Source organism: Rhodanobacter sp. FDAARGOS 1247 (assembly GCF_016889805.1).
In the GTDB taxonomy this organism is placed as follows: domain Bacteria; phylum Pseudomonadota; class Gammaproteobacteria; order Xanthomonadales; family Rhodanobacteraceae; genus Rhodanobacter.
The window spans coordinates 57672-111663 of the sequence record NZ_CP069535.1; the positions used below are offsets into that span (position 1 = coordinate 57672).

Genomic DNA, 53992 nt, shown 5'->3' on the forward strand with positions numbered 1-53992 from the left:
CACGATGCGGTGCACGTCGGCCACCATCGAAGCGACCCAGCGCATGTTGAAGTCCTTGCCGCGCGGCCCGGTCTTGCCGGCCAGCAGTTCGCCCACGTAACGCTGCATCGGCGGCTGCCAGTGGCGCTGGTTGGACATGTTGATGGCGAACTCGGTGGCCTGCTCGGGAATGCGGATGGCGCGCCGGCTGAGGATGAAGCTGCCCACCTCGCGATCGAGCGTGAACTCGTGGGTGCCGTGGCCGAAAGTCAGCACCAGCACGGTGGCCGGGCCGTACACCACGTAGCCGGCGGCGAGCTGGGTGGTACCCGGCTGCAGGAAGTGCTCGGCCTTCGGTTCGGTCACGCCGTCCGGGCAGCGCAGCACCGAGAAGATCGTGCCGACCGAGATGTTCACGTCGATGTTCGACGAGCCGTCCAGCGGATCGAACAGCAGCAGGTGGTTGCCCTTCGGGTAGCCGTCCGGAATCTGCTGCGGGTCTTCCATTTCCTCCGAGGCGCAGGCGGCGAGGTGGCCGCCCCAGGCGTTCGCTTCCAGCAGGATCTCGTTGGAGATCACGTCCAGCTTCTTCTGCGCCTCGCCCTGGATGTTGCCCGTGCCGGCCTCGCCCAGCACGCCGCCCAGCGCGCCCTTGCCGGTGGCCACCGCGATGCGCTTGCAGGCGCGCGCGACCACTTCGATCAGCAGCGAAAGTTCGGCATTGATGTGGCCGGCGCGGCGTTCCTCGATCAGGAACTGGATCAGTGAGACAGGCTTCATGTCGGGTCCATGGCGTGGGGGACGGGCATTGTCGCATTTGTTTTGAGCGGGGAACGGGGAAGGGGGAGCGGGGAAGAGCAGCGCGCGGGAGCGTGAAGCCTGGCGATCCCGCTTTTGTTCCCCGCCCTGCTGACAACACGCTGGCAGCAGCCCCCCGGCAAGCTGTCCCTCCAAGGCGGAGGACCAAGACATGCGCGATACGGTTTATTTCCTGGTGTTCGAGGGTTTTGCCGACTGGCAGGCGGCGCTGGCCCTGTGCGAAATCCGGCGCCCCGGCGACTGGGAGGTGCAGACGGTGGGCTTCAGCCGCGCCCAGGTCACCTCGATGGGTGGGCTGTGCGTGCAGCCGGAGCTGACGCTGGATCAGCTGGACGACGCGCGCGCCGCGATGCTGATCGTGCCCGGCGGCCATCTGTGGCAGCGTGGTGAGGGCGCGCCGGCGGTGGCGGCGATGCGCCAGTTGCACGCGGCCGGCGCGGTGGTGGCGGGCATCGACAGCGGCATGCTGGCACTGGCCCGCGCCGGCCTGCTCGACGATTGCCGTCACACCGGCAACTGGTCGGGGCAGATCGCCGCGCAGGTGCCCACCTATGCCGGCGCGGAGCAATACGACGCCGAGGTGCTCGCGGTCAGCGACGGCGGCGTGATCAGCGCCAGCCACCTTGGCAGCGTGGAATTCGCCCGTGAGGTGATCCGCACGCTCGACCTGTACGGCCCCACCGATCGCGATCACTGGTATCGCCTGTTCAAGCATGCGCAGCTGCCGCCCTGGTGCGTCGGCGAAGCCATGGCGGCATGAGGAGGTCGCGATGAACAAGATCCTGCAACGCACCTTGATGGCCTATCGTCCGCTGTACCTCAATGGCCTGCTGCTGGACGGCCAATATCGCTTGCCGAAAGCGAACCCGGCCGGAGCCAGTGGCGCGACGCCGCGGCGACAACGCGCGCTGCTCGCCGCACTGACCCACACCTTCCATCACCGGAGCAAATGATGACCAGGACTTATCACGGAAGTTGCCATTGCGGCGCGGTGCGCTATGAAGCCGACATCGATCTCGCCGCCGGCACCGGGCGTTGCAACTGCTCGATCTGCACCAAGACGCGGCAGTGGGGCGTGATCGTCAAGCCCGCGGCCTTCCGGTTGCTGAGCGGCGAGGACGCCTTGTCGGACTATCAGTTCAACACCCGCAGCGCCCACCACCTGTTCTGCCGGCATTGCGGCGTGCGCTCGTTCGGCCGCGGCCATATCGCGGAAATCGGCGGCGACTACGTGTCGATCAGCCTGGCCTGCCTTGATGACGTCGAACCGCAGGAGTTGATCGAGGCGCCGCTGCGCTTTTCCGACGGTCGCCACAACAACTGGATGTCCGCACCGGCCGAAACGCGGCATCTCTGAAACTTTCCACCCGTTCGCCAGGAAACCACGATGAGCAAGCCACGCGTCAGCTTCTTTCATTCGCCACAAAGCCGCTCCGCCGGTACCCGCGCCCTGCTCGAGGAACTGGCTGCCGACTACGAGTTGCACGTGCTCAGCCTGAAGGCCGGTGAACAGCGCCAGCCGGCGTATCTGGCGATCAACCCGATGGGCAAGGTGCCGGCGATCCATCACGACGGTGCCCTGGTCACCGAGCAGCCGGCAGTGTTCATCTACCTGACCGACCTGTATGCCGAAGCCGGGCTGGCGCCGCCGATCGGTGATCCGCTGCGCGGCCCGTACCTGCGCTGGCTGGTGTTCTACGGTTCGTGCTTCGAACCGGCGGTGACCGACAGATCGCTGCAGCGCGAGCCGGCGTCGACGTCGACCTGCGGCTACGGCGACTACGACACCATGCTGAAGACCGTGGTCGACCAGCTGGAAAAGGGACCGTACCTGCTGGGTGAGCGTTTCAGCGCGGCGGACGTGTTGTGGGGCACCGCGTTGAACTGGACCACGCTGTTCAAGCTGGTGCCCGAGCTGCCGGTGATCCGCGCCTACATCGGCCGCGTGCTGGCACGGCCTGGCGTGCAGCGTGCCGCCGCGCTGGATGCCGAACTGGTGGCCGCCCAGGGCGCGTGATGCGATGAGTCGTGACGTTCGACGCTGTTCGCCGTCATCGTTCCCGGGGATGATGTGCGAATGCGTCGAGCGGACCGGCTATTCCTCATCATTCACGCGCTGCGCGGTCGACGTACCGCACTGCAGGCGCGATCGCTGGCGCAGACGCTGGGCGTGTCGCTGCGCACGGTCTATCGCGATGTCGCCGACCTGCAATTGTCCGGCGTGCCGATCGAGGGCGAGGCCGGCGTCGGCTACGTCCTGCGCAAGGGTTCGGACATCCCGCCGCTGATGTTCAACGCCAGCGAACTCGAGGCTCTGGTGGTCGGCTCGCGCTTCGTGCGTGCATTCGCCGGCACCCGGCTGGCGGAAAACGCGCAGACGGCGCTGCTGAAGATCGAGGCGGTGCTGCCGCCGGAACTGCGCGAGCGCGCCAGTCGCACGCGCATCTTCGCGCCGGTGTGGCGCGACCAGTACCGCGACGATTTCGCCGCCCTGCTCGATCAGCTGCACGCGGCCATCGTCGGCAACCAGGTGCTGCGGATGGCCTATCGCGACGAAGGCGGCAACCCCAGCACCCGCGAGATCGAGCCGCTGTGCCTGTCGTTCTGGGGCGGCAAGTGGACCCTGGGCGCGTGGTGCCGCATGCGCGGCGACTTCCGCAATTTCCGCCCGGACCGGATCGCCGAGAGCACGGCCAGCGGCGAGGTTTTCATCGAAACCGAAGAGCGCAACCTGGCTGCCTACCTGCGCTCGGTGGGAGTGGGCGAGCTCAATCTGGGCTGAGCGGGCCGTGGGCGGACCGGGGCGTCGACACCGCCGCTGGATGCCGGGTGCCGTTGCCATGCGCCGTCATGACCGCCACGATAGACGCTCGCATCACGTCACCTGATCGATGACGCCGCCGCCCGGAAAGAGGAACCCGAGTGAACAAGACCCCGATGATGGCCCGATGGGCCGTGCTTGCGCTTGTCTGCAGCGCGCCGGCCTACGCGACCGCCACCCCGGCCGGCGAAACCACCGTCGCCGCCGATGCCCGGTTCAAGAACATCTACACCACCGAATGGGCCTGGCGGACGGGGCAGGCCGGCATCAGCGCGTCGGGCGAGTCCCAGCCCAACAACGGCCGGCTCGATGACGTCGACGCGGCCAGCCAGCAGCGGCGACTGGATTACTGGCAGGACGTGCTCAAGCAGCTGGAACGCGTCGACGTGGCCGCGCTGTCGCCTGCCGAACAGGTGAACTTCGCGATCTATCGCGAGCAGATCGGCAACTTCGTCGCCGACCAGCGCTTCAAGAACTGGCAGATGCCGTTCAATAGCGATTCGGCGTTCTGGTCGGACATCGGTTACCAGCTGGGCGGCGGCCGGTTGCGCACCCGGCAGGACTACGAACAGTACCTGGATCGGCTCGACCAGATCCCCGCCTACTTCGACCAGCAGATCGCCAACATGCGGGCCGGGCTCAAGCGCGGCTTCAGCGTGCCCCGCGCGGTGCTGGACGGGCGTGACGTGTCGATCGCCGCGGTCGCCGAATTGAAGGACCCGACCGCGAGCAGCTTCTACGCGCCGTTCAGGCAGCTGCCGGCCACGATGCCCACCGACGAGGCCCAGACCTTGCAGGGACAGGCCTTGCGCCGCCTTCGCGACGAGGTGATTCCGGCGTACGCCAGACTGCTGGCGTTCTTCCGCAACGAGTACCTGCCCCGTGCGCGCAAGACGCTCGCCGCCGAGGCGCTGCCCGACGGCAAGGCGTTCTATCGCCAGCAGATCCGCGAGTACACCACGCTCGACCTCAGCCCCGACGCGATCCACCAGATCGGTCTGGACCAGGTGGCGCAGATCCATGCGCAGATGCTGGAGGTGATCAAGGACACCGACTTCAAGGGCAGCTTCGCCGAGTTCCTGCAGTTCCTGCGCAGCGACCCGCAGTTCTACGCGAAGTCGCCAGAGGAGCTGCTGATGCGCAGCGCCTGGGTGGCCAAGGAAGTGGACGGCCAGATGGCCAGATATTTCGGCCACCTGCCGCGCCAGCGCTTCACCATCGTGCCGGTGCCGGCGGACATCGCGCCGTACTACACCTCCGGTCGCGGCGGCCCGGACGAATACATGGTCAACACCTATGACCTGCCGTCGCGGCCGCTGTACAACATGCCCGCGCTGACCCTGCATGAGTCCTATCCGGGCCACGCGCTGCAGCTGGAGCTGGCCGACGAGCAGCACGGCCAGCCCGCGTTCCGCCGCAACAGCTACATCTCCGCCTACGGCGAGGGCTGGGGCCTCTATTCGGAATATCTCGGCAACGAGATGGGCATCTACAAGACCCCGTACCAGCGTTTCGGCTACCTCACCTACCAGATGTGGCGGGCCTGCCGGCTGGTGGTCGACACCGGCATCCATCACCTGGGCTGGAGCCGGCAGCAGGCGATCGACTACCTCACCGTCAACACCGCGTTGTCCGCTCGCGAGATCGCCAACGAAGTCGACCGCTACATCAGCTGGCCCGGCCAGGCGCTGTCGTACGAACTGGGCTACCTGAAGATCCGCGAGCTGCGCGCGAAGGCGGAGCAGGCGCTCGGCGCGAAGTTCGACATCCGCCATTTCCACGACACCGTGCTGTCCACCGGCTCGGTGCCGTTGCCGGTGCTGGAACAGCGCATCGACCGCTTCATCGCCGACGGCGGTCCGGAGCCGGATTACGGCTGCGACTGTGCCGCAAAGGCGAAGGAGCAGCCGTCGGGACCGTGAGCCGGCACTGGTCAAACATTGACCAAAGCTTCCCTTGTAGAGTAAATTGCATGTCAACTTTACAAGGAGAGTGACCGTGCTGGCCCAGTCGCTGCCTGAAAACACTCCTGACGCGGACCTCGATGGTCCGGCGTTGCGCGCGTTCTTCCGTCTTGCCGAACACTGGAAGCTGCGCATCGCCGATCAGCGCAAGCTGCTCGGTGATCCGCCGGAATCGACCTTCTACAAGTGGAAGCGCCAGCAGGATGGTGCCCCGGGACGCGACACCATCGAGCGGATCAGCTACCTGCTCGGGATCTGGAAGTCGCTGCAGATCCTGTTTCCCGAACCGGCCCAGGCCGACGCCTGGCTGCACAAGCCGAATACGGCGTCGCTGTTCGGCGGCCACTCCGCGCTGGAACGCATGCTGTCGGGCAATGTCGCCGACCTGTACGTGGTGCGGCAGTATCTGGACGCGCAGCGCGGCTGAAGCGGTGACGGGCGTCGCGGCGAGCGAGACGGCGATGCCGCACGCTTTGCGCCTCTCCCTGCAGGCAAGGAAGCACTTCCAGGAACCCTGATGCCAAACGAGTTGCCGCCCCTCAAACGCGTCCGCTGGAGCCAGGCGTACCGCATCGTGCCCAGCCGCTTCCCGCCGGTCGGGGTGTACGACCGCATTGCCGACCCGGCCGACATGGACGCGGTGTTCGCGATCGAAGCATTGACCAATCCGCGCCTGCGCGAGGAGATCGACGCGCTGAAGCTGGTGCCGAAGGCGCACCGGGTCAGCGGCCCGGGTTCGACGCCGGTGATGGCGGCATTCACCCATCTGAATCCGGAAGGCAGCCGTTTCTCCGATGGCACGTGGGGCGTGTTCTACGCGGCGCACAGCGTGGCCACCGCGGTCGAGGAAACGGTGTATCACCGCGAGCAATTCATGGCCGCGACCAGCGAACCGCCGTGCGAAGTGCAGATGCGCTGCTATCGCACCAGCGTGGACAGCAAGCTGCACGACCTGCGCGGTGGCTGGTCGGCGGAACAGGCGGCCGACAGTTACGTGGCCAGTGTGGCGCTGGCACGCAGGCTGCGCGGTGCCGGTTCGCCCGGCATCGTTTTCGACAGCGCCCGGCATGCCGGCGGCGAATGCATCGCGGCGTTCTTCCCCGACGTGGTCGCGCCCTGCGTGCAGGCCAGGCACCTGGTCTACCGCTGGGACGGCACCCGCATCGCCCAGGTGCTGGAGGTGAGCGAGCTCAAGCGGTCCGGGCCGAACAAGTCGTAACAGCGCCGATCGTCGCGGAGTGGGCACGATCGGCTTCCGGGGCGGGTGCCGAAGGCGACCTGCCGTTTCCCCCGGTCGCGCCGCGGCCTTGCTCGCGTCTACAGCTTCTCGAATTCCCGTTTGAGGTCGTAGCCCTTGTCGGTCACGATGCGTTCCAGCGTCCTCACGCGCTGCTCCAGCGTGTCCATGCGCGCCTGGTATTGCGGGTCCTCGCGTGGCTGGACCTGCTTGAAGCGCAGGTGGTCGCGGATGATGCGCGCGCCGAAGACGACGATGATGATGCTCAGTATGAAAAATTGACCGTGGTCCATCGTTGATTCCTAGTGTTCCAGATCGCGAAATTGGCGGTCGAGATCGCGTCGACGCGAAGTGACGTAGCCTTCCATGTGCTGCAAGTTGCTGTCCAGCTCGCGCCGGCGATGGCGTCGCTCGCGGAAGCCGTCGCCCGCCGGGTACCTCACGCTGCCCCAGTACGCCTCGTCGACATCGTGCCGCATGTCCGTCCTGGCGGGCAGCAGGAAGCCGAGAACGACATACGCCGCCAGCGTCACCACGCCGAACCAGAACAGCGCGATGACCGCGATGATCCGGACCAGGGTGACGTTGCAGCCGAGCTCGTCCGCCACGCCTGCACACACGCCCATGAGCCTGCCGTGGCGGGGATCGCGATGGAAGCGCTGCGCGCGCCCGTAGTCGTCGCGTGCCATGGCTCCTCAGCTCCGGTGACGCGTCGATTGCCAGTAGCTGCGCTCGTCGCCGTCGCCGCAGTAACGCAGCGGTCGCTCCGGCATGACCAGCGCGGCGACGACGTAGGCCACCACGGCGGACACCGGGAAGCACCAGGCCAGCGCCAGCGCGCCGGCGCGGGTCAGCCATACCGGCCAGTCGAAGCTTTCGGCGATGCCGGTGCATACGCCGAGGATCAGGCCGCGTTCCGAATCGCGATGGAGCGGGCGTCGACGATCTCCGTCCCGTGTAGCGTTCATGCCTTGTCTCTCCAGTGGGTGTTGGGGTATCCGGATGGCTTCCGGCGTTGTCACGCCGCTTCCATCGGGCGGTGCCTCGTCTCGTTATTCCTTGTTCGCCGGCTTCGCCGAGCCCAGGCGTTCCTTCAGCGCCGCCAGTTCGGCCTCGACGTGGTCGTTGGTTTCCAGCTCCGCGAATTCGCGGTCGAGATCGCGCTGCTTGCCCAGGTCGTAGGCTTCGACCCGGCCTTCCATGTGTTCCAGCTTGCGCTCGTAGTGCTCGAAGCGACCCAGCGCGTTGTTGATCCGCTCGTCGTGGGTGCGGCTGCGCGCCTTCAGGCGGTTGGCCGCGGTGTGGTGGCGCAATTCGAAGGATTTCTGCCGATGCTTGGCATCGGCCAGCTTGACCTGCAGCGCGGCGATGTCGTCGTTGAGCTTGGCCAGGCCCAGTTCGACCTCGTGGCACTGGCGCTGCAGCGATTCCCGCGCGGCGTCCATGTGCTTCTTTTCGGCCAGCGCGGCCTTGGCCAGGTCGTCGCGCCCCTTGGTGATGGCCAGCTCGGCCCGACGCTGCCACTCGTCGGACTCGCGCTGGGCGTGTTCCACGCGCCGCTCCAGTTCCTTGCGGTCGGCGATCGCGCGCGCCGCGGCGGAGCGCACTTCCACCAGCGTGTCTTCCATCTCCTGGATGATCAGCCGCACCACCTTTTCCGGTTCCTCGGCCTTGTCCAGCATCGCGTTGATGTTGGAGTTGATGATGTCGCTCATTCTCGAAAAAACGCCCATGTCTGCTTGCCTCGTGATGGTGAAGGGCCACGAAGTATCCAGAGCACGGGTCGTGCCAAACGCCGACGTCCTCTCAAGTCATTGATTGGTCCAGGTTTGACTCCTTGCGGCCGTGGAGGCGTGTCGTTCGCAGCGGTTGGATAAACCGATTTATGGTTGAATTCACCAATACCGGGTTGAATGAGCCATTCGACCATTCCCCCCTCTGCGAGTTGATGTCCCATGCCAGATCCGCGGCCATCGGATACCGAAATCACCGCCATGCTGGGCGAGTCGACGGCCTTCCTCGATTTGCTGGAACACGTCTCGCGGGTGGCGGCGGTGAACAAGCCGGTGCTGGTCATCGGCGAGCGCGGCACCGGCAAGGAGCTGATCGCGGCGCGACTGCATTACCTGTCGCCGCGCTGGGAGGCGCCGCTGGTGAAGCTCAACTGCGCGACCCTGACCGAAGCCCTGCTCGAAACCGAGTTGTTCGGCCATGAGGCGGGCGCGTTCACCGGCGCCAGCCGCCGCCACATCGGCCGTTTCGAGCAGGCCCACGGCGGCACGCTGTTCCTCGACGAGCTGGCCACGGTTTCCCTGCGCGTGCAGGAAAAGATCCTGCGCGCCGTCGAGTACGGCCAGTTCGAACGCGTCGGCGGCAACGAGACGCTGACCGTGGACGCCCGCATCGTGGGCGCGACCAATGGCGACCTGCCCGCCGCCGTGCGCGCAGGAACATTTCGCGCCGACCTGCTCGACCGCCTGGCCTTCGACGTGCTGACGGTGCCACCGCTGCGCGCGCGCACCGGTGACATCCTGCAACTGGCCGAGCACTTCGCGCTCAACATCAGTCGCGAGCTGGGCCGGGACCTGTTCGCCGGTTTCAGCGAATCCGCCCGCGGCGCGCTGATCCGCTATCCGTGGCCGGGCAATGTGCGCGAGCTGAAGAACGTGGTCGAGCGATCGGTGCACCGCACGCCGGCCGACGACCCGGTCGACGCCATCGTTTTCGATCCCTTCGCTTCCGCGTTCCGGCCGGCGGTCGAGGCCGAGCCGGAAGCCGTCGAGGTGGCAGCGCCGGAAAGAAAATCGATCCGGCTTCCCTGCGACATCAAGACCGAGATGGCGCGCCTGGAAGTGGACCTGGTCCAGCGCGCGCTCGTCGAAGCCCGCCACAGCCAGGTCGAGGCAGCGCCACTGCTCGGACTCAGCTATCACCAACTGCGCGCGCTGTTGCGCAAGCACGGCATGGTGAAGTCGCGCCGTCGCGGGGACGCTCCATGAGTGACAACCGTGAAATCACCCTCGTCGTCGTTGCGCTACGCTCGGGAACGGCGTTTCCCGCTGTCTGCAGGCAGCATCGATAATCTGCAGCCGGCATGACCACGACGGAGCGAACGATGAAATGCATGCGTCATCTGCTGTGGATCCTGCTGCTGTGCCCGCTGCTGGCGGCGGCACGCGACAACCGGGAAAACGAACATGCGCAGTGGAACCGGGATATCGCCGCGTTCCAGGCCACGGATCGGGCGCAGCCACCGGCGGCGGGCGCGGTGTTGTTCATCGGCAGTTCGTCGATCCGCATGTGGCGCTCGCTGGCGACGGATTTCCCGCAGGTGCGCACGCTCAACCGCGGCTTTGGCGGTTCGGAGCTCGACGATGCCACCTTCTTCGCCGACCGCATCGTGGCGCCGTACCATCCGCGCGCGATCGTGATGTATGCGGGCGACAACGACCTGGCCGACGGCGACAGCCCGGCCCGTGTGCGCGACGACTTCGCCGCCTTCGTGCGCAAGGCGCGCTCGTACGACGCTGATGTCCCGATCGCCTTCATCGCCATCAAGCCCAGCGTGGCGCGCGCGGTGTTGCTGCCGAAGATCCGCGAGGCGAATGCGCTGGTGCGCGCCTATGCCGTCAGCCAGCCGGGCGTCAGTTACCTGGACGTGTTCACCCCGATGCTGGGCAGCGACGGCCAGCCGCAATCGCGTTGGTTCATCGCCGACGGGCTGCACATGAACCGGCAGGGCTATGCGCTGTGGACCGGCGTGGTGGGTCCGTGGCTGGACGCCACGTTGCGCTGATCCGGCGAATCAGGTGTCCGCGTTGGTCGCCCAGCCCACGCGGTCGCCGCGGGTGAACACGCGGTCCTCATCGAGCACGTCGCCGGCGGCGTGCGCGGGCGATTCGCACAGCTTCGCGTAGATCGGCGTGAAGTCCGGATGGGTGGCCTCGAACAGCTGCTCGAAGCTGTCGATCACGAAATAGGTCTGCTGGTAGGTGTCGATGCGGTAGCGCGTGCTCATCACGCGTTCCAGGCCGAAGCCGATGCGGTTGGGCGAGGGCGAATCGAGCGAGTAGATCGACTCGCCCTTGGAGCTGACGATGCCGGCGCCGTAGATGCGCAGGCCGTCGCCGGTGTTGATCAGGCCGAACTCCACCGTGTACCAGTACAGCCGGGTCAGGTTCATCAGCGCTTCGGGGCCGATCGCGAACGCCTTCATGCCGCCGCGGCCGTAGGCCTGCATGTAGCCGGCGAACACCGGGTTCAGCAGCAGCGGCACGTGGCCGAACATGTCGTGGAACAGGTCCGGCTCGCTGAGGTAGTCGAGCTGGTCGGGTTTCCTGATCCACCAGCTGACCGGGAAACGGCGGTGGGCCAGGTGGTCGAAGAACACCTCGTCCGGCAGCAGGCCTTCCACCGCGACCAGCTCCCAGCCGGTGGCGGCGCCGAGCACCTTGTTCAACTCGGCAAATTTCGGGATGCCGCCATCGCCCAGGCCGAAGCGCTCGACGCCGTCGAGGAATTCCCGGCAGGCGCGGCCCGGCAGCAGTTCGCGCTGGCGCTTGAACAGCGTGTCCCAGACTTCATGATCGGTCGCGCTGTAGCTGTCCCATGGCTGTTCGACCACGCCGGTGGCATAGACCGGCACGTAGCCGCGGTCGGTCTGCTGGTGTTCGACTTTGCGAGGGGTGTCCATGGCGCGGCTCCGGGTGGGACAGGCGATCTCAAGGATACGGTGGATCGCCCGCAGCAGGCTTGCCTTATTGTCCGATTACGGGTCGAGAATGAACTATTCTTGCGTCAAGCGCCAAAAGAGAAGGAGATCATTGCATGACCTCGCTGGATCGCACCGACCTGCGCATGCTCGCCGTGCTGCAGAGCGAAGGCCGCATCACCAATGCCGAACTGGCCGAGCGGGTCAGCCTGTCGCCGTCGGCCTGCCTGCGCCGGCTGCAACGGCTGGAGGCGGACCAGGTGATCACCGGCTACGCCGCCCAGGTCGATCCGCAGGCGGTCGGACTGGGCCTGCAGGCCTTCGTGAGGGTCCAGCTGACCCGCCACGAGAGCGCGGCGATCGAGGGTTTCGTCGAGCGCGTCAGCGGCTGGGACGAAGTGGTCGCCTGCCATGCGCTGACTGGCGACATGGACTACCTGCTGCACGTTTACGTGGCCGACCTCAAGGACTTCTCGCGCTTCCTGCTCGACCATCTGTTGAACGCCAGCGGGGTCGGCGATGTCAATTCGAGCTTCGTGCTGAGAACGGTGAAGCGTTCGCCCTCGCTGCCGCTGGCGCAGCTGGAGCGATCGGGGCCTGCGGCGGCGCGGAACTAACGTTAAACTGGGCAGCTGATGAGCATCGACACCACCTCCGTGCCCGAACGCGACCTGCTGCGCCCGCTGCGCTACCTGTGGCGCGTGCCGCTGGTGGTGCTGCACGTCGTGCTGGGCATCCTGCTCTGCGCGCTGCTGCTCAGCTGGAACCAGCAGGCCGTCATGAAGAACGGACGCGAACCGTTCGCGCACCGGATGATCCGGCTGTGGTCGGTGACCCTGCTGCGCATCCTCGGCATGCGTGCTCGGCGTTTCGGCGAGGCGCTGCGCGACCCCGTGCTGTTCGTCGCCAACCACACCTCGTGGCTCGACATCATCATGCTGCACAGCCAGCGCGCGGCCTGCTTCGTGGCCAAGGCGGAGATCGCCGGCTGGCCGCTGATCGGCTGGCTGGCCGCCAACGGCGGCACCATCTTCCACCGCCGCGGCAACAACCATTCGCTGGCGACGGTGATGCAGGCCATGGTCGAGCGCCTGCGCGCCGGGCGTTCGGTGGCGGTGTTCCCGGAAGGGGGCACCGGTTACCACGGCGTGCTGAAAGTGTTCCACGCGCGCATCTTCCAGGCCGCGCTCGATGCCGAAGTGACGGTGCAGCCGGTGGCGCTGCGCTTTGCCCGTGGCGGCCGGCGGGTGGTCGATGCGGGCTTCCGCGAAGACGAGAGCTTCTTCGGCAACATCGTGCGCCTGCTGGGCGAGGCGCCGATGGATGCCGAGATCCACTTCCTGGCGCCGGTGCCCGCCACCCCCGATGCGCGCCGCCGCATGGCCGAGCTGTCACGCGAACGCATCGCCTCCGCACTGGAAGACCGCCAGGAATGAGCCTGCTTTACGGAAAGGATTTCCGTCCACCCTGGCCGCTGCGCAGCGGTCATATCCAGACCATGCTGTCGTCCAGCGGCGTGCGCCGGCTGCTGCTGCCGCGCGCGGCGAAGACCGTGCTGCAGGGCGCCGAGCCGGTGGTGGTCGATGGCGGTGGCGGCGTGCGCCTGACCGGTGCCTACACCGCGCAGAAGACGCTTGCGCAGTCGCGCGGACTGGCCGTGCTGTTCCATGGCTGGGAAGGCAGTGTCGACTCCACCTACGTGCTGCAGACCGGCAGTCGCCTGCTGGCCGATGGCTGGGACATCTTCCGCCTCAACTTCCGCGACCATGGCGACAGCCACGGCCTCAACGAGGCGCTATTCCACTCCTGCCGGCTCGACGAAGTGGTGCACGCGCTGGGTGACATCGCCCGGCGCTACCCGGCCCGGCCGATGGCGCTGGCCGGCTTCTCGCTGGGCGGCAACTTCGCGCTGCGCGCCGCGATGCAGACCTCGCTGCTGGGCATTCCGCTGAGTTACGTGCTGGCGGTCTGCCCGATCATCGATCCGGGTGCGGGGCTGTTCGCGCTGGAGGAATCGGCGCCGTGGTTCTACCAGGCCTACTTCATGCGCAAGTGGCGCCACTCGCTGCTGGCCAAGCAGCGGGCGTTTCCCGAGCACCAGTTCTTCGAGATGTCCGAGCTGAAGCAGCACCTGCGCGGGCTGACCGAATCGCTGGTGCTGCGCCACACCGACTTCAAGTCGCTGCAACAGTATCTGGACGGCTATTCGGTGGCCGGCGACGCGATGCAGGCGATGCAGATTCCCGCCACCATCCTGACCTCGCGCGATGATCCGGTGATTCCGGTGGGCAGTTTCGAAAAGCTCGAACTGCCGCCGAACATCGAACTGGACATCGCCGAGTACGGCGGCCACTGCGGCTTCATCCGCGACTGGGGCATGACCAGCTTTTCGGACGACTACATTGCCGGCCGCTTCAACGCGATTGCCGACGCCGGAGCGCCGGCTCAGGCATCCGCGCCCACGGCGCGCTGACGCATCCAGCTGGCGATGCTCATGCGGTCGCGCGCGGCCGGCAACACCTCGTGCTCGAACCGGCCGGACAGGAACAGCAGCAGCTCGCCCGCGCGGGGGAGGATGTCGCGATGGCTGCCGTCGTCCAGATACAGGCGCAGCGCGCCACCGTCCGTGTCCAGCCAATCCTGGTTGAGATAGAACACCGCCGAGAGGACCCGGGTGTCGCTGCCGCGCAGGCGATCCAGGTGCCGCGCGTAGCCGGCGCCGGGCCGGTACATCGCGTAGTGCGATTCACAATCGACCAGGCTCAGCATCAGTTCGCGCCCCAGCCTCTGGCGCAACGCGTCCATGCGGTCGGTGAAAACCCGCTGCGGCCCGGTCAGGGCATCCGTGGCAAACCAGTGGATGCTGTCGCCACGCAGCGACGATGTCGTGCGGCCGATGCCGGTGCGGGCGGGCAGCAGTTGCCGGGCATCGTGCAGCGCGGCGCATTCGAGCCCCAGCGCACGCGTCTGCGCGTCATCCAGCAGGCCGGGCAGCATGCACCAGCCATCGACCGCCAGCGCGCTGGCGGCGGCATCGAAACAGAAGGGGGAAGACATCGAACGCCCGGAGTGCGCGAAGCAGCGAAGTGGCCGTTCCGGTGCATGCCTGGTCGGGCGGCGCTGGGGGGCAGGCTGCCATGACCGGCAGCGGCGCAGCATACGATGATTCGTCAGCGCGTGCGCAACGGATCGAGCAGGCGGCCCAGGCCGTTGTGATCGAGCTCCAGCATCAGGGCCAGCAACCGGCCCAGCTGACCGGGCGGGAAGCCCTCGCGGGCAAACCAGGCCAGGTAGGCACCGGGCAGGTCCGCGATCAGCCGGCCCTGGTATTTGCCGTACGGCATGCGCACGGTCACCAGTTTCTGCAGATCGGCGGCGTCCATGTGATGGCCTCGGTGGCAGGGAGGAACGGCATGGCGGGAACGACACGACTGCATGCGGCAAGGCCGGTCCCGAAAGCGCCATGCGCGACCTGCTGGACTGAAACCGGGCGTCAGTCCGCCGCCACGCAACGCCCCTGCGCCCAGGCCCGCAGCGCGTCCACCTGTTCGCGCATCAGGACCGACAGCGGGCGGGTCTGCTTGAGGGCATGGAGCAGGGTCGGCTGGTCCGGCGGCGTGCCGTTGCCGGCCGCGTCGTACAGCGCGCTGACGATGGTCTGTTCGATTTCCGCGCCGGAAAAGCCTTCGCTCGCCGCCGCCAGCGCGGGTAGCTCGAAGCTGGCCGGGTCGAGCTTGCGGCGGGCCAGATGCATCGCGAAGATCTGTTCGCGCACCGCCGCGACGGGCAGGTCGACGAAGAAGATCTCGTCGAAACGGCCCTTGCGCAGCAGCTCGGCGGGCAGCTCGTGCACCGCGTTGGCGGTGGCGACGACGAACACCTTGGCCTTGCGCTCGGCCATCCAGGTCAGCAGGTAGCCGAGCACGCGGCGCGACACGCCGCCGTCGTCGCCGCCACCGGCCAGGCCCTTCTCGATCTCGTCGATCCACAGCACGCACGGCGACAGCAGCTCGGTGCTGGCCAGCGCCTCGCGCAGGTTCTTTTCGGTCTCGCCCTGGTACTTGTTGTACAGCGTGCCGAAATCCAGCCGCACCAGCGGCACGCCGAAGCCGCCGGCGATCGCCTTCGCCGCCAGGCTCTTGCCGCAACCCTGCACGCCGAGCAACAGCAAGCCCTTGGGCGGGTCGAGCGCGGGGTCGGGCGTGGCGGCGAGGAACACCGCGCGCCGACGCTGCACCCATTCGCGCACGCGGCTGACCCCGGCGATATCGGCGAAGCTGGCGGTGGCGTATTCGTAGTGCAGCAGGCCGGAGCGGTTGAGCAGGTCGAACTTGGACTGCATCAGCACCGGCAGGTCGCTCGCCCCCAGTGCGCCGTCGGCGTAGATCAGCTTGCGCACGATGCGCCGCGCATCTGGGGCGGACAGCCCCAGCAGGTTGCGCACGATGGTGCGCGCGGCGTCGTTGTCCACCTCGATCTTGCGGTTCTGTTCGCGCTGCCAGGCCACCGCCTCGGCGCGCAGGATGCCGGCCAGCTCCTTGATGTCGGGCAACGACAGCGGCACCCGCAAGGCCAGCGCTTCCAGCTCCTCGGGCAGCTCCACCTTGGCGCCGACCAGCACGATGGTGTGCGCGGCCGAACGCTGGCGCTGCACGATCTCGCGCAACTGGCGCAGGCTCATCGCGTAGCGCAGCAGGCTGTGGAAGTCGAACATCAGGTAGATGCCGCGCTCGTCCTGGGCGCGGATCGCGTCCAGCGTGGCGGTGGCGTCCGGCGCCACGTCGCCCTCGCGCTGGGCGAAGTCGAGCCGGTTCAGGCCGTCGGTGAGGGTCCAGCGCCACAGCGGATGCAGTGCCTGGGCAATCACGTGGCGGAAGCACTCGATCACCCGCTGCTCGTCCACCGTCTCGATCACCAGCAGCGGCGTGGCCGCGCGAACCAGCGTGGTGAGATCCTGCAATTCGCTCATGTTTCCCCCTCGAAGAGGACGAGTTTACAGAGCGCCGACGCTTCTGGCTTCACGCGCGGCGATATACGCTGGCCTTCCGCCCACCGAAGGAGCGCCGCCATGCGTCTGCTGTTGTCGTTGTTGCTGCTTGGTTCGTCGTTGCCTGCGCTGGCGGCGACGAAGCTGGACAGGCTGGTCCTGCCGAAAGGTTTCCACGTTGCGCTGTATGCCGACCAGGTGCCGAACGCCCGCGAAATGGCGGTGGGCGCCAAGGGCACCGTGTTCGTCGGCTCCACCGGCGCGGGCAAGGTCTATGCGCTGACCGACCGCGATGGCGACGGCGTGGCCGACCAGGTGCGGGTCATCGCCAGCGGCCTGCAACTGCCGATGGGCGTGGCCTTCCATGATGGCGATCTGTACGTGTCGGCGGTGAGCCGGATCGTGGTGCTGCGTGACATCGAGCAGCACCTGGACGCGCCACCGAAGCCCGAGCTGGTCACCGACCAGCTGCCCACCGAGACCCATCACGGCGGCAAGTTCCTCGCCTTCGGTCCCGACGGCAAGCTGTACGTGCCGATCGGCGCGCCCTGCAACATCTGCGATCCGGCGCCGGACCACGGCAAGCTGATCCGCATGAATCCCGACGGCGGCGGCTGGGAAGACGTGGCCCGCGGCATCCGCAACACGGTCGGCTTCGACTGGCAGCCCGGCAGCGGCCACCTGTGGTTCACCGACAACGGCCGCGACCTGCTCGGCGACGACATCCCCAGCGACGAACTGAACGAGATCACGGCGACCGGCCAGCACTTCGGCTACCCGTACTGCCACCAGGGCGACACGCTCGATCCGGACTTCGGCAAGGGCAGGAGCTGCAAGGATTACGTGCCGCCGGTGCTGAAGCTCGGTGCGCACGTCGCCTCGCTCGGCATGCGCTTCTACGACGGCAACCAGTTCCCGGCCAGCTACAAGGGCGCGATCATCGTGGCCGAACACGGCTCGTGGAACCGCACGCAGAAATCCGGCTACCGGGTGATGACGGTGCGCCTCAAGGGCGACAAGGTGCTGTCGTACGCACCGCTGATCACCGGCTTCGAACAGGACGAGAGCGCCTGGGGCCGCCCGGCCGACGTGCAGCCGCTGGCCGACGGCAGCGTGCTGGTCAGCGACGACCTGGCCGGCGCGGTGTATCGGGTGACGTACAAGCCCTGAGTTTCGCGTCACGCTCGTCATTCGTGCGCCGGCAGGAAGCGCACTCCACACCCAACCAGGTGGACACACACCATGCAACTACGCAGCGACAACTTCGAAAACAACCAGCCGATTCCGGCCACCTTCACCTTTGGCAAGCGCGCCGATCCGTTCGCGCTGTCCGACAACCACAGCCCGCACCTGGCCTGGAAGAACGCGCCGTCGGCCACCCGTTCGTTCGTGCTCACCTGCATCGACCCGGACGTGCCCAGCCGCGGCGACGACGTGAACCAGCCCGGTCGTACCGTGCCCGCGGACCTGCCGCGGGTGGAGTTCGTGCACTGGCTGATGGCCAACATCCCGGCCGAGTGCGGCGAGCTTGCCGCCGGTGCGTGCAGCGACGGGATCACCCCGCGCGGCAAGCGCGAACCGTTCGGCCCGCCCGGCAGCGTGCAGGGCGTGAACGATTTCACCGGCTGGTTCGGCGGCGATGCCGACATGGGTGGCGAATACCTCGGCTACGACGGCCCGTGCCCGCCGTGGAACGACGCGTTGCTGCACCACTACCACTTCACCGTGTACGCGCTGGACGTGGCGGCGTTGCCGCTGGTCAGCGGCTTTTCGCTGGCCGAGCTGCGCGCGGCGATGGCGGGCCACGTGCTGGAGCAGGCCGAGCTGGTCGGCACCTGCACGCTCAACCCGGACGTGGCCGGCTGAACTGTCGCGGCGCTGAACGTCGGCGCCGCGTGCATGCCCGCCCGTTTTCTCTTCACACCGGCAAGGCACGGGCTATGGGTGAATGGCTGCACGCGGTTGCACCGCGGGCACGTCTTCCCCCATACGAGGATTCCCCCATGCTTCACTACGCCCTGGTCTTCCTGGTCATCGCCATCATCGCCGCCGTGCTCGGTTTCGGCGGCATCGCCGGCGCCGCTGCCGGCATCGCCAAGATCCTGTTCGTGATCTTCCTGATCCTGGCGATCATCGCGTTCTTCCGCCGCGCCAGTTGACCCCTGCCGATCGCGACGCGGGCGCGCCATACTGAGTCTTTCCGGAGCCAAGCAATGAACAATCAAGTCAGCAGCAACGACCAGCCGGCCGGCGATCGCATCGACGAGCGCGCCGAGCGGATCAAGCAGGCCACGTCGGCCGCCGTCGCCAGCACCAAGGACAGCGTCGAGCGTGCCGCCGACCACGTCGAGGAAGGCCTGCACCGCGCCACCGACAAGGCGGCCGGCGCGGCGCACAAGGCCAGCGACAAGGCTGCCGAGGTCAGCGAGCGCAGCCGCGAGGTGTATGACCAGACGATGGATCGCGCCGATGCCTGGCTGGAGCAGGCGCGTGACTACGTGCGCGAGAAGCCGGTGCAGTCGGTGGCCATCGCGCTGGGCGCCGGCTGGCTGCTCGGTCGCATCCTGCGGCGGTGAGCCATCCGGACCAGACCGATCCCGTGAACGGCGACGGTGCATCGACTCATGCGACAGCGGCGCCGGGCCCGGCGCCGCTGTCGTCTGGTCTGCTGGCCGAACTGGGCCAGTTCGGGCGCGCGATCCGGCATCTGTTCGGCGCCCAGCTGGCCTTGCTGGCCGCCGAGCTGGGGCTGGCGCGCAGCGCCGTTTCGTGGATGCTGCTGGCCGCGCTGGCGGCCACCGTCGCGGGCGTGGGGCTTGGCCTGACCCTGCTGGGCCTGGTCGGGGTGGCGCTGGCCGCGTGGTGGGGTTCGTGGTTCTGGGCGCTGCTGGGGCTGGCCGTGCTGCAACTGCTGTTCCTGCTCGGCGCGATCATCCTGTTCCGCCGCTGCATGCACTGGATGAGCCTGCCCGCCACACGCAGCGAATGGGGTGCGATGATGCGCGAAACGCTGCACGAGGACGCGGACAAGCCGGCCGCACCTTCCGGGCAGCGTGATGGGGGAACGCCATGAGCCTGTTCGACCGCCTGGCCAAAGTGAAAGCCGCCCAGCTGCGCATGCGGCTCGCGCGGCATGAACTCGCCGCGCCGGCTGCGCGGTTGCTCGCCCGCGGCCGCGAAAACCCGCTGACCACGGTGGGCGTGGCCGCCGGTGCCGGCGTGGTGCTGGGCACGCTGGACGTGCATCCGCTGCGCGTGCCGGGATTCGGCTCGCTGTTGAGCGGCGGCCTGGCCGAAGTGGTGGCGCAGGGCACCCGGCTGGTGGCCGACTTCGCCGAGGTCAGCATGGCGAAGCACGCCGCGGCGGACATCGCCGAGCCCGGCGAACAGGCATGAGCAAACCGGCATGAGCGAACCCGAACCACTGCAGACGCTGGCGTCCGGTACCGCCGTTGGCGTCGCCGCCGAGGTCGCGGTTGCCGAAGAGCTCGAACCGCCGCCCGGCCCGGACACCCCGCTGCGGCGACGCAACCCGGTGCTGGGCATACGCCGCCACCTGCGTGCGATCCGCCTGGTCTTCAACGCCCTGCTGCTGCTGGCCCTGCTGTACACCATCACGCTGACCAAGGCCTTGCTGATCCCGCTGGTGCTGGCCGCCTTCATCGGCCTGGCGCTGAATCCCATCGTGGCCTTCGGCGCCCGCCTGCGTATCCCCCGCTGGCTTACCGCGATGGTGCTGATGATCGGCCTGATCACCGGCATCGGCAGCGGCGTGGGCCTGCTGGCCCAGCCGGCCATCGGCTGGTTCCACGGCGCGCCCACCGCGATCCGGAGTTTCGTGCCGAAACTGCGCAGCTTCACCAAGCCGCTGGAGGCAGCCAACCGCGCCACCCAGACCCTGGTCAGCGGTTCCAGCACCCGCGCGGCCGTGCCGCAGTCCGCGCCGATCTCGATCAGCGCCTGGGACGTGGTCTCGACCGCGCCGAAGGTGCTGGCGGCCGTGCTCAGCGTGCTGCTGCTGGTGTTCTTCTTCCTGATCTACGGCGATTCGATGCTGCGCCGGCTGGTCGAGATCACCCCCAGCTTCGCCTACAAGCGACACGCGGTGACGATCGTGCGCGGCATCCAGACCGAGATCTCGCGCTACCTGCTCACCGCGCTGCTGATCAACGCCAGCCTAGGCGCGATCACCGCCGGCATGCTGTGGCTGTACAAGGTGCCCGACCCGCTGCTGTGGGGCGCGGTGGCGATGTTCGCCAACTTCATTCCCTATGTGGGCGCGATCGTCACCACCACCTTGCTGGCGGTGGTGTGCATGCTGTACGCCAACGACGCCAGCCTCGAAGTGTTCCTGCCGGTGCTGACCTTCGCCGGCATCACCGCGGTGGAAGGCAACCTGATCACCCCGCTGATCCAGGGCGCCAGCATGCGGCTGAGCCCCATCGCGATCCTGCTGTGGCTGCTGGTCTGGGGCTGGCTGTGGGGCATCCCCGGCGCGCTGCTGGCCGTGCCGATGCTGACCTGCACCAAGCTGATCACCGAACGCGTGCGCGGCTGGGAGTGGTTCGCGCACATCGTGCAGCGCTGAGCGCGATCCGCGTCGTGTCCGTCAGAGGTCGTCCCGCGACAGGTTGAGCAAGGTGTAGGAGCGCTGCTCGCCTTCGAACCTGTCGCCGCTTGCGGATACCAGCGTCACGTGCCGCTGCACCATGATCACGTCGCTGATGATGACGCCCCGGCGGATCGTCGTGTAGCCGCTCCAGCTGGCCTTGCCCGGGATCACCGACACCTCGATGGTCTTGCCGGCGGTGGTGGTGATCTGCATCGGCTTGCCCCTTTTCTCGCGCGACTGGTCGTCGGACGACCGGCCTTCGCCGCTGCCGGTACGGGTCAGCGTGACGACCCCGTCGCGCGGATCGGCACGCAGCACGCGCACCTGTTCCGTTCCGGCCGGGCCGATTTCCCAGGGCTTGGGGATGGCGACGTCCCAGCTCACGCCGGCGCGGAGCTGCTCCGGCGCCTTGCCCCACAGCAAGGGATTGAAGATCACGCCGCTGGTCTGGTCGTTGATGCGGCACTTGCCCGCATGGCAGTTGGTGATGCCGTCGCGAAGGATCTCGATGCCGTGCACCGGCCCGTGGGCCGGATGGCCGTCGTAGCGATCGTCTTCGTCGAAGACGAAGGCCTTCGCCGTCACGCCGGTCACTGCGTAGTCGGCGGTGCCGCTGATGCGATCGACCGTTTCCTCGAACCCCGCGCCCCGGGTCGAGACGGTCTTGGCGAACACGTCGGACAAGTGTTCGCCCACCTTGAGTTCGGGGCGCAGGAAGTTCGTGGCGGGTTCGGCATGGACCCATGAGATGCCCAGACAAGACATCGAAACGCACAAGGCGAGATGGCGGGTGGCGCGGAAGCGGCGGGTCATGACGGACTCCAGGAGTGGGGGCTGTCGATGGTCGTCCATCGACGCGGGCGCGATGGCTGGTCAGTGCGCGATGCCATGGGCGCGCAGCACCCCGGAAATATCGAAGCGCCAGAGATTGCGCGAGCCGTTCAGCGGCGACTGCAGCCGCCGCTGCAGCGAGTCCGCGTCGTCGCGGGGCTTCGGAAAACTCACCTCGTCGCGGCGCGCGCTCGACACGAACAGTTCGCCGAACGCCGGACCCAGCGAAGGCGCGTTTTCCAGCGTGCGGCTGTTGACGTCGCCGCCCAGGTGCTCCGGCTTGCTCCAGCCGCCATCGGGCTGGCGGAACACGATGTAGATATCCGCGCTGCCCAGCGCATCGCCTTCGTTGCCCGCGTACAGCAGGAAGCGCCCGGCCGGGTCTACCGCGGGGTCCATGCGATTGTTCGCGAGATCGCCCAGCGGCACCTGCTCCGGCATGGCATGGCCGTGATCGCGCGCCACGTAGATCTGGTAGGCCTTGCCGGAATCCGCGCGATGCGCCGAGAAATAGACGTCGCCGTTGGCCGCCACCGACGGGTTGTAGATCATCGCCCCGTCGTTGAGCGCGCCGTCGACATGCACCGGCGCGGCCCATCCGCCAGCGGCCTGCCGTTCGACGAACCACAGGTTCGTGCCGGGAAAACTGCGTCCGTTCATCGTCGCCGTCACCGGCGTGCCGCCCGGCCGCAGCGGCCGGTTGGAGACGAAGTACAGGCGCCGGCCATCGGGCGACAGCGTCGGCTCGGAGTCGTGCCACTCGCCGGAGAACCCGGCGACCCGCGGCGTCGACCAGCGATCGCCCGCGCGATGCGAGACCATGATGGTGTCGTCGGCTTCGGCAAGATCCGAGCGCATAAAGTACAGCGTGTTTCCGTCCGGCGTCAGCGCGACCGAGGTTTCCTGCAGGCCGGTGGAGATCACGCCTGCCCCCAGCAGCGCGCCGGCGCAGGCGAGTGGTGATGCGAAGGCGAGTGCGAGGCTGGCGACGAAGGCGAGGTTACGTGGCGTCATGGCTGTTCCCGGTCGAGTGATGGGAGCTTGCCGCGGCTTCGCGCGAGCGCGGCGCGTCGAGCCACGGTGCCAGCGACATTTTCCAGATGTGGTCGTTGCCGTTGTCCCACGCGCGCATCCGCGCCAGGTCGTCTCGCGCCTGCGCGTCCGTGCGCGGGTAGCTCACCTTCGCCGTGTAGTTGCTGGTGAAGTACAGCGTGCGGGCGTCCGGGCCCAGGTGCGAACCCCAGGGCTCGTAGCGGTTCACCGCATCGCCCAGGTCGATCGGCGCGCCCCAGCCCGCGCCGTCGCGGAAGGCGATGTACAGCCGGTCGGGTTTGTCCTTGCCCGCGTAGTTCGCGTCGAACACGATGAACGACTGGTCCGGCGCCACCGCTGGATCGAGTTCGTGTGCCGCCGGATCGCCCAGCGCGAGGCGCTGCGGCGCCTGGTAGCGGCCATCGCGCCAGGCCGTGCGGTAGAGATGGAATTCGCGGGTGGCCTCGTCGCGCCGCTGGTAGTACACGTCGCCGTTCGCCGCCACGCTGGGCGCGTACACGCTGGTGCCGACGTTCACCGCGTCGGGCAATCGTTGCGGCTCGCCCCAGCCGCTGCCGTGGCGGTCCACCCGCCACAGCTGGCCGCCATGCAGCGCCGGTGCGCCGGCCGCCGCGGCACGGTTGGAGGTGTACACCAGGAACGAACCGTCCGGCGCCATCGCCGGATCATGGTCCTGCCATTGTCCGGAGAACGGCGCGATCCGCGGCGTCGACCAGCCATTGCCCACGCGATGCGCTTCCATGATGAAACCGTTCCAGCGCGCCTGCTGGTCGAAGTAGACGGTATTGCCGTCCGGCGCGAAGGTCAGGCAATCCACGCCGGAAGGGCCGGAGATCGCGCCGGGGGCGAAGATTTCCGGCGATGGGGAAGTCACGCTGGCGGCGTGGGTCGCAGTCGTGCCGAAAATTCCCAGCGCGACGAGGCTGCTGGCGAGCAGGGTGAGCGAGCGGTGGGCCATGCGTGTTCCTCGGCGCGATGATGTGCGGCCGAGTCTGCGCAGCGGCGCCAGCGCATCGCCGCCGCTTTGTGACGAGCGGAGAGCCGCCGTGACCAGCGGTTGCTCGCGCGGGGCGACCGGTGCGTTCCCGTCGGGGAATCTTGTCCCGAGTCACGAGCATCGCCCTGGAAGTGGCGGCCATTGCAGGAGCGACTGCAGTTGCTTTGCCCTGCTTGCCCGGTTGCGCCAGTGCGGACGGCGGAAACCCCGACCTTGCTGGTGGCGCGCATCTTCCCGTCCAACGCCTTGACGTCGTCCGGCGCCATCGCAGCGAAGTTCTCGGGGATGAATCAGGCCAGGCGGAGGTAATTCATGAGAGATCCTCTGGTGGGGATGCACGAAGCTGAAGACCGGAATTGGCGATGCGCCGGGAGGCTTCATTGACGGGTAGCGGGGTCGCCGGAATTGTCGTATGATGATCGTCATGCGAAATACGTCAACCAATGCCCGAACCGCCGCCAAGGACGCCACGCGCGAACGCATCCTGTCCGCCGCCGCGCGGGCGATCCGCCGCAGCGGATACGATGGAACGGGCGTTGCGGACCTCATGAAGGAAGCCGGCCTGACGCATGGTGCCTTCTATTCGCATTTCCCCTCACGCGAGGCCATGCTGGCGGCGGCGGCGGCGGCGGCGTGCGCTGAGTCGGCCACCGGCGCCGCCGAGCTTGCGGCCAGTACACCTCCCGACGTGGCGCTTGACGTCATGCTTGCCGCATACCTTTCAAAGGAGCATGTCGCGCAACCGGAGGCGGGCTGCCCTTTGGCCGCCCTGGGGTCAGAGACCTCGCGACAGACGCCCGAAGTGCGTCGAGTGCTGACGCGTCATGTCAAGGCGACGGTCGATCTCCTTGCCCGCCAATCGGCGGACTGGGGCAAGCATGGCGCACACGACAGGGCGCTCGTGATGCTCTCCACGATGGTGGGTGCCGTGATGCTTGCTCGCGCGGTCGATGAGCCCGGTCTTTCGGACAGCCTGCGCGAAGCGGCGCTCAAACACCTGACCTCGATCGGACACTGAGTCCTCGATGCCCGTGATCCCGTCGCTCGCCATTACGCATGATGATCATCATGCGAAACTGATCGAACAAGCTTCTCGATGACCGCGGTCCACCGCGCGGTCGTTGCCGCCAGCGACATTCCCCATCCCTGCAACCTGACAGAGAAGCGCCATGAACATGAAGAAGCCTGGCAACAAGGTCGCCCTCGTGACAGGTGCCTCATCGGGCATCGGGCAAGCCACTGCGGAGCTGCTCGCGAGCGCGGGCTACACGGTGTACGGCACGAGTCGACGCGGCGGCAGTACGGGCGAACGGCCATTCGAGATGCTGACCCTGGACGTTACCCGTGATGCATCCGTCGCCGACGCCGTCGCGCAGTTGATGCAACGGGAGGGCCGTATCGACCTTCTCGTCAACAATGCCGGCTTCGGAGTGGCTCCTGCCGGGGCAGAGGAAAGCTCGGTCGAGCAGGCCCAGTCCATATTCGATACCAACTTCTTCGGGATCGTCCGGATGACGCGGGCCGTTCTTCCCCACATGCGCAAACAGGGCGTGGGGCGCATCATCAACATCGGTTCGGTGCTTGGCTTGTTGCCCATGCCCTACGGCGCGCTCTACGCCGCGACGAAGCACGCGATCGAGGGCTATTCCGAGTCGCTCGACCATGAGTTGCGTACGAGGGGCATCCGGGTCTCGATCATCGAGCCTGCCTACACGAACACGCCATTCGACGCGAACTTCCTGCAGCCCGATGTCAAGCTCGATGCGTACCGTGAAGCTCGCATCGCCGTCGGCCAGCGCGTGAAGGAAGTGATGGCGCGTGCAGACCAGCCGCGTGTCGTGGCGCAGGTCGTGCTGAAGGCCGCCGATGCGGCTCGCCCCCGACTTCGCTACACGGCTGGTGGGCTCGCTGGCCGACTGGCGTGGTTGCGGAGATTTGCGCCCGCCGGAATGATGGATGCCGGGATTCGAAGGGATCTGCGGCTCGATGCAATGGAGGTGGTGAAGTCATGAAAGCCTTCGTCGTCGACCGCTATCGGAAGCAAGCCGCCCTGCGTCTGGCGGATGTGCCAATCCCGGATATCCATGAAGACGAGGTTCTGGTCGAGGTACATGCCGCCGGCCTGAACCTCCTCGACGCCAAGATCCGGAGCGGCGAGTTCAAGCTGATCCTGCCCTATCGCCTGCCTCTCATCCTCGGTCACGATGTGGCGGGCGTCGTCGTGAAGGTCGGCAGGCGCGTGCGGCAGTTCAAACCAGGCGACGAGGTGTACGCGCGGGTGGATGACTTCCGGATCGGTACGTTCGCCGAATTCGTCCCTGTCAGGGAGACGTCGCTTGCACTCAAGCCCAAAGGGCTGACGATGGAGCAAGCCGCTTCCATTCCACTGGTGGGGCTGACGGCATGGCAGGCGCTCGTCGAGAGGGCCGGCCTGAAGAAGGGCCAGAAGGTCTTCGTCCAGGCCGGCTCCGGCGGCGTCGGCAGCTTCGCCATCCAGTTGGCCAGGCATCTGGGCGCGACCGTCGCCACGACGACCGGCTCCACCAACGTCGCGCTAGTCAAGGGCCTGGGCGCCGACATCGTCATCGACTACCGGGCACAGGACTTCAAGGACGTGCTTCGCGACTACGACGTGGTGTTGCACAGCCAGGACGCCAGGACACTCGACAGGTCGCTTGGCATCCTGAAGCGCGGCGGCAAGCTGATCTCCATTTCCGGGCCGCCCGACCCGCAGTTCGGACACGAGATCGGAGCGCGTTTGCTCGTCAGGCTGGTCATGCGGTTGCTGAGCTCAAGAGTGAGGCGGAAGGCGCAGCAGTCGGGCGTGGGCTACTCGTTTCTTTTCATGAAGGCGAGTGGGCAGCAGCTGCGCGAGATCACACGACTCATCGACGCCGGGGCCATCAGCCCGGTACTCGATCGGGTGTTTCCGTTCGCTTCGACCAACGAAGCCCTTGCCTACGTCGAGGCAGGGCACGCGAAGGGGAAAGTGGTGGTCCGATTGAAATGAATCCTTCACCTCTGAATCTTGCAGTCAGGGCGCACTCTCCGTTCTTTGCATCTCAGCGGCGGGTGCTTGCCATGGGTTGAGGCATCCATCCGACGCCAGTAGCCGCGGGCTGTCGCACCCGCGCAGCGGCTGCGCAAGGAGTGCGCTGCGGATGGCCCGCCGCTCCACCTGCGCCCCGGCGAACGGGCTGGCTGGCCGGCCAGGCGAGGGCATGGATGCCCGAGCCGAGGCAACGCAGGCACCGTTGCCCGAGTCCGGCAGGCGCCAGGCGGGCGGACCTTTTCGATGGTTGTCTTTCTCCGCAACCGCGCAGAGAGCAAGCAACTCGGCTGCCGAAGGCAGACGAACTTAAATGCCGGCGCGCCAGGCAAAAGCATCGTGCACGGGGCGCGCTCCCGGCGGCGGCGTGCCTGTCTGGCAAGGCATCGTCGATTGACGAGCAGCGCATCAGAGGCTCAGAACTAACAGGGTCAGGTTCACTTCGAGCTTGGACTAAGTGACCTGACCGCGCTCTCGCAGATCGAGCCTCACCCTCCAGACCTCGCCGGTAAGACCGCAACCAAGCTGGTTGATTTAAGTAACATAAATGTTACCATAAGCCATGACATGGAAAGTCGAGGAATACATCGCCGAGAACGGCCGCATTCCCTATCGGGACTGGTTCGACAGCTTGCACGTGCAGGCGGCGGCCAAGGTGGCTATCGCGGTGTTGCGGATGGAGATGGGCAATACCGCCAGCGTGAAGTGGTTCGATGGCATCGGCGAATACCGCATCGACTGGGGCCCGGGCTATCGAATTTATCTGACGCGGGATGGAGACAAATTGATCCTGCTGTTTACCGGCGGCACCAAGGCCAGCCAGAAAGGCGACATCAAGCGAGCGAAGCAATTGAACGACGAGTATCGGGCGCGCAAGTCGCGTTCAAGCAAGGCGAGGTGATGGCATGCCACTGACGAGAGACTTCAAGCAGACCGTGGTGGAGCGCGTGCGGCGCGAGCCGGCGTTTGCGCGGGCCTTGCTGGACGAGGCCGGGTCGTTGTTCCTCAATGGCGATCCGGCGATGGCGCGGGTGGTTCTGCGCGACCTGGTCAACGCCACCGTGGGCTTCGAAGGGCTGGCGTCGGCCACCGAGCGCCCGAGCAAGAGCCTGCATCGCATGTTGTCCGCCACCGGCAACCCGAGCATGGACAACCTGGCCGCCATCTTCGATGTGTTGCGCCGAAGCCTGCAGGTGGACATCGAGGTTCGCGCCGCCTGAGAGACAATGTCCCGTCGTCCATGAAAGCCGAAGGGAAAACGGCGAAGAAGGGGGCGAGAGGATGCAGCGGCGCCCGCTCAGGGTTGCAGGTGCCGTTCCGCTCAGAATCTCGGACGAGGCTTCTTGGGCGGTGGGCCGAGTTCGACAAGGGCCATGCCCACGATCGCAGCTTTGGTAATGATGGCTTCCAGCGCAGCCTTGCCCGCTTCGTTGACATAGAGAACAGCCGCCGCGGTCAGCGGGTCCTTGAACACGGCCGCGTCGATCGGGATCTTGTCATCGAAGAATCCTTCTTTCGCGATCGAGCCGCTCGGGCGCTTGGCCGAGCGAGCCTCGTCGATGCAGGGAATGAGGTTGGTCACGTTGTAGAACCAACGCGGCTCGCCCGCGCAGTCCATCTCCAGGAACTGCCCGAAGCGCGACAGGAAGGGTTCGAGCACGAGCTTCGCCTTGTTGTTCATGACCAACGCGCCGGGAGTCAGCGCACTGACGTCCGCCAGCGGCTTGGGCTTCTTCTTTCCAGGCTCGATGAACACTTCGACCTTGGGCTTTCTTGACCAGGAGAGGCTGGCGCCGGAGGTGTCGAACATTCCCGATGCGATGTCCTTGTCGCTGGCAGAGACCAATGGCGCATAGTCATTGACGGAGCCGCTTTGGAGCTTCCATACCATCACTTCCATCACCTCGGTAGTCGAAGTCATCACGGAGGATGTCATATCGGATGTCATGCAGCGCCCTCCCGGCGCAGCCAAAAGGCATCGCGAGGGAAGCCTCTCCAGCGAAGTTTGCGTGCCCGTGTGCCTAAGGGTTCCTCGCTTGACGCACGGCGAATCCACGGCTCAGCGCAACCCCAACACCGACCGCGCCCCGGCCCGGAACCGTCGACTCAGATCCAGCCTCGTCCCGTCATGCAGCACCACCTCTGCCCCACCCTTGAACATCGGATGCACCTCGCGAACCCGCGCCAGGTTGACCAGGGTGCCGCGGTGGATGCGCAGGAACTGGGCGGGGTCGAGTTGCGCCAGCACGTGGCGCAAGGTGTCGCGGTGCAGGTAGCGGACGGGGCCGACGTGGATGTGCAGGTAGTTGCCGTCGGCGCGGATCCAGTCGATGTCGTCGATGGCGAGGACGCGGATATGTTCGCCGTGGCGCACGCTGAGGCGTTGCGCGTAGCCCCCGGCGGCCGCGCTTTCGAGCGCCGGGCCGGCGGTGGCGTGCAGGCCTTGCCAGTGCTGGTTGACGCGCGCCATCGCCTGGTCGAAGCGGGCCTGTTCGATCGGCTTGAGCACGTAATCGAGCGCCATCGCGTCGAACGCGCGCAGCGCGTGTTCGGCGAAGGCGGTGGCGAACACCACCAGCGGCAGGCGGTCGGGGGCGAGTTCGTCGAGCAGTTCGAAGCCGTCCATGCCGGGCATCTGGATGTCGAGGAACAGCAGGTCGGGACGCAGCACGCGCACGGCCTGCATCGCCTCGGCGGCGTTGCCGCATTCGCCGACGATTTCCACTTCGTCGTGGCTGGCCAGCGCCTGGCGCAGGGCGAGGCGCGCCAGCACTTCGTCGTCGACCAGCACGGTGCGCAGGCGCGGCGTGCTCATGCGGCGTGCTCGACGTAGGGCAGGCGCACTTCGGCGCGGGTGCCGCCGCCGGCGATCGCGCTGAGCTCGAGCTGCGCCGCCTCGCCGAACAGCATGCGCAGGCGCGAGCGCGTGTTGCCCAGGCCGATGCCTTCGGCCGTGCCCGCCGGCGACAGGCCGAGGCCGTCGTCGTCGACGCGCAGTTGCAGCTGGTCGCCGTCGCGTCGGGTGGAAATGCGCAGGACGCCGGCGCCGGGCTTGTCCTGCAGCCCGTGGCGCAACGCGTTCTCCACCAGCGGTTGCAGGATCAGGTTCGGCACCGCGGCGGCCAGCGTGTCGTCGTCCACGTCGAGCTCGGTGCTGAGCCGGTCCTGGAAACGCACCTGCTGGATGCCGAGGTAGCAGGTGAGGAATTCCAGCTCGCGCGACAGCGGCACCTGCGGCGCGTGGCGCTCCTCCAGGGTGAGCCGCAGGAAGTCGCTCAAGCGGGCGATCATCAGTCGCGCCTGCAGCGGATCGGCCAGCGCCAGCGCGGAGATCGCGTTGAGCGTGTTGAACAGGAAGTGCGGCTGCAGCTGCATGCGCAGCGCCTGCAATTGCGCCTGTGCCAGCTGCGTCTCCAGCTGCGTGCGGCGCAGCCGCTCGTCGCGCAGGTGGCGGCGTGATTCCATCCCGCGCAGCACTACCAGGATCACCCAGTAGGTGAGCACGGCCAGGTGGAAGCTGTAGGCGAACTCCATACGGATGTACGCGCCCAGCGTGTGCACCTCCATCCGGCCCGGGCCGCTGAGGTTCCAGAACAGCACCAGGTGGGCGAGCAGTTGCAGCAGCGCCACGCCCAGGCTGGCCGGCACCTGCACGGCGAGGAAGCGGCGCCAGCCGTGCGTGGCGGTATGCCGCCCCAGCCAGGCGACCAGCGGCACCAGCGCCATCCACAACCAGAAGTTGGAAAGGTTCCAGCTGAGCGCGCGCAGCCAGCTCGGCGGATAGCCCTCGCTGATCGAGGACAGCCCGCCGCTCAGCGCATAGGACAGCGCCAGTCCGGTCCAGAAGGCGAACGCCAGCGCGTGTTTCTTCCAATGGGTGGACTCGTGCCTCATGCGATGCTCCCGCGCGTCAGTCGATGGGTGACACGTCAGAACGGCAGTGTGCCGCCGTGGCGCGGGATGGAACAGTGCTGGACGATCGACGCGTGCAGCGCGCCCTATCGCGCGTCGCGATGACAGCGGCATCGCCGCGGTGACCTGCGGGGTGCTGGTGCCGTGGAGTCGGCGGGATTCATCGTCCGCTGTCAGGCGCCGGATCATCAGCGAACCTCACCACCGTGTTGCTGCCGGGCCATTCGTGGTGCCGGACGATGTCGCCGTCGGCGGGCCGCCACGGCTTGCCCAGCCGGGCGATGTCGTCGTAGCGGCCCAGCCGTTCGAACCTGCGAATTTCGAACGGCAGGCCTTCGCCGCCCAGCGGAGAGCTCGCGTCGGCGACATGAAAGTGCAGGTGCGGGCCGGTGGATTCGCCGGAGAAGCCCAGCGCTGCGATGACCTGGCCCGTACGCACGCGTTCGCCCACGGCGACGCGGATGCTACCCTTGCGCAGGTGCTCGTAGAACGCGTAGCGGCCGTCGGCAAGCTGCAGGGCCACGTAGTTGCCCGCATCGTCCTCGGGGGCGTGATGAGTGCGCTGCGAGATGCGCGACGGTTCGCCCATGCCGTCTCGCACCGCCGCCACGCGTGCATCCGCCACCGCCAGCACGTCGGCGCCGTGGCCGTACCATGCCTGTGCCAGGTCGGCGTCGCCGGTGGCGAAGCGGCCGTGTTCGTCCAGCTTCACCCAGTCGATGGCGAAGCGGCCGGGCAGACGGGCGTGGCCGTCGACGCGGTAGAACACGCGCCGGTGGCCGCGTGGCCAGTCCGCGTCGTGGAACGCGGCCCACGGCCCGCCGCGCAGCGGTGGCGCCAGCAGCGATGGTCTGGTCCGCGGCAATGCCAGTGGAGCGCCGCTGCTCCGAAATGTGCCGTTTGCCCCGGCAACGCGATAGCCCACGCGGTGACGGAGGGTATCGATGCCTTGGTGTCCCGGCAGGGAAACATCGATGAACAGCACCACCTGCTGGCCGGGCTCGATCAATGTTCCTGCGACTGGCAGCGAAGATTCCGGATCCGATGCGGGCGCTGGCACCGCGCCGAAGCGAGCGATGTGCTGATCCAGCGTCTTGCCCGACAGTTTCGCGATGAGCCGTCCGTCGCGCCCGTCGCGCACGACAAATTCCTCGAGCGTGATGCGCTTGTCGGAGTGATTGGCCAGCAACACCTCATAGTCGAGCTGCCCATGACCTTCCACGCGCACCGGTGTGGGCGGTAGCGGAATCGTCAGGTCCAGCCCATCGCCAACCGGGGCGCCGTGTGCGCGGGAAGCGATGGCGCAGGCCGCGATCAGCACCAGGGCCAGCCAGGCGTTTGTCGCAAGGGGAGGTTGCATGGCTACGTTCCTGGTCATGACGCCGCCGCGGGAGTCGAGCAGGGTGACAGCGGCCGATGTCGTTGTCGCCGATACCGTGACGACCGGCGCCTTGGCGATGACAAGCGGTACGGCGGCGGTACGGGCGGCGTTCCGTGCAATGCCATGACCGCCGGGTGCCTCGTTTCATCCGCCTGTCACCGCATGACGCGCCTTCGTCACCTCGACGATGCGGCGCATGCGCACGTGCCCCACATTGGTCTGGCGGCATGTCGTCCGCGCACAGAGGGTCGCAGCAATGCACAAACAACGCAGGTTTTCCGTGGCCGTGGCGTGCACCGCCGTGCTGGCGCTGGCCGTGAACTGGACCATTGCGGCGACCGTCGCCACCGCGACAGGCAGCGCAGAGGCAGAACATTCGAGGGCAGCGGTGATCGCGGTCGACCAGCACTGGCTGGAAGCCGAGCTCGGTGGCGACACCGTCTGGCTCGACGACCTGCTGCTGCCCGAGTACCGCTCGATCAGTGCCGACGGCACGGTGCATGCGAAGGCCGCGATCATGGCGCACGCCGCCAGGAACCGTGGCAATGACGAGGAGCGGCGCAAGGTCGAGGCGTGGCTGAAGACGCACCCGTCGGGCCAGGACGTGGTGATCCACGGCGACACCGCGATCCTCACCTTCCACGACCCGAAGCAGGGCGCGGCCAGCGGTGTGCGTTCGTCCGACGTCTTCGTCTACGTGGACGGGCGCTGGCACGCGCTGTATTCCCAGCACAGCGCGGCTGCTGCCGGCTAGCGCAGGGAGTCTGCCCGCCGAAGATGGAAGCTGCTCACCGGTGGAATGCGTCGCCGTTCCATCGAGCGTGGAGGGTCGATGCCGTTCGACTTCGGTGCTGCGCACCTGGGTGCCGGGCGAACGGCGGGACAGGCATCGAACCTTGGGCCTGCTCCGTCCGCGCAAGCAGGCCTACGCGGGAGTGGCCATGGATGGCCGCGGCAGCGGGAGCAGGCAAGTCGACGTGCCCGGCCTCACCAGGCGATGCGCTGGCGGTCGCGATAGAAGCCGCCGGTGAGTGGCGCGGGCAGGCAGGCGGCCCACACGATGCCTGCCGCGCCGTCGGCGACGGGGCGTCCGCCGGGGCCGCCCATGTCGGTGGCGACCCAGCCGGGGCAGACCGCGTTGACCTGGATGCCGCTGCCGTCGAGTTCGCTCGCCAGCACACGCGTATACGCATTCAGCGCCGACTTGGAGACCCGATAGGCCGGGCAGTTGGCGCTGTCGGTGGTGCTGGCGCCGCAGCCGCTGGAAACGTTGACGATGCGGCCGTAACCGTGCCGGCGCATCAGCGGCAGCATCGCGCTGGACAGCCGCCAGCTGCCGAACAGATGGATGTCCATCGCGTCGCGCGCCGCGGCAATGTCGGCGGTGGCCGGTCGCACCGCGGGGTCATAGTGGGCACCGGCGTTGTTGACCAGCACGTCGAGCCGGCCATAGGTGATCTCGATCCAGCGCGCCAGCGTGTCGATCTGATCCTGCTGGGTGACGTCGAGCTGCACCGCGATCACCTCGCCGGCTGCGCCGGCGAGCTTGCGCGCCGCATGCAGGCCCTTGTCGAGATCGCGCGCGCCCAGCAGCACGGTCATGCCGCGCTCGCTGAGCTGGCGCGCGACCTCGAAGCCCAGGCCGCGATTGGCGCCGCTGACCAGCGCCACGCGGTAGACCGGCGTGGTCGCGGGCGCCGTCGGGACGCGTCGGGCGGGCCGGCTCATGGGGCCGCGTCGCCCTTGGCCACGGCGCTGCACTGCTCGTCGCCGCAGGCCTGCCAGCCGCCGCCCAGCGACTTGTACAAGGCCACGGCGCGGGTGTTGATCGCCGCCTCGGCCTGGGCCAGGTCGTCTTCGGCGGCGAGCTCGGTGCGCTCGGCGTCGAGCAGTTCGAGGAAGCCGGTGGCGCCTTCCTGGTAGCGCACGCGGGCCAGGTCGGCGGCGCGCTTGCTCTGCGTGGCCTGCTCGATCAGGTGGTCGACGCGGATGCGCTGCTGGTTGAAGCCGGTGATCGCGTTGTCGATGTCCTCGATCGCCTCCAGCACACTGCGCTGGTAGTTCGCCTGCGCCGCGTCGGCGCGTGCTTCGCTGGCGTGCAGGTTCGCGCGCACGCGCTGCACGTTGAGGCCGGACCAGCTGATGCTGGGCGCCAGCGACCAGGCCCGCGTCGACGGGCTGCCGAAGTCGTTGCTGCGCCCGGACAGGAAGCCGAGGAAGCCACCCAGCGAGATGTGCGGAAAGAAATCCGCCTTGGCCACGCCGATCCGCGCGGTGGCGGCGGCGTACTCGCGTTCGGCCATCTGGACGTCCGGACGGCGCGACAGCACGTCGCCGGCGTCGCCGATCGGCAAGGTCGTGGCGATTGGGGTGAAGCTCTTCGGCGACACGTCGATGTCCAGCTCGCCCGGGCGCTCGCCCAGCAGCACGGCGAGGCGGTATTCGCTGGCGCTGGCCTGGGTCTGCAGCAACGGCAGTTGCGCCTGCACCGCGCTGAGCCTGGCCTTCGCGCTGGCCACATCCTGCTCCGCGCCGGTGCCGACCTGCTGGCGCACTTCGGTCAGGTGCACGGTCTGGCGCTGGTTGTCGATGTCGCGGCGGGCGATGTCCAGCCGCAGCTGGCTGCCGCGCAGTTCGAAATAATTGCGCGCGACCTCGGCCAGCAGGCTGACCTGGGCATCGTGCAACGCGGCCTCGCTCGCGCCGAGATCGGCGCCGGCCGCTTCCACCGAGCGACGCACGCCGCCGAACAGGTCCAGCTCCCACGACGCGTCGAAGCCGGCCTGGTAGGTCGTGGTGGTGCTGCGCTGGTCGCTGAAGCCCGGTTGCTGGCCGCGGCTGCGGGTGTAGTTCACGCCGGTGTCGATGGTCGGCAGGCGGTCGGACTTGGCGCCGCTGAGCAGCGCCCGCGATTCCTGCAACCGCGCCACCGCGATGCGCAGGTCGAGGTTGTTCGCCGCCGCGCGCTGGATCAGGGCATCCAGCGTCGGATCGTTGAACTGCTTCCACCACGTGGCCTGGAACGCTGCGTTGCTTTCCTGGGCGGCGTCGAGGCCCTGCAGTTGCGGCGCGGTGACTTTCTCGGCGCGATAGTTCGGGCCGACGCTGGCGCAGCCGGCCAGTGCGAGGGCGGCGGCCAGCAGTGTGCTGCGAACTACCACCGTCATTCCTGCGAAAGCAGGAATCCAGTGCCTTCGGGGCGTCGCGAAAGTCCCTGGATCCCAGCTTTCGCTGGGATGACGAGTGGAAGTTTCCCGCATGGGGTTGTGAATGAAGGTTTTCATCAGTGGTTCTCCAGCGCCGGCAGCGCATGCGCCGCGGCGCGTTCGGCCGCGCGCGCCTCGCGGCGTTCGACCAGGGCGCGAATCAGGACGTAGAACAGCGGCGTGTAGATCAGGCCGAAGATGGTGACGCCCAGCATGCCGGCGAACACCGCCACGCCCATCGCGTGACGCATCTCGGCACCGGCGCCGTGCGAGGTGACCAGCGGCACCACGCCCATGATGAAGGCGAACGAGGTCATCAGGATCGGGCGCAGTCGCAGCTTGGCCGCTTCCAGCACCGCCTCGTGGCGGCTCATGCCTTCATGCTGGCGTTCGCGGGCGAACTCCACGATCAGGATCGCGTTCTTGCACGCCAGTCCGACCAGGACGATCAAGCCGATCTGGGTGAAGATGTTGTTGTCGCCACCGCTGAGCCACACGCCGGCGATCGCGGACAGCAGCACCATCGGCACGATCAGGATCACCGCCAGCGGCAGCGACCAGCTCTCGTACAGCGAGGACAGCACCAGGAACACCAGCAGCACGCACAACGGGAATACCAGGATCGCGGTGTTGCCGGCCAGGATCTGCTGGTAGGTCAGCTCGGTCCACTCGAAGCTGAAGCCGTTCGGCAGGTTGTCCTTGGCCAGCTTCTCCATCGCCGCCTGCGCCTGGCCCGAGCTGTAGCCCGGCGCCGGGCCACCGTTGATCTCGGCGGTGGCGTAGCCGTTGTAATGCTGCACGCGGTCCGGGCCGGCGCCCTGCTGCACGGTGACGAACGAGCCCAGCGGCACCATCTGGCCCTGCGCGTTGCGCGTCTTCAGCTGCAGGATGTCCTGCGGCGTGTGGCGGAACGCCGGGTCGGCCGATACATTGACCTGGTAGGTGCGGCCGAAACGGTTGAAGTCGTTGACGTAGAGCGAGCCCATGTACGCCTGCATGGTCTGGTACACGTCGCCCAGGTTCACGCCTTCGGCCTTGGCCTTCTCGCGGTTCACGTCGGCGTCCACCTGGGGCACGCTGACCTGGAAGCTGGAGAACAGCCCGGCCAGTGCCGGATCCTTGCGGCTGGCCGCGATCAGGTTCTGCGTCTGCTTGTACAGCTCGTCGAAACCGCGGTCGCTGCGATCCTCGATCTGCAGGCGGAAGCCGCCGATCGTGCCCAGGCCCATCACCGGCGGCGGCGGGAACACCGCGATGTACGCGTCCTGGATCGAGGCGAACTTCTGGTTCAGCGCGCCGGCGATCGCACCGGCCGACAGCGAAGCGTCGCGGCGTTCCTCGAACGGCTTCAGCGTGACGAACACGATGCCGGAGTTGGTCGAGTTGGTGAAGCCGTTGATTGACAGGCCGGGGAAGGCCACGGCGTGCTCCACGCCCGGCTGCTTCAGCGCGATCGCGCCCATCCGCTGGATCACGTCCTCGGAGCGGTCGAGCGAGGCCGCGTCGGGCAGTTGCGCGAACGCCACCAGGTACTGCTTGTCCTGGCCCGGCACGAAACCGGTCGGCACGTGCGAGAAGCCAAACCAGGTCAGCGCGATCAGGCCGGCGTAGATCACCAATGCCAGCTTGCCCTTGCCGACGATGCGCTTGACGCCGCCCACGTAGCGCTCCGAACCGCGATGGAAGATGCGGTTGAACGGACGGAACAGCCAGCCGAAGGCGCGATCGATGCCGAGGGTGAGACGGTCCTTCGGCGCGTCGTGGCCCTTCAGCAGCACGGCGGCCAGCGCCGGGCTCAGGGTCAGCGAGTTGAACGCGGAGATCACCGTGGAGATCGCGATGGTCAGCGCGAACTGGCGATAGAACTGGCCGGTCAGGCCGCTGACGAAGGCGGTCGGGATGAACACCGCGCACAGCACCAGCGCGGTGGCCACGATCGGGCCGGTGACTTCATGCATCGCCTTGCGTGTCGCGTTGCGCGGCGTTTCGCCGAGTTCGATATGCCGCTCGACGTTCTCCACCACCACGATCGCGTCATCGACCACGATGCCGATCGCCAGCACCAGTCCGAACAGACTCAGCGCGTTGAGCGAAAAGCCGGCCAGGTACATCACCGCGAACGTGCCGATCAGCGACACCGGCACCGCCACCAGCGGGATGATCGAGGCGCGCCAGGTCTGCAGGAACAGGATCACCACCAGCACCACCAGCAGGATCGCTTCCAGCAGCGTGTGCGCCACCGCCTCGATCGAGCCACGCACGAACACGGTCGGGTCGTAGACGATCGAGTAATCCACTCCCTGCGGGAACTCCTTCTTCAGCTGCGCCATGGTGGTGCGCACTTCGTCGGAGATCTGGATCGCGTTCGAGCCGGGCCGCGCGAAGATCGGCAGCGCCACGGCGGGCTTGTTGTCGAGCAGGCTGCGCAGCGCGTAGTTGTTCGAGCCCAGATCGATCTTGGCCACGTCGCTCAGGTGGGTGACGCCACCGTTCGCGTCGGTGCGCACGATGATGTTGCGGAAGTCGTCCTCGCTGACCAGCCGGCCGCGCGTGTTGATGTTGAGCTGGAAGGCGGAATTGGACGGGCCGGGCGGCGCGTTCAGCGCGCCGGCGGCGACCTGCACGTTCTGCTCGCGGATCGCGTTGATCACGTCACCGGTGGTGAGCGAGCGCTGCGCCAGCTTCTGCGGGTCCAGCCACACGCGCATCGAGTATTCGCCGGCGCCGAAGATCTGCACGTCGCCGACGCCGTCGAGCCGGCCCAGCACGTCCTTCACGTGCAGGCGCGCGTAGTTCGACAGGTACAGCATGTCGTAACGCTGGTCGGGCGAGGTGAGATGCACCACCATGGTGAGGTCGGGCGAACTCTTCTGCGTGGTCACGCCGAGTCGCTGCACTTCCTCGGGCAGCTTCGGCAGCGCCTGCGCCACGCGGTTCTGCACGTCGACCTGGGCGGTGTTGAGGTCGGTGCCCAGCGCGAACGTCACGGTCAGGGTGAGCGCGCCGTCACTGGTCGCCTGCGAGGAGGTGTACAGCATGCCCTCCACGCCGTTGATCTGTTCCTCCAGCGGCGTGGCGACGGTTTCGGCGATCACCTTGGGGTTCGCGCCGGGATAGGCGGCACGCACCACCACGGTGGGCGGCACCACTTCGGGGTATTCGCTGATCGGCAGCTGGAACACCGCGATGGAGCCGGTGATCACGAACAGCAACGACAGCACGGCGGCCATGATCGGCCGGTCGACGAAGAATTGGGCGATGTTTTTCATGCAAAGAGTCCTCGACGAAGCCGTGTTGCGGCTTCGGTCTTCTTTTGCTCCTCCCCCTGCAGCGCAGGGGGAGGTGGGGAGGGGGTAACGCTTTTGCTCTTGGCTTCTTGGCTGGCTGGAGGGCTTCACCCCTCCCCAACCCTCCCCTGCACGTCCCGCAAGGGGACTTCCTTCGGTCGCAGGGGAGGGAGCGCATCGTCAGCCTTGCGGTCGTTTCGGCGCAGCCGCGGCGGCCAGCTCCACGTCCTGTTTCGGTGCGGCGGCGTCACGCTCGACCAGGGCCTTGTCCGCCGCTTCCAGCCGGTAGCTCATCGCCACCTTCTGCGGATTGACCTCGACGCCGGGGCGCACGCGCTGCAGGCCGTTGACCACCACCAGGTCGCTCGGCTGCACGCCGCTGTCGATCACGCGCAGGCCGTGGAACAAGGCACCGGTGTCCACCTTGCGGTATTGCACCTTGTGCTCCTTGTCGACCACGTAGACGAACTGGTTGCCGAGGTCGGTGCCGATGGCGCGGTCATCCACCAGCACGCGCGGCTTCGCCTGGCCGCTCTGCAGCTGCACGCGGGCATACAGGCCCGGCGTGTACAGGCCGTCGGCGTTGTCGAACACCGCGCGCAGGCGCATCGTGCCGGAGCCGGTGTGCAGCTGGTTGTCGACGAAGTCGAGGCGGCCCTCATGCGGGTAACCGGATTCGTCGGCCAGGCCCATCGCCGCCTCGATCCGCGCGTTGTGGCCCGCCTGCTTCGCGCTGGCGCGCAGGTGGTCGAGCTTCAGCCAGGTCTGCTCGTCGACGTCGAAGTAGACATAGACCGGGTTTACCGAGACCACGCTGGTCAGCACGTCGTTGCTGGTGACCAGGTTGCCGGGAGTGACGCGGGCGTTGCTGACGCGGCCGTCGATCGGCGAGCGCACCTTGGTGAAGTCCAGGTTCAACCGCGCCGCGGCCAGGGCGGCGGTGGCCGCACCGAGCTGGGCCCGCGCGCTTTGCGCGGTGGTGTCCTGACGATCGGCTTCCTGCTTCGCGATCGCGTGCTGGGCCAGCAGCATTTCGGCGCGGCGCTGGTTGGTCTGCGCCAGGTTCAGTTCGGCCTTCGCCTGCGCCTGGTTGGCGACCAGCCGGTCGACTTCGGCCTGGTACGGGCGGGCGTCGAGCTGGAACAGCACGTCGCCCTTGTGCACCAGTGCGCCTTCCTGGAAGTGCACCGACTCGACGAAGCCGCCGACCCGCGGCTGCACCTGCACCGTGTTGACTGCTTCCAGCCGGCCGGTGAAATCGGCGCTGTCACTGACCTTGCGGGTCAGCGCCTGGGCCACGGTGACTTCGGGCGGCGGACCGCCAGCGGGGGTTTGTGCCTGGCTGTCGGTGCCGTGCAGCAGCACCCAGCTGCCCAGCACGGTAACGGCGATCAGGGGGACCAGCATCCATTGTTTTTTCATCTTGCGCTCCCAGAACCTTGGTGACCGGGCAGGGGATTCCCGGCGAGGGTCGAGAGAATAGGTGTACTTCCCGGTATAGAAAACCCGGTTCTTGCGCATTACACTCGTGCGTCCCAGTCACGAATCGACGAGGAATTGAAGCAATGGAAGACTTTTCCGCCATATCGACCTTCGTCCGCGTGGTCGAAGCCAAGAGTTTCGCCGCCGCCGCCAGCCAGCTGGGCATGACCCCTTCCGGCGTCAGCCGGGCGGTTTCCCGGCTGGAAACCCAGCTTGGCGCCCGGCTGCTGTTCCGCTCCACCCGGTCCCTGCGCCTGACCGACGATGGGGCCTCGTTCCACGCACGTTGCAAGGAGATCCTCGCTGATCTGGCCGAAGCCACCGAGGCGCTGAACTTTGCCAACAGCAAGCCGACCGGCAAGCTGCGGGTGGGCATCTCGCTGTCGGTAGGCCGCGCCGCGGTGATCCCGCGGCTGACCGAGTTCGAGCAGCGCTACCCGGACATCCGGCTGGAGCTGTCGATGAGCGACTCGCCGGCGGATCTCAATGGCGAGGGCCTGGATTGCGCCATTCGTGTCGGCGAGCTGGAGGATTCCAGCCTGATCGCACGCAAGATCGGCTACCTCAGCAACGTCGTGTGCGCCTCGCCCGAGTATTTGCGCAAACACGGCGCGCCGCGCAGCATCGAGGACCTGAAGGACCACCGCTGCATCAACTACGTCTACCCGAACGGCCGTCCGCGCCAGTGGCAGTTCGACACGCCGGGCGGACAGATGAGCGTGGACATCGACGCGCACATGCTGATCAACGACGGCGAATCGGTGCTGCAGGCGGTGGCGGCCGGCATGGGCATCACCCAGATGCCGCGCATGATGGCGGCTTGCATGCTGGACAAGGGCATGCTCGAACTGGTGATGACCGACACCCGGTCGACCGGCAAGCCGGTGTGGATCGTCTACCCGCAGAAGAAGCACCTGTCCGCCCGGGTGCAGGCCTTCATCGAGTGGGTGCGCGAGCTGTTCGACCGCACCAACCAGTGCACGGCCGGAGCGCCGAAGGCCATGCCGAAGCCGCTGCGCAAGGAAGCGCTGGTCGAAGCGGCGTAGGAACGATCGCGCCGGGGCCTCAGGCTCCGGCGGGCACCAGCAACAGCAGGGCCGCGCCGAACGCGATGCGGTAGATCGCGAACGGGGTGAAGGTGTGCGCGCGGATGTAGCCGAGCAGCCACTTCACCGCGATGAAGGCCACGATGGCCGAGACCACGAAGCCGACCAGCAGGGCGGTCCAGTCCTCGTGCACCGCGCCGCCGTCCTTGACCACCTTCAGCAGTTCGTAGCCGGTGGCTGCGTACATGGTGGGAATGCCGACAAGGAAGGCGAACTCGGTGGCCGCGGCGCGGTTGCTGGTGCCGAACAGCATCGCCGCGAAGATCGTCGCCGCCGAACGCGAGGTGCCGGGGAAGATGCCGGCGATCATCTGCGCGATGCCGACCAGGATCGCCACCCGCCAGGTCACCTCGCTGCGGTCGGGCTGGCGCTCGGCCAGCCGCTCGGCGGCGATCATCCACAGGCCGCCGACCACCAGCGCCCACGCGATCGGGGTCACCTTCTCCGGCAGCTTGAAACCCAGCTTCACCGCGATGAAGCCGAGCACGGCGGTGATCGCGAAGGCGACGGCCAGCTTCAGCAGGTAGTCGCGGTTGACCGGATCGCGCCATTGCGTCAGCAGCTGCCAGATGCGCTTCCAGTAGATCAGCGTCACCGCCAGGATCGCGCCGGCCTGGATGCCGATGTTGAACAGGTCCGAGCGGGCGCCCAGCCCGAACTTCTCCGCGATCAGCAGGTGGCCGGTCGAGGAGATCGGCAGGAATTCGGTGATGCCTTCGATGATGCCGAGCAGGATGACGTGGAGCAGATCGATCACGGGTAAGTCCGTTGCGTGGATGGAGTGCGCCGGCTGGCAGCAGGCGCCATAGCTTACGGGTTTTGCCCCCGTGGTGGCGTGCGGCCAGGGGGCATCGGCATCGAACGGACCGCGCACTGGAACGGTGCAAAGCCCGCAGGGCCGCGCGTGCGACTGGTGCGAATGCTCCTGCGAATGCTCCATGGCGGCGGCCCGGCTGCAGCCGGGATCGGGCTGCAGCAAGGCCTGCGCCCGCTGGCACGCGGCTTGCTGAAGCGGCTTGAGGGTCATGCGCAGCGCGACCCGATGAAGATGTATGGACGTCTGGACGTCCATCTGCCGCAAGCCACCAGCGCAAGGGGATGAGTTCATGAAGCGATACGGAATGGCAGTGCGGTTCTTCGCCGCGTCGTGCATGGCGTCGGCCATGGCGCCGGCCAGCCAGTGGGTCGGCAATGCCGGCGTGGTCAGCGACTACCTGTTCCGCGGCATCTCGCAGACCGACCGCAAGCCTGCGCTGCAGGCGGGCGCGGAGTTCGATCACGCCAGCGGCTGGTACGTCGGTGGCTGGGGCAGCAATGTGAGCTGGCTGTCCGATGGCTCGACCACGGCCGCGCCGGTGTCTAGCAGCGTGGAGCTGGATCTCTACGGCGGCTGGCGCGGCAACCTCGGCGGTGACTGGAGCGTCGACCTCGGTGCGTACCGCTACCAGTACCCGGGCAGCTACCCGGCGGGCTACACCCTGCCGAACACCAGCGAGCTGTACGCCGCACTCGCCTGGAAAAGCCTGTCGCTGAAGTACTCCCACGCACTCACCAACCTGTTCGGCTATGCCGACAGCGAGCACAGCGGCTACGTGGACCTGTCGTGGAACCAGGAGTTCGCGCCGGGCTGGCAGCTCAACGCGCATGCCGGCCACCAGCAGGTGCAGAACGTGCCCGGCGCCTCGTACAGCGACTGGAAGCTGGGCGTGACGCGCAATTTCGCCGGCCACTGGTCGCTGGCGCTGGGCTACTACGACACCAATGCACGCCGCTCCGTCTACACCAACGCACGCGGCCATTACCTGGGCCGCGCCACCACGGTGCTGAGCCTGGCCCGGTCGTTCTGAATCCCTCCACCCGGAGCTGTCCATGAAACTGATCACCAGCATCATCCGTCCGTACAAGCTCGACGAGGTCCGCGATGCGCTGGCGCGCGCCGGCGTGTCGGGCATCACGGTGACCGAGGTCCGCGGCTTCGGCCGCCAGAAGGGTCACACCGAGCTGTATCGGGGTGCCGAATACGTCGTCGACTTCCTGCCCAAGCTCAAGGTCGAGGTGGTGGTGCCCGACGAACTGCTCGACGCGGTGCTGGAGGAAATCCAGCAGGCCGCGCGCACCGGCAACGTCGGCGACGGCAAGGTCTTCGTCACCGGCGTTGACCAGGTGATCCGCATCCGCACCGGCGAGCTCGACGCCGATGCCCTCTGACCCGCACCGCGTGAGGTTTTCCATGAAAGAGATCAAGTTCCCCCGCGCCCTCGCCGCGGGCCTGGTGCTGGCCCTGCTCGCGCCGATGCTGCATGCCGAGGCCGCCGTGCCGGTGGTCGACAAGGGCGACGTGGCGTGGATGCTCACCTCCACCTTGCTGGTCCTGCTGATGACCGTGCCGGGGCTGGCGCTGTTCTACGGCGGCCTGGTGCGTTCGAAGAACGTGCTGTCGGTGCTGATGCAGGTGATGACGGTGTTCTCGCTGCTGCTGCTGTTGTGGGTGGCCTACGGCTACAGCCTCGCGTTCAGCGGCGGCGGCGCGCTGATCGGCAACTTCGACAAGCTGTTCCTGCACGGCGTCACGAAGGACACGCTGGCCGCCACCTTCAGCGCGGGCGTGGCCTTGCCGGAATACGTGTTCGTGGCGTTCCAGGCCACCTTCGCCGGCATCACCGGTGCGCTGATCGTGGGTTCGTTCGCCGAGCGCATGCGTTTTCGCGCGGTGCTGCTGTTCGCGGCGATCTGGTTCACCTTCGCCTACCTGCCGATCGCGCACATGGTCTGGTACGGACCGGACGGCTACCTGTTTGCGAAGGGCGCGCTGGACTTTGCCGGCGGCACGGTGGTGCACATCAACGCGGGCGTGGCCGGTCTGGTCGGCGCCTACCTGGTCGGCCCGCGACTGGGTTTCGGCCGCGAGCCGATGAAGCCGCACAACGTGACCTTCACCATGATCGGCGCGGCGCTGCTGTGGGTGGGCTGGTTCGGCTTCAACGCCGGCTCCAACCTGGAAGCGAACGCGGGCGCGGCGCTGGCCTTCATCAATACCTTGCTGGCCGCGGCGGCGGCGGTGCTGGCGTGGCTGGCGGTGGAGGCGATCATGCGCGGCCACGCCTCGATGGTCGGCGGCGCCTCCGGCGCGGTGGCCGGCCTGGTCGGCATCACCCCGGCCTGCGGCACGGTGGGTCCGATGGGTGCGATCGTGATCGGGGCGCTGGCCAGTGTCTGCTGCGTGTGGGGCGTCACCGGGCTGAAGCGCCTGTTGCGGGCGGACGACGCGCTGGACGTGTTCGGCGTGCACGGCATCGGCGGCATCGTGGGCGCGCTGCTGACCGGCGTGTTCACCGCACCGGCGCTGGGCGGCACCGGCGCGGCGGGCTTTTCGATCGCCCACCAGCTCGGCGTGCAGGCGTTGGGCGTGGGCATCACCGTGGCGTGGAGCGGGCTGGTCTCGATACTGGCCTGGTTCGCGGTCAAGGCTGTGTTCGGCCTGCGCGTCCCCGGCGATGCCGAGCGCGAGGGGCTGGACATCACCACCCACGGCGAAAGCGCCTACGATGTCTGAGCTGGCCGGCCGGCCCGGATGAGTGTCAGTATTGGTGCAACAGCCCAAGGCCGTTGCACCAATACGCGGCATCCGGCTGCGCCCGGAATACCAGGAAAGCCCGCCAGGCCTTGTCCCGCAAGGATTCCGGCCATTGGCACGGGGCTTGCTCAAACCCGTCCATCATCCATCGCCGAGGTTGCTCCATGTCCGCCAACAAAGTGCTCGACCTGATCCAGGAACACGAGGTCGAGTTCGTCGACTTCCGTTTCGCCGACATGCTCGGCGTGCACCACCACGTCACCTTCCCGGCCCACGCGATCGACGAATCGACGTTCGAGGACGGCAAGATGTTCGACGGTTCCTCGATCACCGGCTGGAAGGGCATCAACGAGTCGGACATGATCCTGCTGCCCGATCCGGACACCGCCCACCTCGACCCGTTCAGTGCGCACGTGCAGCTGATCCTGCACTGCGACGTGCTGGAGCCGTCGACGATGCAGGCCTACGGCCGCGACCCGCGCTCGATCGCCAAGCGCGGCGAGGCGTTCCTGAAATCCACCGGCATCGCCGACACCGCGTTCTTCGGCCCCGAGCCCGAGTTCTTCATCTTCGACTCGGTGCGCTGGCAGAACGACCCGGGCCGCGTGTTCTACGAGATCGGTTCGGAAGAAGCGGCGTGGTCGTCGCGCTACAAGTACGACGGCAGCAACACCGGCCACCGTCCGGGCGTGAAGGGCGGCTACTTCCCGGTCAGCCCGGTCGACTCGCTGGGCGACCTGCGCGCGGACATGTGCAAGGTGCTCGAATCGCTGGGCCAGACCGTCGAAGTGCACCACCACGAAGTGGCGAACGCGGGCCAGTGCGAGATCGGCGTGAAGTTCAACACGCTGGTGAAGAAGGCCGACGAACTGATGACGATGAAGTACGTCATCAAGAACGTGGCGCACCAGAACGGCAAGACCGTCACCTTCATGCCCAAGCCGCTGGTCGGCGACAACGGCAGCGGCATGCACGTGCACCAGTCGCTGGCGAAGAACGGCGAGAACCTGTTCGCCGGCGATCTCTACGGCGGCCTCAGCCAGACCGCGCTGTGGTACATCGGCGGCATCTTCAAGCACGCCCGCGCGATCAACGCGTTCGCCAACTCCACCACCAACAGCTACAAGCGCCTGGTGCCGGGCTTCGAGGCGCCGGTGATGCTGGCGTACTCGGCGCGCAACCGCTCGGCGAGCTGCCGCATCCCGTACGTGGCCAGCCCCAAGGGTCGCCGCATCGAGGTGCGCTTCCCCGATCCGATGAACTCCGGCTACCTGGTGTTCACCGCGCTGATGATGGCCGGCCTGGACGGCATCATCAACAAGATCGACCCGGGCGCGCCGGCCGACAAGGACCTCTACGACCTGCCGCCGGAAGAGGAGAAGAACATCCCGCAGGTCTGCTCCAGCCTCGACGCCGCGCTGGAAGCGCTGGACAAGGATCGCGAGTTCCTGAAGGCCGGCGGCGTGTTCACCGACGACTTCATCGACGCCTACATCGAGGTGAAGATGAAGGAAGTCACCAAGTACCGCGCCAGCACCCATCCGCTGGAATTCCAGATGTACTACTCGCTCTGAGCGAGGCTGGCGAGTGTCGAAAAAGCGGGCGCTGCGGCGCCCGTTTTTTTTGGAAACGATGCGGCTGTCCGCGACTGGCCGCCCGAGCCTCGCGACGCCGGAGTCGAGCGATCAGTAGCCCACCGTGAAGCGTCGCCGCGAGTGCTTCGGGGTTTCCAGTTCATCGACGAGGGCGATCGCATAGTCCTCCATCGAGATCCAGCTCTTGCCGTTCGCATCGCTGAGCAACGGGTCGGTGCCGAGGCGGAACTTGCCGGTGCGCTCGCCGGGGACGAATTCGGCCGACGGCGACAGGAAGGTCCAGTCGAGTTCGTGCTCGCCGCGCAAGGCATCGAGGAAGCGGCGGCCGCCTTCGGCCTCCGGCCGATACGCCGCGGGAAAGCCGGGCGCGTCGAGCAGCATGTGGCCCGGCGCCACCTCCAGCGTGGCGGCGCCGCCGACTACCAGCAGCCGCGTGACCCCGGCCTGCTTCACCGCGGCGAGCAACGCGGCAGCGTCGGTGCTGGCGAACTTCAGCGCACTGATCACCGCGTCGTGGCCGGCCAGCAGCGGCACCAGTTGCGCGGGCTGGCCGGCGTCGGCGTTCTTCAACACCAGACCCGGCTGGCCGGCCAGCTTGCCGGTGTCGCGGGCGATGCCGGTGACGCGATGGCCACGGCGCAGCAGTTCGGCCAGCAGGCGCGAGCCGACGCGTCCGCTGACGCCAAGCAGGACGATGTTCATGATGGTGTTCCTGTGCCGGCCACGCGCGGTTTGCCGATGGCGCCGCGTCGATGATCACGCGAGACTAACGCCGCCAATGTAAGCAATGCGTGGATGACGGACACAGGTGGACGCCGCAATGCCAGACCGGAATAGTTCGCCCCGGATGCCGACCATCTTCTTCGGCCACGGCAATCCGATGAATGCGTTGCACGAGAACGACTGGAGCCGCGGCTGGGCCGCGATCGGCCGGCGCCTGCCGCGCCCGCGCGCGGTGCTGTCGGTGTCGGCGCACTGGTATCTGCCGGCCACCTTGCTCACCGCGATGGCCAGGCCGCGCACGATCCACGACTTCGGCGGCTTCCCGCGCGAGCTGTTCGAGGTGCAGTACCCGGCGCCGGGCGACCTCGACCTGGTGCATCGCGTGCGCGAACTGCTGCAGCCGCTGGACGTGGAGGAGGATCGCTCATGGGGGCTGGACCACGGCACCTGGTCGGTGCTGCGCCATGTCTATCCCGACGCCGACGTGCCGGTGGTGCAGCTGTCCATCGACGAGTCGCAGCCGCCGGCGTTCCACTACGGCCTGGGCCGATTGCTGCGACCGCTGCGCGACGAAGGCATCCTGCTGATCGGCAGTGGCGACGTGGTGCACAACCTGCACGCCTATGCGTGGGGCCGGCATCCGGCCGAGCCGTTCGACTGGGCGCTGCGCTTCGAGGCGAAGGCGCGCGAGCTGATGCTGCAGGGCGACCATCATGCGCTGGTGGATTACCCCGCGCTGGGCCGCGATGCCGAACTGTCGATCCCTACGCCGGACCATTACCTGCCGCTGCTGTACGTGCTCGGCGCCAGCGACGAGGGCGACGCGGTGACATTCCCGGTCGAAGGCATGGACGGCGGCTCGATCTCGATGCTGAGCGTGCAGTTCGGCTGAGTCGTCCGCCGCAGGGATCAGTCGCCGGCCTCGTTCGCCAGCCACGCCCGCGCGGTGCGGGTCTCCTGCATCGAGAGCTCGGGGTGCGCGTGGATGTCGGTGTACAGCGCTTCCAGTTGCGGCAGCAGGTCCTGCAGGTTGCCGGGCAGGGATTCGGTGGCAGGTGTGGGCTTCTCGTTCATGGTTCGGGTCCCCCGAGTCGATCGCCGAAAGCTACTCCACGGTGATCCTTCGCAGGTGAAGGCGACGCGCCCTGATCAACGGCATTGCACCAAAGCGGAACATTGTCCATAATGGTGCAATGAACGAACTGGCGTGGCGGACGTGGGCGGAGCAGATGGCGACCGGGCTGGTGCTGGTCGACGCGGAGCTGCGCCTGAGCTGGGTCAATCCGGCGCTGACCGAATGGCTGGAACTGGGCTTGCGCAGTCCGCTCGGACAACCGCTTGGCGTGTTGCTGGGCGACGACGGTGCGGTGGCGCAGGCGGCGCGGGTGCTGACCGAACAGCGGCCGGCGCAGTGGCGCGGGGTGTCGCTGGCGGCGGCCAGCGGACGCCAGCTCAGCGCGGACATCGCCCTGCAGCCGTTCGATGACGGTCTGTTGCTGGAAGTGCACGCGCTGGCCGAACCCCCGGCGAGCAGTTCGCCGCTGTCGGCCACCCTGCGCGGCTTCGCCCACGAGGTGAAGAATCCGCTGGCCGGCCTGCGCGGTGCGGCGCAGCTGCTGCAGCGCCGGGTCGACAGCGACGACCTGCGCGCGCTGGCCGGGCTGATCATCGACGAGGCCGACCGACTCGGCGTGCTGGCCAATCGCCTGCTGCATCACGACGGCGCGCCCCAGCTCGGCCCGGTCAACATCCATCGCTTGCTGGAACGCCTGTGCGACCTGCTGCAGGCGGAACCCGCGCCGCCACGGCTGTGTCACGACTACGACCCCAGCGTGCCCGACCTGTTGGGCGACGCCGATCGCCTGCAGCAGCTGCTGTTGAACCTGGCCCGCAACGCGACGGAAGCCGGCGCGCAGACGCTGACCTTGCGCACGCGGATCGAACACGGCCTGCGCGTGGGCGAGCGGATGCTGCGCATGGCCTTGCGCGTGGACGTGATCGACGACGGCGCCGGCGTGCCCGCGGCGCTGCGCGACACCCTGTTCCAGCCGCTGGTCTCCGGCCGCGCCGACGGTACCGGCCTGGGCCTGGCGCTGTCGCGCGAGATCGCCCACGAACACGGCGGCGAACTGCGCTGCGCCAGCCGCCCCGGCCACACCGTGTTCTCGCTGTACCTGCCGCTGGAGCGCGCCCATGACTGACCCGCGCGCACGTGCTCCGCTCCCTCCCCTGCGCAGCAGGGGAGGGTTGGGGTGGGGTCAGCTCTTGATCTTCCTCACCCACCCGAGCGACCCCCTCCCAACCTCCCCCTGCCACGCAGGGGGAGGAGCACAGCGGACTCGCTGCACGGCTGACGCACGTGCTCTGCTCCCTCCCCTGCTCAGCAGGGGAGGGTTGGGGTGGGGTCAGCTCTTGATCTTCCTCGCCCGCCCGAGCAACCCCCTCCCAACCTCCCCCTGCGAGCAGGGGGAGGAGCCAAGCGGAACACGCGCATGACCACCACCGACATCTGGATCCTCGACGACGACCGCGGCGTGCGTTTCGTGCTGGCCGAGGCCTTGCGCGACGCGGGCCTGGCGGTGCGCGAGTTCGGCGAGGTGGCCGCGGTACGCGCGGCGCTGCAGACGGCACGTCCCGCGCTGCTGCTCACCGACGTGCGCATGCCGGGCGAGGACGGCCTGAGCCTGCTCGGCGAACTGCAGGCGCAAGGCATCGGTCCGGTGATCGTGATGAGCGCGTACACCGACGTGGCCACCACGGCGGCGGCGTATCGCGCCGGCGCGGTCGACTACCTGGCCAAGCCGTTCGACCTCGATCACGCGGCGGCCTCGGTGCAGCGCGCGCTGGCCAGCGTGGCGGCGCCCACAGCGGCTGCCGTGCATACGCTCGCAGCCGGTCATGCGCTGCTGGGCGAGAGCGCGCCGATGCGCGAGGTGTTCCGGCTGATCGGCCGCGTCGCCGCCAGCGACCTCAACGTGCTGGTCACCGGCGAAACCGGCACCGGCAAGGAACTGGTGGCCCGCGCGCTGCACGAGGAAAGCGCGCGCCGCGACCAGGCCTTCGTGGCGTTGAACACCGCGGCGATTCCCAGCGAGCTGCTGGAGAGCGAACTGTTCGGCCACGAGGCCGGCGCATTCACCGGCGCCACCCGTCGCGTCGCCGGCCGCTTCGAGCAGGCCGAGGGCGGCACGCTGTTCCTCGACGAGATCGGCGACATGCCGCTGGTGCTGCAGACGCGCCTGCTGCGCGTGCTGGCCGGCGGCGAGTTCTATCGGGTGGGCGGGCGCGAGCTGATCCGCTGCAACGTGCGCATCGTCGCGGCCACCCACCAGGATCTCGCAGCGCGTGTCGCCGCCGGTGCGTTCCGCGCCGACCTGATGCACCGGCTCGACGTGGTGCGCATCGAGCTGCCGCCCCTGCGCACCCGTCGCGGCGACATCGCGCTGCTGGCCCAGCACTTCCTGGCCGCCACTGCGCAGGAGTTGAAGCTGCCGCCGAAGCGCTTCTCGAAGGCGGCGCTGAAGCAGGTCGCCCAGCGCGACTACCCGGGCAACGTGCGCGAGCTGGAAAACCTGTGCCGCCGGCTGGCGGTGATCGCGCCGGGCAGCGAAATCCTGCCGGCCGACCTGGGCACGACGGAAGGCGGCAGCCGCGGCGGCGAATGGACCGACGCGCTGCGCGAGTGGGCCACGCAGGCGCTGGCCGACGGCGAGGCGGACATCCATGCCCGCGCCCGCGAGGCGCTCGACCAGATCCTGCTGCAGGCCGCGCTGCAGGCGCACGAAGGCCATCGGCAGAACGCCGCCCAGGCGCTGGGCGTGGGCCGCAATACGCTGACCCGCAAGCTGGGGGCTTCGCGTACGCGGCGGCGGTGAGCCGAATCCCGAACGGGCCCGCTCGCCCGGGGCCGGCTCCTACGCGGCCACCCGTCCCAGGGTGATGCACAGCCGATGCACCGCGCCGTCGGTCGCCAGCGCAATGGGCTCGGCCGCATCCAGCGTCTGGCCGTCCATTTCAACCTGCAGCACGCCGCGACAGACATGCTCCGGATTGCGCACTTCGATCTCGTGAATCGTGCCGCGATGACGGTAGCTGATCCGGAAGCCGTCCCAGGCCTTCGGGATGCACGGCGCGATGCGCAGCCGGTCGCCGCGCAGGTGGAAGCCCAGCACCGCCTCCAGGCCTGCCCGGTACAGCCATGCCGCCGAGCCGGTGTACCAGGTCCAGCCGCCGCGGCCGATGTGGGGCGTCACCGAATAGACGTCCGCGCAGACCACGTACGGTTCGACCTTGTAGCGGGCGATGGCTTCGGCGCTGCCGCCGTGGTTGATCGGGTTGAGCAGCCTGAACTGGTCGCCGGCGCGGTCGCCGTCGCCCAGCCCGGCCCAGGCGAACACCGACCACGTCGCGCCGTGCGTGTACTGCCCGCCGTTCTCGCGCACGCCGGGCGGGTAGCCCTTGATGTAGCCGGGGTCCTCCTTGCCGTCCTGGTCGAAGGGCGGCGTGAACAGCCGCGCGAGTTGATGGGGATGATCGACCAGCAGGCGGTCGACCGAGGCCATCGCCTGGGCCGCGTGCGCATGGTTGTCGGCGCCGGCCAGCACGCTCCAGGACTGCGCGATGGTGTCGATCTGGCATTGCGCGTCCTGCGCCGAACCCAGCGGCGCGCCGTCGTCGTAATAGCCGCGGCGATACCACGCGCCGTCCCACGCCTGCTCCAGCGCCCGGCGCAGCGTCGTGGCGTGGTCGCGCCAGCGCCGCGCGCGTTCGTGCTCCCCGCGTTGGTCGGCGATCGGCGCCAGCTGCGCGATTGTGGCCAGCAGGAACCAGCCCAGCCAGCTGCTCTCGCCGCGGCCCTGGGCGCCCACCGCGTTCATGCCGTCGTTCCAGTCGCCGGTGCCGATCAGCGGCAGGCCGTGGGCGCCCCGGCTCAGGCTGGTGTCGATCGCCCGCGCGCAATGTTCATACACGGTGGCGGTTTCGTCCGAGACGCCGGGCTGGAAGAACGCGTCGGTGGCGTCGTCGGGAATGGCCTGGCCGCTGAGGAAGGGCAGCACCTCGTCGAGCACCGCGCGGTCGCCGCTGACCTCGACGTAGTGCATCGCCACGTAGCCCAGCCAGACGCGGTCGTCGCGGATCTTCGTGCGGATGCCCTGGCCCTTCGGCGGCAGCCACCAGTGCTGCACGTCGCCTTCGGCAAACTGGCGGCCGGCGGCGCGCAGCAGGTGTTCGCGGGCGAGGTCGGGCCGGCTCACGCACAGCGCCATCACGTCCTGCAACTGGTCACGGAAGCCGTAGGCGCCGCTGGCCTGGTAGTAGGCGGTGCGCGCCCACAGCCGGCAGGCGGTGACCTGGTACAACGCCCAGTCGTTGAGCAGCAGGTCCATGCTGCGTTCCGGCGTGCTCACCTGCACGGTGTCGAGCACGCCGTTCCAGCGCGCGGCGACTTCGCCCAGCACCTCATCGATGTCGATGCCGCGATACTTCGCGACCAGGGCCTGCGCCGCCGCGGCATCGCCACCTTCGCCGAGCAGGAAGTGCAGCTCCAGCGACCTGCCCGGCGGCAGTTCGATGCGGGTCTGCAACGCGCCGCACGGGTCCAGGCCGGCGCCCACGCGTCCGTCCAGCGGCGCCTCGCCCTGCAGCGCGGCCGGGTTGGCGATGCTGCCCAGCGCACCCAGGAAATGCGCGCGGTCGCCACTGATCGACTGCTGACTTCCGCCCATGTCGAAGAACGCCACGCGTTCGCCGAAATCCGCGCGCCAGCGATTGCGGGCGAACAGCGCGCCGGTGTCGTCGTCGCGCGAGGTCACCACGAACGGGGCCGGCGTGCTGCCGTTGGGGCCCAGCGCCCATTCGACGTAGCCGGTGATCGCCAGTCGCCGCGTGCGGGCGGAGCGGTTGCACAGGCGCAGGCGCGACAGCTTGATCGTGTCGTCGACCGGCACGCACTGGACGAGCTCCAGCGCGATGCCGTGCGCGTCGTTGCGGAAGCGCGTCCAGCCCTTGCCGTGGGTCGTGGTGCAGCGGGCGCCATCGACGCGGATCGGCAACGCGGTGGCCGTCCACAGCGCGCCGTCGTCCGCGTCGCGCAGGTAGATCGCTTCGTGCGGCATGTCGCTGACCGGATCGTTCGGCCACGGCGTCAGCGGATTCTGCTGGCTGTTGCCCGACCACGCGTAGCCGCCGCCCTCGGCGGTGACCAGGAAGCCGAAGGCCGGGTTCGCGATCACGTTGCTCCACGGCGCCGGCGTGGGGCGTGCCGCATCCAGCTCGATCCGGTAGGCGCGGCCATTCGCCACGAAGCCGCCGTGGCCGTTGGCGAATTCGGCTGCCGCGGCGTCGTCGTCGAAGTCGATCGCCGCGGCGCCGGAGATGATCGGGGAAGGCCGGGAAGCGGTTTCCGGTGGCGGCGAAGGCGACGCCGCGACCGGGTTGTTCAGCACCAGCCGCGCCACGGTCAGCAGGCCGTCGCGCAAGGCGTCGCCGATCTGGTCGTCGCGCAGGCAGAACAGTTCGGCCTTGGGCGCGTCGTCCTGTTCCTTCAGTTGCTGCCGTTGCCGATCGACGCGCTGGCTGAGTTCGTCGCGCTGCGTGCCGGCATCGGCGCCCAGCTGATCGAGCACCACCACGTCCATCGCCAGCTGATGGGCTTGCCACCAGCGC

Annotated in this window: 59 protein-coding genes (2 of these 59 only partly in view); 35 read left to right on the forward strand and 24 right to left on the reverse strand. The window is 67.9% G+C overall.

Annotated elements, in window-relative coordinates; all coding sequences use genetic code 11:
- On the reverse strand, positions 1-759 hold the 5' portion of the coding sequence (locus tag I6J77_RS00230; protein WP_056762929.1) for a class 1 fructose-bisphosphatase. The gene continues 258 nt to the left of window position 1, outside the view; 759 of the gene's 1017 nt are visible here — the first part of the coding sequence; the start codon lies at positions 757-759; its stop codon lies off the left edge, out of view.
- Positions 760-949: 190 nt separating this feature from the next.
- Between I6J77_RS00230 and I6J77_RS00235 the strand changes: the two genes are divergently transcribed.
- From I6J77_RS00235 to I6J77_RS00270, 8 genes are all read left to right on the forward strand, one after another.
- A complete protein-coding gene (locus tag I6J77_RS00235) occupies positions 950-1558 on the forward strand; it encodes a DJ-1/PfpI family protein (protein ID WP_056762932.1) in 609 nt (202 codons plus the stop codon).
- A 10-nt stretch (positions 1559-1568) separates the two neighbouring features.
- The gene (locus tag I6J77_RS00240) at positions 1569-1751 is read left to right on the forward strand and encodes a hypothetical protein (RefSeq protein ID WP_056714530.1); all 183 of its coding nucleotides are present in this window, start codon (positions 1569-1571) and stop codon (positions 1749-1751) included.
- Positions 1751-2155: a GFA family protein gene (locus I6J77_RS00245; protein ID WP_056714525.1), complete on the forward strand. Its 405-nt coding sequence runs from the start codon at positions 1751-1753 to the stop codon at positions 2153-2155. Before I6J77_RS00240 ends, I6J77_RS00245 begins: the two co-directional genes overlap by 1 nt.
- A 30-nt stretch (positions 2156-2185) precedes the next feature.
- On the forward strand, positions 2186-2815 hold the full coding sequence (locus tag I6J77_RS00250) for a glutathione S-transferase family protein (RefSeq protein ID WP_204110096.1): 630 nt from the start codon (positions 2186-2188) through the stop codon (positions 2813-2815).
- A 60-nt stretch (positions 2816-2875) separates the two neighbouring features.
- Positions 2876-3580 carry a YafY family protein gene (locus I6J77_RS00255; RefSeq protein ID WP_204110097.1) on the forward strand — a complete coding sequence of 235 codons (705 nt, stop codon included), beginning with the start codon at positions 2876-2878 and terminating at the stop codon, positions 3578-3580.
- 158 nt (positions 3581-3738) lie between these two features.
- Entirely contained in the window at positions 3739-5541 is a 1803-nt protein-coding gene (locus I6J77_RS00260) for a DUF885 family protein (protein ID WP_204111341.1), read from the forward strand.
- A 76-nt stretch (positions 5542-5617) separates the two neighbouring features.
- A complete protein-coding gene (locus tag I6J77_RS00265; protein ID WP_204110098.1) occupies positions 5618-6010 on the forward strand; it encodes an MbcA/ParS/Xre antitoxin family protein in 393 nt (130 codons plus the stop codon).
- Positions 6011-6100: 90 nt separating this feature from the next.
- Complete coding sequence (locus I6J77_RS00270; protein ID WP_204110099.1) at positions 6101-6802, forward strand: RES family NAD+ phosphorylase; 702 nt, start codon at positions 6101-6103, stop codon at positions 6800-6802.
- Positions 6803-6900: 98 nt separating this feature from the next.
- On the opposite strand, the gene I6J77_RS00275 is transcribed toward I6J77_RS00270, so the two are convergent.
- The 4 genes from I6J77_RS00275 to pspA form a co-directional block, all read right to left on the reverse strand.
- Complete coding sequence (locus I6J77_RS00275; protein WP_204110100.1) at positions 6901-7113, reverse strand: hypothetical protein; 213 nt, start codon at positions 7111-7113, stop codon at positions 6901-6903.
- Positions 7114-7122: 9 nt separating this feature from the next.
- Positions 7123-7509: a PspC domain-containing protein gene (locus I6J77_RS00280; RefSeq protein WP_204110101.1), complete on the reverse strand. Its 387-nt coding sequence runs from the start codon at positions 7507-7509 to the stop codon at positions 7123-7125.
- Between the two features lie 6 nt (positions 7510-7515).
- A complete protein-coding gene (locus tag I6J77_RS00285) occupies positions 7516-7788 on the reverse strand; it encodes a PspC domain-containing protein (protein ID WP_082585209.1) in 273 nt (90 codons plus the stop codon).
- Between the two features lie 84 nt (positions 7789-7872).
- Positions 7873-8535, reverse strand: a complete 663-nt coding sequence (gene pspA / locus I6J77_RS00290; RefSeq protein WP_235577683.1) for a phage shock protein PspA — start codon at positions 8533-8535, stop codon at positions 7873-7875.
- Between the two features lie 240 nt (positions 8536-8775).
- On the opposite strand from pspA, the gene pspF reads away from it, so the two are divergent.
- Entirely contained in the window at positions 8776-9819 is a 1044-nt protein-coding gene (gene pspF, locus I6J77_RS00295) for a phage shock protein operon transcriptional activator (RefSeq protein WP_204110102.1), read from the forward strand.
- A 116-nt stretch (positions 9820-9935) separates the two neighbouring features.
- The gene (locus tag I6J77_RS00300; RefSeq protein ID WP_204110103.1) at positions 9936-10616 is read left to right on the forward strand and encodes an SGNH/GDSL hydrolase family protein; all 681 of its coding nucleotides are present in this window, start codon (positions 9936-9938) and stop codon (positions 10614-10616) included.
- Between the two features lie 9 nt (positions 10617-10625).
- On the opposite strand, the gene phhA is transcribed toward I6J77_RS00300, so the two are convergent.
- Positions 10626-11513: a phenylalanine 4-monooxygenase gene (phhA, locus tag I6J77_RS00305; protein ID WP_204110104.1), complete on the reverse strand. Its 888-nt coding sequence runs from the start codon at positions 11511-11513 to the stop codon at positions 10626-10628.
- A gap of 134 nt (positions 11514-11647) precedes the next feature.
- Between phhA and I6J77_RS00310 the strand changes: the two genes are divergently transcribed.
- The 3 genes from I6J77_RS00310 to I6J77_RS00320 are packed head-to-tail and all read left to right on the forward strand — an operon-like array spanning position 11648 to position 14004.
- On the forward strand, positions 11648-12148 hold the full coding sequence (locus tag I6J77_RS00310) for an Lrp/AsnC family transcriptional regulator (protein WP_056714495.1): 501 nt from the start codon (positions 11648-11650) through the stop codon (positions 12146-12148).
- Positions 12149-12166: 18 nt separating this feature from the next.
- Positions 12167-12967: a 1-acyl-sn-glycerol-3-phosphate acyltransferase gene (locus tag I6J77_RS00315; RefSeq protein ID WP_056714493.1), complete on the forward strand. Its 801-nt coding sequence runs from the start codon at positions 12167-12169 to the stop codon at positions 12965-12967.
- Entirely contained in the window at positions 12964-14004 is a 1041-nt protein-coding gene (locus tag I6J77_RS00320; protein ID WP_204110105.1) for a YheT family hydrolase, read from the forward strand. Before I6J77_RS00315 ends, I6J77_RS00320 begins: the two co-directional genes overlap by 4 nt.
- Here the strand turns inward: I6J77_RS00320 and I6J77_RS00325 are convergent.
- From I6J77_RS00325 to I6J77_RS00335, 3 genes are all read right to left on the reverse strand, one after another.
- Positions 13977-14588, reverse strand: a complete 612-nt coding sequence (locus I6J77_RS00325; protein ID WP_056762959.1) for a 2OG-Fe(II) oxygenase — start codon at positions 14586-14588, stop codon at positions 13977-13979. The two genes, I6J77_RS00320 and I6J77_RS00325, sit on opposite strands and share 28 nt — an antisense overlap.
- 113 nt (positions 14589-14701) lie before the next feature.
- Positions 14702-14914 carry a DUF3820 family protein gene (locus I6J77_RS00330; protein ID WP_204110106.1) on the reverse strand — a complete coding sequence of 71 codons (213 nt, stop codon included), beginning with the start codon at positions 14912-14914 and terminating at the stop codon, positions 14702-14704.
- A 110-nt stretch (positions 14915-15024) separates the two neighbouring features.
- Positions 15025-16500, reverse strand: a complete 1476-nt coding sequence (locus tag I6J77_RS00335; RefSeq protein ID WP_204110107.1) for an AAA family ATPase — start codon at positions 16498-16500, stop codon at positions 15025-15027.
- Between the two features lie 99 nt (positions 16501-16599).
- Between I6J77_RS00335 and I6J77_RS00340 the strand changes: the two genes are divergently transcribed.
- From I6J77_RS00340 to I6J77_RS00370, 7 genes are all read left to right on the forward strand, one after another.
- Positions 16600-17688: a sorbosone dehydrogenase family protein gene (locus tag I6J77_RS00340; protein WP_204110108.1), complete on the forward strand. Its 1089-nt coding sequence runs from the start codon at positions 16600-16602 to the stop codon at positions 17686-17688.
- Positions 17689-17760: 72 nt separating this feature from the next.
- Positions 17761-18384 carry a YbhB/YbcL family Raf kinase inhibitor-like protein gene (locus I6J77_RS00345; RefSeq protein WP_204110109.1) on the forward strand — a complete coding sequence of 208 codons (624 nt, stop codon included), beginning with the start codon at positions 17761-17763 and terminating at the stop codon, positions 18382-18384.
- A gap of 137 nt (positions 18385-18521) precedes the next feature.
- Positions 18522-18677: a DUF1328 domain-containing protein gene (locus I6J77_RS00350; RefSeq protein ID WP_007809737.1), complete on the forward strand. Its 156-nt coding sequence runs from the start codon at positions 18522-18524 to the stop codon at positions 18675-18677.
- A gap of 54 nt (positions 18678-18731) precedes the next feature.
- Positions 18732-19094: a YqjD family protein gene (locus tag I6J77_RS00355; protein ID WP_056713833.1), complete on the forward strand. Its 363-nt coding sequence runs from the start codon at positions 18732-18734 to the stop codon at positions 19092-19094.
- Positions 19091-19591 (forward strand): ABC transporter ATP-binding protein, encoded by a 501-nt coding sequence (locus tag I6J77_RS00360; RefSeq protein WP_239309097.1) that lies wholly within the window; start codon positions 19091-19093, stop codon positions 19589-19591. The genes I6J77_RS00355 and I6J77_RS00360 overlap by 4 nt, the downstream gene beginning before the upstream one ends.
- Positions 19588-19914 (forward strand): hypothetical protein, encoded by a 327-nt coding sequence (locus I6J77_RS00365; RefSeq protein WP_056713827.1) that lies wholly within the window; start codon positions 19588-19590, stop codon positions 19912-19914. Before I6J77_RS00360 ends, I6J77_RS00365 begins: the two co-directional genes overlap by 4 nt.
- Positions 19915-19924: 10 nt before the next feature.
- Positions 19925-21106, forward strand: a complete 1182-nt coding sequence (locus I6J77_RS00370; RefSeq protein WP_204110110.1) for an AI-2E family transporter — start codon at positions 19925-19927, stop codon at positions 21104-21106.
- A 21-nt stretch (positions 21107-21127) separates the two neighbouring features.
- On the opposite strand, the gene I6J77_RS00375 is transcribed toward I6J77_RS00370, so the two are convergent.
- From I6J77_RS00375 to I6J77_RS00385, 3 genes are read right to left on the reverse strand one after another with little or no spacing between them, the layout of a single operon-like run.
- Positions 21128-21943 (reverse strand): hypothetical protein, encoded by an 816-nt coding sequence (locus I6J77_RS00375; protein WP_204110111.1) that lies wholly within the window; start codon positions 21941-21943, stop codon positions 21128-21130.
- A 60-nt stretch (positions 21944-22003) separates the two neighbouring features.
- Positions 22004-22975: a PD40 domain-containing protein gene (locus tag I6J77_RS00380; protein WP_204110112.1), complete on the reverse strand. Its 972-nt coding sequence runs from the start codon at positions 22973-22975 to the stop codon at positions 22004-22006.
- Positions 22962-23972, reverse strand: coding sequence for a PD40 domain-containing protein (locus I6J77_RS00385; RefSeq protein WP_204110113.1), 1011 nt, complete (start codon positions 23970-23972; stop codon positions 22962-22964). Before I6J77_RS00385 ends, I6J77_RS00380 begins: the two co-directional genes overlap by 14 nt.
- A 451-nt stretch (positions 23973-24423) precedes the next feature.
- Here I6J77_RS00385 and I6J77_RS00390 point away from each other — a divergent pair, with 451 nt between their 5' ends.
- The 5 genes from I6J77_RS00390 (at position 24424) to I6J77_RS00410 (ending at position 28280) form a co-directional block, all read left to right on the forward strand.
- Complete coding sequence (locus I6J77_RS00390) at positions 24424-25029, forward strand: TetR/AcrR family transcriptional regulator (RefSeq protein WP_204110114.1); 606 nt, start codon at positions 24424-24426, stop codon at positions 25027-25029.
- A 151-nt stretch (positions 25030-25180) separates the two neighbouring features.
- Entirely contained in the window at positions 25181-26023 is an 843-nt protein-coding gene (locus tag I6J77_RS00395) for an oxidoreductase (RefSeq protein ID WP_204110115.1), read from the forward strand.
- Entirely contained in the window at positions 26020-27021 is a 1002-nt protein-coding gene (locus I6J77_RS00400) for an NADP-dependent oxidoreductase (RefSeq protein WP_204110116.1), read from the forward strand. The genes I6J77_RS00395 and I6J77_RS00400 overlap by 4 nt, the downstream gene beginning before the upstream one ends.
- A 601-nt stretch (positions 27022-27622) precedes the next feature.
- A complete protein-coding gene (locus I6J77_RS00405; RefSeq protein WP_204110117.1) occupies positions 27623-27961 on the forward strand; it encodes a type II toxin-antitoxin system RelE/ParE family toxin in 339 nt (112 codons plus the stop codon).
- 4 nt (positions 27962-27965) lie between these two features.
- Positions 27966-28280 carry a DNA-binding protein gene (locus I6J77_RS00410; RefSeq protein WP_204110118.1) on the forward strand — a complete coding sequence of 105 codons (315 nt, stop codon included), beginning with the start codon at positions 27966-27968 and terminating at the stop codon, positions 28278-28280.
- 101 nt (positions 28281-28381) lie between these two features.
- Here I6J77_RS00410 and I6J77_RS00415 read toward each other — a convergent pair whose 3' ends face one another.
- From I6J77_RS00415 to I6J77_RS00430, 4 genes are all read right to left on the reverse strand, one after another.
- A complete protein-coding gene (locus I6J77_RS00415; RefSeq protein ID WP_239309099.1) occupies positions 28382-29008 on the reverse strand; it encodes a hypothetical protein in 627 nt (208 codons plus the stop codon).
- Between the two features lie 111 nt (positions 29009-29119).
- Positions 29120-29875 carry a LytTR family DNA-binding domain-containing protein gene (locus tag I6J77_RS00420; RefSeq protein ID WP_204110119.1) on the reverse strand — a complete coding sequence of 252 codons (756 nt, stop codon included), beginning with the start codon at positions 29873-29875 and terminating at the stop codon, positions 29120-29122.
- Positions 29872-30954 carry a sensor histidine kinase gene (locus I6J77_RS00425; protein ID WP_204110120.1) on the reverse strand — a complete coding sequence of 361 codons (1083 nt, stop codon included), beginning with the start codon at positions 30952-30954 and terminating at the stop codon, positions 29872-29874. Before I6J77_RS00425 ends, I6J77_RS00420 begins: the two co-directional genes overlap by 4 nt.
- Positions 30955-31132: 178 nt before the next feature.
- The gene (locus I6J77_RS00430; protein ID WP_204110121.1) at positions 31133-32332 is read right to left on the reverse strand and encodes a M23 family metallopeptidase; all 1200 of its coding nucleotides are present in this window, start codon (positions 32330-32332) and stop codon (positions 31133-31135) included.
- Positions 32333-32609: 277 nt separating this feature from the next.
- On the opposite strand from I6J77_RS00430, the gene I6J77_RS00435 reads away from it, so the two are divergent.
- Positions 32610-33107, forward strand: a complete 498-nt coding sequence (locus I6J77_RS00435) for a DUF4440 domain-containing protein (RefSeq protein ID WP_239309101.1) — start codon at positions 32610-32612, stop codon at positions 33105-33107.
- A 233-nt stretch (positions 33108-33340) separates the two neighbouring features.
- Here I6J77_RS00435 and I6J77_RS00440 read toward each other — a convergent pair whose 3' ends face one another.
- The 4 genes from I6J77_RS00440 to I6J77_RS00455 form a co-directional block, all read right to left on the reverse strand.
- The gene (locus I6J77_RS00440; protein ID WP_204110122.1) at positions 33341-34081 is read right to left on the reverse strand and encodes an SDR family oxidoreductase; all 741 of its coding nucleotides are present in this window, start codon (positions 34079-34081) and stop codon (positions 33341-33343) included.
- Positions 34078-35520, reverse strand: a complete 1443-nt coding sequence (locus I6J77_RS00445) for an efflux transporter outer membrane subunit (RefSeq protein ID WP_204110123.1) — start codon at positions 35518-35520, stop codon at positions 34078-34080. Before I6J77_RS00445 ends, I6J77_RS00440 begins: the two co-directional genes overlap by 4 nt.
- Positions 35521-35636: 116 nt before the next feature.
- Positions 35637-38828: an efflux RND transporter permease subunit gene (locus tag I6J77_RS00450; RefSeq protein ID WP_204110124.1), complete on the reverse strand. Its 3192-nt coding sequence runs from the start codon at positions 38826-38828 to the stop codon at positions 35637-35639.
- Positions 38829-39026: 198 nt separating this feature from the next.
- Positions 39027-40268, reverse strand: a complete 1242-nt coding sequence (locus I6J77_RS00455; protein WP_204110125.1) for an efflux RND transporter periplasmic adaptor subunit — start codon at positions 40266-40268, stop codon at positions 39027-39029.
- Between the two features lie 143 nt (positions 40269-40411).
- On the opposite strand from I6J77_RS00455, the gene I6J77_RS00460 reads away from it, so the two are divergent.
- Positions 40412-41374, forward strand: a complete 963-nt coding sequence (locus I6J77_RS00460; RefSeq protein WP_204110126.1) for a LysR family transcriptional regulator — start codon at positions 40412-40414, stop codon at positions 41372-41374.
- Between the two features lie 19 nt (positions 41375-41393).
- Here the strand turns inward: I6J77_RS00460 and I6J77_RS00465 are convergent, their stop codons facing one another.
- Complete coding sequence (locus tag I6J77_RS00465; RefSeq protein ID WP_204110127.1) at positions 41394-42191, reverse strand: undecaprenyl-diphosphate phosphatase; 798 nt, start codon at positions 42189-42191, stop codon at positions 41394-41396.
- Positions 42192-42353: 162 nt separating this feature from the next.
- Here I6J77_RS00465 and I6J77_RS00470 point away from each other — a divergent pair, with 162 nt between their 5' ends.
- The 5 genes from I6J77_RS00470 to glnA all read left to right on the forward strand — a co-directional run bounded on the left by I6J77_RS00470 (position 42354) and on the right by glnA (position 46582).
- The gene (locus tag I6J77_RS00470) at positions 42354-42536 is read left to right on the forward strand and encodes a hypothetical protein (RefSeq protein ID WP_204110128.1); all 183 of its coding nucleotides are present in this window, start codon (positions 42354-42356) and stop codon (positions 42534-42536) included.
- 4 nt (positions 42537-42540) lie between these two features.
- Positions 42541-43281 carry a TorF family putative porin gene (locus I6J77_RS00475; RefSeq protein ID WP_304627167.1) on the forward strand — a complete coding sequence of 247 codons (741 nt, stop codon included), beginning with the start codon at positions 42541-42543 and terminating at the stop codon, positions 43279-43281.
- Between the two features lie 22 nt (positions 43282-43303).
- The gene (locus I6J77_RS00480; protein WP_056763009.1) at positions 43304-43642 is read left to right on the forward strand and encodes a P-II family nitrogen regulator; all 339 of its coding nucleotides are present in this window, start codon (positions 43304-43306) and stop codon (positions 43640-43642) included.
- A 22-nt stretch (positions 43643-43664) separates the two neighbouring features.
- On the forward strand, positions 43665-44987 hold the full coding sequence (locus tag I6J77_RS00485) for an ammonium transporter (protein ID WP_056763010.1): 1323 nt from the start codon (positions 43665-43667) through the stop codon (positions 44985-44987).
- A 185-nt stretch (positions 44988-45172) separates the two neighbouring features.
- The gene (glnA, locus tag I6J77_RS00490) at positions 45173-46582 is read left to right on the forward strand and encodes a type I glutamate--ammonia ligase (RefSeq protein ID WP_056714849.1); all 1410 of its coding nucleotides are present in this window, start codon (positions 45173-45175) and stop codon (positions 46580-46582) included.
- A 111-nt stretch (positions 46583-46693) separates the two neighbouring features.
- Here glnA and I6J77_RS00495 read toward each other — a convergent pair whose 3' ends face one another.
- Positions 46694-47305: an NAD(P)-dependent oxidoreductase gene (locus tag I6J77_RS00495; RefSeq protein ID WP_204110129.1), complete on the reverse strand. Its 612-nt coding sequence runs from the start codon at positions 47303-47305 to the stop codon at positions 46694-46696.
- Between the two features lie 145 nt (positions 47306-47450).
- On the opposite strand from I6J77_RS00495, the gene ygiD reads away from it, so the two are divergent.
- Complete coding sequence (ygiD, locus tag I6J77_RS00500) at positions 47451-48218, forward strand: 4,5-DOPA dioxygenase extradiol (protein WP_204110130.1); 768 nt, start codon at positions 47451-47453, stop codon at positions 48216-48218.
- Between the two features lie 17 nt (positions 48219-48235).
- Here the strand turns inward: ygiD and I6J77_RS00505 are convergent, their stop codons facing one another.
- Positions 48236-48400 carry a hypothetical protein gene (locus I6J77_RS00505; protein WP_239309103.1) on the reverse strand — a complete coding sequence of 55 codons (165 nt, stop codon included), beginning with the start codon at positions 48398-48400 and terminating at the stop codon, positions 48236-48238.
- Between the two features lie 119 nt (positions 48401-48519).
- Here I6J77_RS00505 and I6J77_RS00510 point away from each other — a divergent pair, with 119 nt between their 5' ends.
- Positions 48520-49527: a nitrogen regulation protein NR(II) gene (locus I6J77_RS00510; RefSeq protein WP_204110131.1), complete on the forward strand. Its 1008-nt coding sequence runs from the start codon at positions 48520-48522 to the stop codon at positions 49525-49527.
- Between the two features lie 291 nt (positions 49528-49818).
- The gene (gene ntrC / locus I6J77_RS00515) at positions 49819-51201 is read left to right on the forward strand and encodes a nitrogen regulation protein NR(I) (protein WP_204110132.1); all 1383 of its coding nucleotides are present in this window, start codon (positions 49819-49821) and stop codon (positions 51199-51201) included.
- Positions 51202-51240: 39 nt separating this feature from the next.
- Here ntrC and I6J77_RS00520 read toward each other — a convergent pair whose 3' ends face one another.
- Positions 51241-53992, reverse strand: partial view of a glycosyl hydrolase family 65 protein gene (locus tag I6J77_RS00520; protein WP_204110133.1) — the 3' portion only. Its footprint extends 1127 nt past the window's final position; 2752 of the gene's 3879 nt are visible here — the last part of the coding sequence; the start codon falls outside the window, past its right edge; it ends in the stop codon at positions 51241-51243.

Coding starts and splice junctions, on each gene's coding strand:
- I6J77_RS00235 (WP_056762932.1), top strand. CDS start 950: ATGCGCGATACGGTTTATTTCCTGGTGTTCGAGGGTTTTGCCGACTGG.
- I6J77_RS00240 (WP_056714530.1), top strand. CDS start 1,569: ATGAACAAGATCCTGCAACGCACCTTGATGGCCTATCGTCCGCTGTAC.
- I6J77_RS00245 (WP_056714525.1), top strand. CDS start 1,751: ATGACCAGGACTTATCACGGAAGTTGCCATTGCGGCGCGGTGCGCTAT.
- I6J77_RS00250 (WP_204110096.1), top strand. CDS start 2,186: ATGAGCAAGCCACGCGTCAGCTTCTTTCATTCGCCACAAAGCCGCTCC.
- I6J77_RS00255 (WP_204110097.1), top strand. CDS start 2,876: ATGCGTCGAGCGGACCGGCTATTCCTCATCATTCACGCGCTGCGCGGT.
- I6J77_RS00260 (WP_204111341.1), top strand. CDS start 3,739: ATGGCCCGATGGGCCGTGCTTGCGCTTGTCTGCAGCGCGCCGGCCTAC.
- I6J77_RS00270 (WP_204110099.1), top strand. CDS start 6,101: ATGCCAAACGAGTTGCCGCCCCTCAAACGCGTCCGCTGGAGCCAGGCG.
- I6J77_RS00275 (WP_204110100.1), bottom strand. CDS start 7,113: ATGGACCACGGTCAATTTTTCATACTGAGCATCATCATCGTCGTCTTC.
- I6J77_RS00280 (WP_204110101.1), bottom strand. CDS start 7,509: ATGGCACGCGACGACTACGGGCGCGCGCAGCGCTTCCATCGCGATCCC.
- I6J77_RS00285 (WP_082585209.1), bottom strand. CDS start 7,788: ATGAACGCTACACGGGACGGAGATCGTCGACGCCCGCTCCATCGCGAT.
- pspA (WP_235577683.1), bottom strand. CDS start 8,535: ATGAGCGACATCATCAACTCCAACATCAACGCGATGCTGGACAAGGCC.
- pspF (WP_204110102.1), top strand. CDS start 8,776: ATGCCAGATCCGCGGCCATCGGATACCGAAATCACCGCCATGCTGGGC.
- I6J77_RS00300 (WP_204110103.1), top strand. CDS start 9,936: ATGAAATGCATGCGTCATCTGCTGTGGATCCTGCTGCTGTGCCCGCTG.
- phhA (WP_204110104.1), bottom strand. CDS start 11,513: ATGGACACCCCTCGCAAAGTCGAACACCAGCAGACCGACCGCGGCTAC.
- I6J77_RS00310 (WP_056714495.1), top strand. CDS start 11,648: ATGACCTCGCTGGATCGCACCGACCTGCGCATGCTCGCCGTGCTGCAG.
- I6J77_RS00315 (WP_056714493.1), top strand. CDS start 12,167: ATGAGCATCGACACCACCTCCGTGCCCGAACGCGACCTGCTGCGCCCG.
- I6J77_RS00320 (WP_204110105.1), top strand. CDS start 12,964: ATGAGCCTGCTTTACGGAAAGGATTTCCGTCCACCCTGGCCGCTGCGC.
- I6J77_RS00325 (WP_056762959.1), bottom strand. CDS start 14,588: ATGTCTTCCCCCTTCTGTTTCGATGCCGCCGCCAGCGCGCTGGCGGTC.
- I6J77_RS00330 (WP_204110106.1), bottom strand. CDS start 14,914: ATGGACGCCGCCGATCTGCAGAAACTGGTGACCGTGCGCATGCCGTAC.
- I6J77_RS00335 (WP_204110107.1), bottom strand. CDS start 16,500: ATGAGCGAATTGCAGGATCTCACCACGCTGGTTCGCGCGGCCACGCCG.
- I6J77_RS00340 (WP_204110108.1), top strand. CDS start 16,600: ATGCGTCTGCTGTTGTCGTTGTTGCTGCTTGGTTCGTCGTTGCCTGCG.
- I6J77_RS00345 (WP_204110109.1), top strand. CDS start 17,761: ATGCAACTACGCAGCGACAACTTCGAAAACAACCAGCCGATTCCGGCC.
- I6J77_RS00350 (WP_007809737.1), top strand. CDS start 18,522: ATGCTTCACTACGCCCTGGTCTTCCTGGTCATCGCCATCATCGCCGCC.
- I6J77_RS00355 (WP_056713833.1), top strand. CDS start 18,732: ATGAACAATCAAGTCAGCAGCAACGACCAGCCGGCCGGCGATCGCATC.
- I6J77_RS00365 (WP_056713827.1), top strand. CDS start 19,588: ATGAGCCTGTTCGACCGCCTGGCCAAAGTGAAAGCCGCCCAGCTGCGC.
- I6J77_RS00370 (WP_204110110.1), top strand. CDS start 19,925: ATGAGCGAACCCGAACCACTGCAGACGCTGGCGTCCGGTACCGCCGTT.
- I6J77_RS00375 (WP_204110111.1), bottom strand. CDS start 21,943: ATGACCCGCCGCTTCCGCGCCACCCGCCATCTCGCCTTGTGCGTTTCG.
- I6J77_RS00380 (WP_204110112.1), bottom strand. CDS start 22,975: ATGACGCCACGTAACCTCGCCTTCGTCGCCAGCCTCGCACTCGCCTTC.
- I6J77_RS00385 (WP_204110113.1), bottom strand. CDS start 23,972: ATGGCCCACCGCTCGCTCACCCTGCTCGCCAGCAGCCTCGTCGCGCTG.
- I6J77_RS00390 (WP_204110114.1), top strand. CDS start 24,424: ATGATGATCGTCATGCGAAATACGTCAACCAATGCCCGAACCGCCGCC.
- I6J77_RS00395 (WP_204110115.1), top strand. CDS start 25,181: ATGAACATGAAGAAGCCTGGCAACAAGGTCGCCCTCGTGACAGGTGCC.
- I6J77_RS00400 (WP_204110116.1), top strand. CDS start 26,020: ATGAAAGCCTTCGTCGTCGACCGCTATCGGAAGCAAGCCGCCCTGCGT.
- I6J77_RS00405 (WP_204110117.1), top strand. CDS start 27,623: ATGACATGGAAAGTCGAGGAATACATCGCCGAGAACGGCCGCATTCCC.
- I6J77_RS00410 (WP_204110118.1), top strand. CDS start 27,966: ATGCCACTGACGAGAGACTTCAAGCAGACCGTGGTGGAGCGCGTGCGG.
- I6J77_RS00415 (WP_239309099.1), bottom strand. CDS start 29,008: ATGACATCCGATATGACATCCTCCGTGATGACTTCGACTACCGAGGTG.
- I6J77_RS00420 (WP_204110119.1), bottom strand. CDS start 29,875: ATGAGCACGCCGCGCCTGCGCACCGTGCTGGTCGACGACGAAGTGCTG.
- I6J77_RS00425 (WP_204110120.1), bottom strand. CDS start 30,954: ATGAGGCACGAGTCCACCCATTGGAAGAAACACGCGCTGGCGTTCGCC.
- I6J77_RS00430 (WP_204110121.1), bottom strand. CDS start 32,332: ATGCAACCTCCCCTTGCGACAAACGCCTGGCTGGCCCTGGTGCTGATC.
- I6J77_RS00435 (WP_239309101.1), top strand. CDS start 32,610: ATGCACAAACAACGCAGGTTTTCCGTGGCCGTGGCGTGCACCGCCGTG.
- I6J77_RS00440 (WP_204110122.1), bottom strand. CDS start 34,081: ATGAGCCGGCCCGCCCGACGCGTCCCGACGGCGCCCGCGACCACGCCG.
- I6J77_RS00445 (WP_204110123.1), bottom strand. CDS start 35,520: ATGACGGTGGTAGTTCGCAGCACACTGCTGGCCGCCGCCCTCGCACTG.
- I6J77_RS00450 (WP_204110124.1), bottom strand. CDS start 38,828: ATGAAAAACATCGCCCAATTCTTCGTCGACCGGCCGATCATGGCCGCC.
- I6J77_RS00455 (WP_204110125.1), bottom strand. CDS start 40,268: ATGAAAAAACAATGGATGCTGGTCCCCCTGATCGCCGTTACCGTGCTG.
- I6J77_RS00460 (WP_204110126.1), top strand. CDS start 40,412: ATGGAAGACTTTTCCGCCATATCGACCTTCGTCCGCGTGGTCGAAGCC.
- I6J77_RS00470 (WP_204110128.1), top strand. CDS start 42,354: ATGCTCCTGCGAATGCTCCATGGCGGCGGCCCGGCTGCAGCCGGGATC.
- I6J77_RS00475 (WP_304627167.1), top strand. CDS start 42,541: ATGAAGCGATACGGAATGGCAGTGCGGTTCTTCGCCGCGTCGTGCATG.
- I6J77_RS00480 (WP_056763009.1), top strand. CDS start 43,304: ATGAAACTGATCACCAGCATCATCCGTCCGTACAAGCTCGACGAGGTC.
- I6J77_RS00485 (WP_056763010.1), top strand. CDS start 43,665: ATGAAAGAGATCAAGTTCCCCCGCGCCCTCGCCGCGGGCCTGGTGCTG.
- glnA (WP_056714849.1), top strand. CDS start 45,173: ATGTCCGCCAACAAAGTGCTCGACCTGATCCAGGAACACGAGGTCGAG.
- I6J77_RS00495 (WP_204110129.1), bottom strand. CDS start 47,305: ATGAACATCGTCCTGCTTGGCGTCAGCGGACGCGTCGGCTCGCGCCTG.
- ygiD (WP_204110130.1), top strand. CDS start 47,451: ATGCCGACCATCTTCTTCGGCCACGGCAATCCGATGAATGCGTTGCAC.
- I6J77_RS00505 (WP_239309103.1), bottom strand. CDS start 48,400: ATGAACGAGAAGCCCACACCTGCCACCGAATCCCTGCCCGGCAACCTG.
- I6J77_RS00510 (WP_204110131.1), top strand. CDS start 48,520: ATGAACGAACTGGCGTGGCGGACGTGGGCGGAGCAGATGGCGACCGGG.
- ntrC (WP_204110132.1), top strand. CDS start 49,819: ATGACCACCACCGACATCTGGATCCTCGACGACGACCGCGGCGTGCGT.